Below are 57,481 nucleotides of genomic sequence, written 5' to 3'. Positions count from 1 at the left end.
TCGTGTTGCGCTGATACAGCGCGGTGACGATGCCGAGGGCGAGATGCAGACCCGTGCCGGAATCGCCGATCTGCGCGCCGGAGACCGTCGGCGGACCGTCGTCGAAACCGGTCGTCGAGGCCGCGCCGCCCGCGCATTGCGCGACGTTTTCGTAGACCTTGCAATCCTCATACGGTCCCGGGCCGAAGCCCTTGACCGACGCGACGATCATCCGCGGATTCAACTCCTGGATGCGCTCCCACGTGAAGCCCATGCGATCGAGCGCGCCCGGCGCGAAGTTCTCGACGAGCACGTCGCATTTCTTCACGAGCGTCTCGAGCACCTTCTTCCCTTCGGGATTCTTGGTGTCGATGGTGATCGAGCGCTTGTTGTGGTTGAGCATCGTGAAGTAGAGGCTGTCGGCGTCGGGAATGTCGCGTAGTTGCTCCCGCGTGATGTCGCCCGCGCCCGCGCGCTCCACCTTGATGACATCGGCCCCGAACCACGCGAGCAGCTGCGTGCAGGTCGGGCCGGATTGAACGTGCGTGAAATCGAGAATGCGCACGCCGTCTAGCGCCTTGCCCGAAGTGTTCACCGTCATGGCTTGTCTCCCAAAGTCTTTCGTTCGACGTTTATAGGTTCACGTTTATTGGTACATCGTCTGCGCCGTCGTGCCGGACGCGGTACATCCGGCAGCAGATTGCCGACGTTGCCACGCTTTTAAGCGTGCCGTAGCGGATCCGGTTCATCGCGGGGCTGTTGCCGAAGCGGTTCGCTGTTTCCATAAGGAAGTCATGGACAACGCACCGTTGCGAAATTACAGGGTACTGCTTTCTTGAGGTCGGTTAGCCCGTCAATCTCCAATGCTGCGCCAACGCCGAGATCCATCGTTCACGTGATATACAATATTCCACACACAGTATTAGTCAACTGTAGACTGATCGGCAAAAACCCTTTGATGCGCTGCATGATCGGCTGGAACGCTTTCGGTTCCTCTCGCTCGCGGCTATCTATGTTGCATCGCGTCAATCGCTGCGCTAGGGCGGAATTCCTCAAAGAACCGTTTAACGTCGGGGTGAACGCCCGAAAAGTTTTTCTCGTGGTGAAATCTGATATACAGTATTTCATCGTGCACGAAGTGGCGCGCATCCGATCTGAGAACATCAGGAGACGCAATGAACATCCACGAATATCAGGCGAAGACGCTGCTGCGAAAGTACGGCGTCGCGGTTCCAGAGGGCCGCGTCGCCTTTTCCGCGCGGGAAGCCGCCGACGCGGCGCGCGCGATCGGCGGACCCGTCTGGGTAGTGAAGTCGCAAATTCACGCGGGCGGCCGCGGCGCGGGACGCTTTTCGAACGATCCGAACGGTAAAGGCGGCGTGCGCGTCGTGAAGACGGTCGACGAGGTGCGCGAGAACGCGCAAAAGATGCTCGCTTCGGTGCTCGTGACGAAGCAGACCGGGCCGGCGGGCAAGGAAGTGAAGCGTCTTTATGTCGAGGAAGGCTGCGATATCGCGCGTGAGCTGTATCTCGGCATGCTGGTCGATCGCGCCACGTCGCGCATCACGATCATGGCGTCTACGGAAGGCGGCATGGAAATCGAGGAAGTCGCGCACCGCACGCCGGAGAAGATCCTCAAGGTCGCGATCGATCCGGCGACCGGGCTGCAACCCTTCCACACGCGCCAGATCGCATTCGGACTCGGTTTGAGCGGCAAGCAAGTCGGCGCGGCGTCGAAATTCATCACCGCGCTGTATCAGGCGTTCGTCGATCTCGACGCGTCCATCGTCGAAGTGAATCCGCTCGTCGTGACCGGCTCCGGCGACGTGATGGCGCTCGATGCCAAGCTCAATTTCGACGACAACGCGCTCTATCGCCATCCCGACATCGAAGAGCTGCGCGACGAGGACGAGGAAGATCCCGCCGAAATCGAAGCGGCGAAGCACGGCCTGAACTACGTGAAGCTCGACGGCAACATCGGCTGCATGGTGAACGGCGCGGGTCTCGCTATGGCCACGATGGACATCATCAAGCTATACGGCGGCGAGCCGGCCAACTTCCTCGATGTCGGCGGCGGCGCGACGCAAGAGCGCGTGGCCACCGCGTTCAAGCTGATCCTGCGCGACCCGAAGGTGCAGGGAATCCTCGTCAACATCTTCGGCGGGATCATGCGTTGCGACGTGATCGCGCAAGGCGTAGTCGCGGCGGCGCGCGAAATCGACCTGCGCGTGCCGCTCGTCGTGCGCCTCGCCGGCACGAATGTCGATGAGGGCCGCGAAATCCTGCGCACCTCCGGCCTCACGATCATCCCCGCCGACAATCTCGCCGATGCTGCCGACAAGATCGTCAGCGCAGTCGCTCGATAAAAGGACCACGACATGAGCGTCTTGATCAGTAAAGATACGAAAGTCATCTGCCAAGGCTTCACCGGCGCGCAGGGCACGTTTCACTCTGAGCAGGCGATCGCGTACGGCACGCGCATGGCCGGCGGCGTGACGCCCGGCAAAGGCGGCACGACGCATCTGGACCTGCCCGTGTTCGACACCGTGGCCGATGCGGTCGCCAAAACCGGCGCCGACGCATCCGTCATCTATGTGCCGCCGCCCTTCGCCGCCGATGCGATCCTCGAAGCCATCGACGCGCAGGTGCCGTTCATCGTCTGCATCACGGAAGGCATTCCGGTGCTCGACATGCTGCGCGTCAAGCGCGCGCTCGCCGGCTCGAACAGCCGGCTCGTCGGCCCGAACTGCCCGGGCGTCATCACGCCGGGGCAATGCAAGATCGGCATCATGCCGGGGCATATTCATCGGCCGGGGAAGATCGGCGTCGTGTCGCGTTCGGGCACGCTCACATATGAGGCCGTCGCGCAGACGACCGCCGCCGGGCTCGGGCAGACGACTTGCATCGGCATCGGCGGCGATCCGGTGAACGGGACGAACTTCATCGACTGCCTTGCGCTTTTTCTCGAAGACGACGCCACCGAGGGCATCATCATGATTGGGGAGATAGGCGGATCGGCGGAAGAGGAAGCCGCGCGATTCCTCGAGGACGCGAAGACGAAAAAACCGGTGGTGGGCTTCATCGCCGGGACGACCGCGCCGCCGGGACGCCGCATGGGTCACGCGGGCGCTATCATCTCGGGCGGCGCGGGCACGGCGAGCGCGAAGATCGATGCGATGAAGTCGGCGGGCATCCACGTCGCGGATTCGCCCGCCGCGCTCGGCGAGACGATGGTCCGCGCCTTACGCTAGCCGCGCTGGCTCGAACGAGCCCGAACGCAAAAAAGGCTGCGCGGCAAACACCGCGCAGCCTTTTCATTACTCGTACCTCAAACCGCCATCAATCCAGAAAGTCGCAATTCGCCTCGACGAACGCCGCCAGATCCAGCGAATGCTGCTTCACGAGCCGCTCGACCAGTTCCGTATCGCGCTTCTCCAGCGCCTCGATGATGCGCATGTGATCGACGATCGAACGCGACGCCCGGTCGCTCTGCGAGATGGTCATCTTACGGATCGCGCGCACGTGCACGAAGATGTTCTTGATCGTCTCGAAGATGATCTCCGACTTCGACAGACGCACGATCGCGGAGTGGAACGCGATGTTCGCATCCGAATACTCGTCGATGTGCTCGGCGGGCGTCGAGTCGCGGAAATTGTCGAACATGTGGCGCAAGTGGGCGATTTCCTCGTCCGTCGCGCGCTGCGTCGCGAGCCGCGCCGCCATGCTCTCGAGCGCCGCCCACATATGGATCATCTCGACGATCTCGCGCTTGGTCTTGCGCAAGATGTACACGCCGCGGCGCGGCACCGTGCGCAGGAAGCCTTCCTGCTCGAGCAGCGTCATTGCCTCGCGGATGGGCGTGCGCGAGACGCCGAGCGCCTCGGTCAGCTCTTTCTCGTCGAGGCGGATTTCTTCCCGCGAGCGGTAGATGTCCGCCTCCGCGATCGCCTGCCGCAGCTTCGCATACGCCTGATCGCGCAGCGAAACCGTGGCATTGATCGGCTCCAGCGAAAGCGTGAGCCCTGACGGACGAACGTCGGGGCGAACTTCCGGCCTATCTACGGATTGAGTATCAGATGGCATTGATGGCTTGATTTCCCAAGTGCGGACGGCGAGCGTCGACACGCTTGCCCGAACCGCCGTTTTGGTCGTCCGCCGCGAGACCGGCAAACCGACCGTGATCCTGTGCGCGCTGCAGCATGCTCTGCGGCACCGCTGACGCAATCATAAACGTAACACCCACACCCACGGCAACCAGCGCGAATCCGACAACAACCAACAGGGCGATGCTCATCTCAGGCTCCAGTCAAATCACTCAAGAGCCCTCAGTATATGCTGCATTGCAGCAGTACGCAACATATTTTGCATCTTGTATATCAGAAACAACGCTGGTGCCTTCGTGTGCAGTTTAGGCGGCTTTTTGAGATTGCGGGAGCGGCAAAGGCTTCGCCGGGCCCTGGTTCACGCCCTCGCGCAGCTTGATCAATGCGAGAACCGCATCGAGCATCGGCGTTTCGACGTGAACCAGACGGCCGATTTCCTGCACGACGGTCATCAGCGGATCGATTTCCATCGGGCGTCCGGCCTCGCAGTCCATCAGCATCGACGTTTTGTGCGCGCCGACCGCGCCCGCGCCGTTGATGCGCCGCTCGACGTCGACGCGGAAATTCACGCCGATCCTGTCGCCGATGGCCTTCGCCTCCAGCATCATGGCCTTCGAGAGCGCGCGCGTGCCGGGATCGCTCGTCAGCACGTCGAGCGTCGCGCCGGTCAGCGCGCTGATCGGGTTGAAGCACAGGTTGCCCCAGAGCTTCAGCCAGATTTCGTCGCGGATGTTGTCGCGCATCGGCGCTTCCATGTCCGCCTTGGCCATCATGTCGTGCAGCGCCTGGAGGCGCGGCGTGATTTCACCGCTCGGCTCGCCGATCGGAAACTTCTTGCCGTAGTGATGCTCGATGACGCCCGGTTCCGCGATCTCCGCCGCCGGCAGCAGCACGCAGCCGATCGCGCGCTCGGGTCCGAACACGTCCCACTGCCGCCCGCCGGGGTCGACGCTCTGCAACTTCGTGCCTTCGAGCTCGCCGCCGTGCTTGTAGAAGTACCAGTAAGGCAAACCGTTGACGGCCGTGACGATCGCCGTCTCCGGGCCGAGCAGCGGCGGAATCAGGTCGACGACGCCGGGAATCGAATGCGCCTTGAGCGCGATGATCACGTAATCCTGCGGGCCGAGTTCGGCGGGATTGTTCGTGCAGCGCACCTTGACGACGTGCTCTTCACCGTCGATCCGCAGCTTGACGCCGTTTGCCTGCATGGCCGCGAGATGCGGTCCGCGCGCGACGAAACTGACGTCCGCTCCGGCGCGCGCCAGTTGCGCACCCATATAGCCGCCGATCGCACCGGCGCCGTACACGCAGATTTTCATGGTTCGTCTCCTGAGGGTTGTAGCTTTATATCCTTCTGATATACAAGATACTACATTCGGTATCGAGCAACGACAAGGCGAATGTTCGCCTGGGACGAGCGGAAACCCGCATGCGCAATGCGCGCCGCGAGTTCGATGAAGATGAGAAACGCGTCGGTCAGGCGTCGACGGCCTGGCCCGCGAAGAGAGTATGCGACGACGACGCGACGATGTGCGACCAGACACTTGCCGCGCTCGCGCGCAATGCGCGGTTTTTGCGCCGCACGAGCATGATCGTGCGCGACGCGTCCGGCACGAGCGGGATGAAGCGCGTCTGCGCGCTATCGCAAGCGGCGCGCGCGTGCATCGGCAGGATGCCGACGCCGAGCCCGGCTTCGGCCATGCGCGCGACCGCCGCCGATTGGCTGAGCTTTTGACGGACCGCGCCGGTCACACCGTGCAGCGCGAGCGCGGCTTCGATGGCGCCGAGGCTGCCGGTGTCGTCGTCGAGAAGGAGCAGTGGCGTGCCGCGCAGTTGCTCCCAGTCGATGCGCGCCGCCTCGCTCAACCGATGCGACGCGCTCACGACCGCCGCGAGTCCATCGGCGAAAAGCGGTTCGGCGGCGAGTTCGTCGAGATTCTCCGGCGCGAGGACGACGCCCAGCTCCGCCTCGCCCGAACGCACGAGTTGCAGCACGGCGTTCTGCGGGCGGTCCATCATCACGATCGTGATATCCGGCAAACGCTCGTGGCAGGACGCGAGCATCGCGGGCAAGACGCTCGCCGTGAGACCGCAACTGCTCGCGAGATTCACGACGCCCGGCTCGCCGCCCTCTTGTGCACGCGGCCGCAGCGTCGCTTCCAGTTCCTCGACGAGCGGCGCAATGCGCGCGAGCAGCCTGCGGCCGGTATCGGTGAGCGCGACCTGGCGCGTGGTGCGATCGAAGAGCCGCAGCGCGACTTCGTCTTCGAGTTCTCTGATGCTGCGGCTGACCGCCGATTGCGTGATGCCGAATTCGTCGCCCGCGCGCGTGAAACTGCGATGCCGCGCGAGCGTGACGAACAATCTCAGCTGATGCAACGATACGCTGAGCGGCGGAGATTGTTCGCGCGTCATGCCTCGCTTGCCTACTGAACCGTGTTGCGCGAGGCGTCCCAGCCCGACTGGAACGACGCGTTGACCGACGATTCGGCCGCGGTTTCCGCGAGCGTGTTTTCGATCCAGCGCTTGCGCATCGGCGCGAGTACGAACTTCGCGCACAGTCCCGCCGCGATCGACGTCACGGCCGAGGTGATGAACACCGCGTTCCACGAACCGATCGACGCGAGCACCGATGCGAGCGGCACCAGCATCGACGCCGTGCCCTTCGCGGTGTACAGCGTGCCCGCGTTGGCGGCGGCGTATTTGCTGCCGAAGGTGTCGGCGCAGGTCGCCGGGAAGATCGAGAAAATTTCGCCCCAGCAGAGGAACGTCATCGCCGCGAACAGCATGAAGAGATACGGGTTGTGTCCGAACTCCATCAGCCCGAGCAGCGCGACGCCTTCGCCCAGGAAGATGATGAACATCGTGTTCTCGCGGCCGATCTTGTCCGAGATGAAGCCGCACAGCGGGCGCGTGAAGCCGTTGCAGAGGTTGTCGATGGAAAGGGTCATTGCGAGCAGCGGCAGCGTCACGCCCAGCAGGTTCACCGGCATCTTCGCGAAGCCATATTCCTTCGCGATCGGCCCGAACTGTGCGGTCGCGATCACGCCGCCCGCCGCGACGAACACGAACATCAGATACAGCACCCAGAAGAGCGGCGAGCGCACCATCTGTCTTGTCGTGTAGTCGATTTTCGTCGCCACGATGCGTTTGGCCGGGACGATGCCCTTCGGCGGATTCGGCCGCACGAGCACCAGCGCGAGCACGAAAATGCACACGCCCTGCAGAATGCCGAAGAACATGAACGCGTGCTCGTAGCCGGCGCTCTGGATCATGTTGGAGATCGGAATCACGGTGACGGCCGCGCCCGCGCCGAAACCCGCGGCCGTCATGCCGGCCGCGAGACCGCGCTTGTCCGGGAACCACTTGAGCGCCGTGCCGACGCACGTGCCGTACACGCAGCCCGCGCCGATACCCGCGACGACGGCCGCGATGTACAGATGCATGAGCGTGGTGGCGTGTGCGTCGATGATCCAGCCGATCGCCGCGCAGATCGCGCCGCCCATCACCACCGGGCGCGGCCCGAATTTATCGACGAGCCAGCCCTCGACGGGCACGAGCCATGTTTCGGTCACGATGAAAATGGTGAAGGCCGTCTGAATCGCCGCTTGCCCCCAATGATGCTTCGCGTCCATCGGAACGACGAACAGGGTCCATGCGTACTGAAGGTTGGCGACCAGCCCCATGCAGATGATGCCGATCACTAGCTGGAACCATCTGTTGTGATGACGCCCGTGCGATTGCCCGGACACAACCGTGTCTGCGCTTGCCATGTCTGTCTCCGTTATGTTTCCAGCGCTCGTGCGGCGCTTGGTGTGCTGCGAGAAGCCGGCGCGGTGCGCCGGCGGCGGACGGTCGGTCAGGGGAAATGCTCGGTCCAGGCGGCATGGGCGTGAGGCCGCCTGTCACGTGTGTTGCGCATGTTGCGCGTTATGAAACTGCTGAATTGGGCGATCGATTCGCACATCTGGGAAGCATCCGCGTCAGGCGATCGACGAATCATTTCAAGCGATTCCCAATGAAGTCCGGATGGTTGATGCGGCCTTGGCAAAGGCTTCGTTTGCTGCGCAGTCGTGCTCGGGATGCCGCGCGGAGCGCTGACGGATGCCAGGGGTTGAGCATGCCCGTCCGTGCTGACCGCGACTGTCCGCCTTACAACTTTTGGGGACGTGAAAGCATCGTGGGGGAGAAAAACGATTAAGGAAAGTTAGAAAAAATTATTGTATAAATTAGCTATCGTTAATGGATGAGGGATTGTCGTGCTGCGTAATGCCACCCTGCGTCAGTTGAAGATCTTCGAAACCGTTGCCCGTCGACTGAGTTTTTCTCGCGCCGCCGAGGAGCTCTATCTCACTCAGCCCGCGGTCTCGACGCAGGTGAAGCAACTCGAGGAGCACGCTGGCTTGCCGCTCTTTGAGCAACTCGGCAAGAAAATTTACCTCACGCCGGCCGGGAATGAAATGCTCCATTACAGCCGCGCGATCCTCGAGCAGTTCCGCGAGGCCGACGACGCGATGGCGCGGCTCAAAGGCATCTCGGGCGGCAGGCTCAATGTCGCGGTGATCAGCGCGGGCGATTACTTCTTTCCGCGGCTCCTTGCAGCGTTCACGCAGCGTAATACCGATGTCAGGCTCAATCTTGCGGTGCACAACCGCGAAGAGTTGCTGCATCAGCTTTCCGACAACCTCACCGACCTCGCCGTGATGGTGCGTCCGCCGCGCGACATGGATACGGTCAACGTATCGTTCGCGCCGCATCCGTACGTGATCGTCGCGCCGCCAGATCATCCGCTCGTCGGACGCAAGAACGTACCGCTCGAAGCGTTGGCCGACGAGCCGTTCATCGTCCGCGAGCGCGGTTCGGATACATGGAATTCCATGGAGGAAGGTTTTGCCGGCCGGCTTTCGAACCTGAACGTCGCGATGGAAATCACCAGCACGGAAACGATCAAGCAGGCGGTGATCGCAGGCATGGGCCTGAGCTTTCTCTCCGCGCATACGATCAGCATGGAACTTCAGGTCGGCAAACTGGCGGTGCTCGATATCGAGGGTTTTCCCGTGATGCTCAACTGGTTCGTCGTGCATCGGAACAACAAGCGCCTGCCGCCGGTGGCGCTCGCGTTCAAGCAGTTTCTCGTCGAGGAAGGCGCGGCGCAGATCGAGGCGATCACCCAGATAGTCGCAAAGACCGGCAAGCCAAACTCATAACGCTTAATGAATATATAAGCGAAATAACTTTAACTATCGTATATGGATCACGATGCCTATCCTGCATTCATGCCCCACGGCCATACAGGAGACGATCATGATCCACGCAGCGTACGGCGATGACCGAGAAGTTCAGGCGCAAGTTTGCGCATTCAACACCGCTTTCGAAGAACTCGACCTGATGTTCCGTTGGGATGCGAAGACCTATCTCTCGCTTGCATCGGCGGACAGCGACTACGGGAAAATCGCACAGTACATCGAGACGCACACGCCGCATCTCTTGAAGGCGTATAGCGCGGACTTTCTTTGCCAGGTGATCGTCGAGCGGAAGAATTCGACGGTCGAGGCGTGCCGGCAAAACACGGTTCAGTATCAAGACAGCACGCAGCGGGCGCGGCTTTGGCGAGCACGCAACGAGGAAACGGCGCGCGCTTGAGGGCTTTTAACGATCGATAAGGGCGATCCGGACAAATCCCGGACCGCCCTTTTTGCTATATCACGGCGTCAGCGCGACCCAGACCGCTTTCGGCTCCGTGAAGTTCTCGATGGCGACATCGCCATGTTCGCGGCCGAAGCCGGAATCGCCTCCGCCGCCCCACGGCAGGCGCACGTCCGTGAAGCCGTAGGTATTGACCCAGACCGTGCCCGCCCTGAGTTCGGCAGCCATGCGATGCACCCGGCCGATATCCGCGCTCCACACGCCCGCGGCGAGACTGTAGGCGGTGCCGTTGGCGATGCGCAGCGCGTCGGCTTCGTCGTCGAAGGGAATGACACTCGCGACCGGCCCGAAAATCTCCTCCTGCGAGATACGCATCTCGTGCTGGACGTTCGCGAACACCGTCGGCTCGACGAAATAGCCGCGCTCGCCCGACCGCCTGCCGCCCGTCACGAGCGATGCGCCCTCGCCCTTGCCGATGTCCACGTAGTCCAGCACGCTCTTCATCTGCTTGGCGGAGATGAGCGGGCCCATGTTGGTTTCCCGCTTCGACGGATCGCCGAGCTTGATCGTCCGCGCGCGCTCGGCGAGTCGCTCGACGACCTCGTCATAGACGGCGCGCTGGGCGAGAATCCGCGAGCCCGCCGAGCAGACTTGACCCGCGTTGAAGAAGATGCCGGAGGCGGCCGCGCGCACGGCGCCGTCGAGATTCGCGTCCGCGAAAATCACGTTGGCGGACTTGCCGCCCAGTTCCAGCGTGACGCGCTTGAAGTTGCCTGCCGCGCCTTGCAGGATGCCGCGCCCGACCGACGGCGACCCGGTGAACGTCACCTTGTCGACGCCCGGGTGCGCGACGAGCGCGTCGCCGACGACCGAACCCTTGCCGGTCACGATATTGAGCACGCCCGGCGGCACGCCGGCTTCGAGCGCGAGCCGCCCGACCATCAGCGCGGAGAGCGGCGTGATTTCGGCGGGCTTCACGATCAGCGTGCAGCCGCACGCGAGCGCGGGCGCGATTTTCCACATGCCGATCATCAGAGGGAAATTCCACGGCACGATCGCCGCGACGACGCCGACGGGTTCGCGCACCGTATAGGTCAGCGCGTCGGGGCGCGCGGGCACGACCTGGCCGTTGATCTTGTCGCACCAGCCGGCGTAGTACGCGAGGGTATCGATGGCCGCGGGCACGTCCTGGCGCTGCACGCCCGCGATGGGCTTGCCCGCGTCGAGACTTTCTAGCGCCGCGAGTTCTTCCTGATTTTCACGCAGCAGCTCGGCGAGCTTCATCAGGATCCGGCCGCGCTCGGCGGCACGGATCGCGTTCCACGGTTTGAGTGCGGCGCGCGCGGCCTGCACGGCGCGGTCGACATCGGCGGACGTGCCTTGCGCCACGCGGGATATCGGGTTTTCGGTGGCGGGATCGAGGTTCGTCGAGTAGTCGCCTCCGCTCGGGGGGACGAATTCGCCGCCGATCAGCAATTCGTAGCGCTTGAGGTCCGTGGTGTCGTCCATGTCTCGCTCCTTCTCTTTTTCAGAATCACTTCATGTTGGGGCAGAAGAACCATCGATGAAAGCAAAACATTTTTATTGTTTATATAGAGCGGAATGTATGGGGGAATATAGCGGCCGGTCGTTGCATGGTCTTTGATGTCGGGCGGCGCTATACTTGCCGGCCTTCAGTTCCCGCAAGTCATCAAGCAATACGTATGAATTCACTACCTCCCTGCCCCCAGTGCCAATCGGCATTTACTTACGAAGATGCCGGCATGTATATCTGCCCGGAATGCGCGCATGAATGGTCTGCGCGGATGGAGGTCGCATCGGAGCCCGCCGCCAAGGTTTATCGGGATTCCGCGGGGAACATCCTCCAGGATGGCGACACGGTTACTGTGATCAAGGATCTGAAGCTCAAGGGCGGCGGTGGAGTCGTCAAGATGGGTACGAAGGTCAAGAACATACGACTGGTCGATGCGGATCATGACATCGACTGCAAAATCGATGGGTTCGGGGCGATGAGTTTGAAGACGGAGTTTGTTAGGAAGGTTTGAGGGGTGATTTGTTGGGGTGCTGATATTTGGCGCGTTTCCTATCGAATCTCGACGCATGCCGTAAGCCCGTCAAGCAGACGGTGGGGTGCGTTTGTGAGCGCGATGCCGCCCTTGTCCGCCGTCGCGTTCGAGCCGAGCACGGACAGATTGCCGCCGCGTTCTGACCCGCCGCCAGCGTTGCACCGCCGCCCGCGCTGATGCTCGAACCGTTGACGGACTCGTCGTAGCTCGAACTGATGTGCTGGGCGTTCGGGCCGCCCATCGATTGTTCGTGATGCGTGGCCGTGTCTTTCGATGCCGTCATCGTCAGATCGCCGCCCGCCTTGACGGCCGCGCCCGTGGATACACCTTCGGCACGAGCACCTTCTGATGCGATCCGTCGGGCAACGTCACATCCAGCTCGACGAGCCACACCATGTCGGTCGTGAATTGCGCCATCTGCGCCGGTGCCAGCGCCAGCGCGATGCCGATAGCGAGATCGAACTGCTTCGCATACGCCACGCGTTCGCCACGTTGAGCACTGCGCCGTAGATCCACTGCACACCGCTGCACGGCTTCCGGTGTGCCGTTCTAGCCCGGATATGGGGCATAGGTTGCGAAATGATCTTGCTTAACGGGCCGCACGCTATCGCACTGCTTTAATGCCCAGGCGGACGGACGTGGGAGCGACATCCTTTAACTGCGAACGACGGCGGCTCAGTTGCGCCAACCCATTGATTTTCAGTAGCGCCGGTATGCAGCGATACACCGTGATTCGCACTTCGAGTCCGCTGGGAAACGAAGCTCTCGATAATGAACCGACGAAACGATGCCGATCAACGGCACGTCACCGCCGGCCCCCGTCCATTCTCCACGTTGCACACGGCGAGCACGCAATCGTCCCACTCCAGGATCGGAACGCATCAGAAGCGGTGCGTAAGCCCCAGTGCCACCATGCTTTGCGATGATCCGAGTTCCGTCACCGAGACCGCGGGCCAGCTCATCGTCGAAGTGCCATGGTTCTTGATATATCCGGCGCGAGCATAAATCTGCGTGCGCTTCGAGATATTGTGATCTACGCCGATCTGGATCCCTTCCGCGCTATCGTCCACGCCGCGCGCCCTGCGCTCGATGCCGGCGATTTCGATCGTGTCCACCGGCGTCGCCTGGATCGTCGCACCGATCTCCGCGAAGCTGTACGAATGCGCTGCGCCCAGGCGGGCGGCCAGCGAGCCGGCGGGCGCGTCGTTCGATCGGTTGTACGTGTAATTCGCCTGCAGGTTCACTATGCCGATCCGGTAGGCAAGGGAACCGGTAAAGCGCTCGGTCGCAAGCAGGTTCAACGCGGCAGGCAGTCCGGGCACGTTCTCCGATCCCGCGTGCTGGTTTTGATACGCGAGTCCGGCGAACAACCCATATCCGCTGTACGTCAGCGAAATATCGAATAGATTGCCGACGTTCTGCACGACGGGCAACGTCGTCGTCGAACTGAACGCATACATCGTGTAGAGCTTCAGCCCGCCGACAACCGGCGACTGATACTCGATCGAATTACTGGTTCGGCCGGATGCGGCCTGCGTGGCGAGGGTGTTTCGGTCGAACGCAACCGCCGCGGCCGCCACCGGCGATAGCACTTCGTCTCCCCGGAACGGGTCTGTGTAATAGATGGCCCAGAAAGTCGGCTGATACTGACGGCCGAACGTCAGCGAACCATAGTCGTCGTGTGTCAGCCCCACCCAGGCTTGACGATAGAACAGTTTCGAACTGTCAATGAAGAACGCACCGTTGTTGACGGTGTAACCGCTTTCGAGCACGAATTTGGCGTTGAAACCGTCTCCCAGATCCTCACCACCTTTTATGCCCAGACTCGATCCGGAATTGCCTCCACTGCGCTCGGAGAACGCGTGCCTCGAACCGTTTCCGAGGTATTGCACGAAGCTGTCGGCGACACCGTACAAAGTCAGCGTCGACTGCGCGCACGCGCCCTGCGCGGCGAGCAGCAACGCTGCGCCACCAAGAACCTTCCTGATGATACACATGCGAACTCCTGAAATACGTCTCGTTTTTTATCGCTTTTTCAATACCGGCCCTGCTTGCTTTCAATGCGTTTCTTTCGCTCTCCTCATTGCCGTGCGCCGCGACGTCACATAAAAAAGCGTCTGCGCAGCGCGAAAAGCCGCACATGCCCGCGCAACTACCGCGAGCGCATGCGCCTGCATCAATCGAATGCGGCCACGCCAGTCAATGCGCGCGCGATACCGAGTTGCGGGATCTCCGTGACGCCGCCCAGAATCGACATGGTCATGGCCTCGCGCAACAACCGTTCGACATCGAATTCGCGCGTCACGCCGTTCGCGCCGTGCAACTGCACGGCGTCACGGCATACCTGCACCGCGGCTTCGGTCGCGAACCCTAGTGCCATCGACGCCTGCACGTCGCAGCACAAGCCCGCGTCCCTCATGCCGAACACGCGTTGATACATCAGCCGGGCCGCGTCCGTCCTGATCGCCATGTCCGCGAGCTTCGCGGCAATCAACGGACGCGCCGCGATGATCTTGCCGAACTGGGTATGCTTCGTGGCGTAGGCAATGGATTCGTCGAGCGCCGCGCGCATGAGGCCGACCGACAGCACGCCGACATGGGTACCCGCGTGCACACCGAACTTCTTCATATCGCGCAGGCCTTCGCCCTCCTGGCCGAGGAGGTGCGTTGCCGGAACGCTGGCATCGGCAATGAAAATCTGCGCGGTCGACTGCGCGTTGAGCGCAACCCTGTCGATGTTGCGTGTCTCGTAGCCGTGTGCCTCGCGGTCGATCAACAGGTGCGACAAACCCTTTTCGGTACGTACTGCGCAGACGAGCACGTCTGAATAGACGCCATTGGTGATCCAGCTTTGCGTCCCGTTCACTGTGAAGTGATCGCCGTCGCGCACAGCACGTGCAGGGATCTCGGCGCCGTTCGGACCGATTTCCAGCTCGCAGATGCCGATAGCGCCGAAGAGCCGCCCCCCAAGCGTCTCAGGCAAATACCGCGCACGCAACTCGGGCGCCGCGTCCAGCAGCATCTCCGCGACTGCCATGTTCAGCATCACGCACAGCGCAACGTCGCACGAGCACGCCGCGAGTTCCTCCAATAGCATGCCCTGCGTCGTGTACGACCAACCCATGCCGCCGTGTTCGACCGGCACCGTGCAGCCGGGCAGGCCGAATTCGGCGATGCGCTGGGTAAGCTCGCGCATCGTCGCCTTTGGAATGAAGCGGTGACGATACGTGTGGGCAACCGGCCTGACCTCCGCCAGCAGGAACTTGCGGAAACTCTTGACCGCCAGCGTTTGCTCTTCCGTGGGGACTCGATAGGTCATGGGTCACATTTGCGCGTCGCCGCGGCTCGGTCTGGCGTTTAACACCGGTTGCATTCCTGAGTGGCCAGCGCCACGTTCCGCTCGGGAATACCCTGAACTTCACGTGCGCCGCGCAGCGCCATCGGCCCGCGCCGGCATGCGGACTGTGGGCATGGCCCGTGCACTTCCTTGACGGTGCGCTTGTGTTAAGTTAGTTTCCGCGAATCCTTTTATCACCCCTCGTTCGGAGGGGGCAGCGAAAGGCCGGGAGGCATGGATTCGATTGGATGAGATCTTGACAACGCCTTTCATCAAACACGTGGCTGCCACGCGCTTCGCACCACCACGCATCGGCGCCAGGCACGTGCCTCGCACTGATCTGCTCGCGCAGTTACACCAGATGGAGCACGCCACGCTCGCCCTCGTCACGGGTAGCGCCGGCTACGGCAAGACCATCCTGCTCGCCCAGTGGCGCCAGGCGTGCGTCAAGGGCGGCGCGGATGTCGCATGGCTCACGTTGACCGCAGACGAAAAAAGCTACGCCGACTTCTGCTCCGCCCTGATTGCCGCGATGCAGCGCATCGGTCTGTGCACCGAAGCCGACTTCCGCCTCGACGATGCGAGTACTGGCGCGATGGACGCGGCCATCGCCGCGCTCGTCGAAAGCACGCTCGACTGGCCGAAAGAGCTGTACGTCTTCGTCGACGATTACCACTACGTCGAGGCGCCGCTCGCGCACCGCTTCATGCAGAAGCTGCTCGAACATGCGCCGGGCAACCTGCACTTCGTGATCGCCTCGCGCGTCACCCCGCCATTGAGCCTCAGCCGGCTGCGCATGATGAACCAGATCGTCGAGCTCGACAGTGCGGGGCTGCCGTTCAACCTCGCCGAAACGCGCGCGTTCATCGGCGAGAATCTTGGCGCCGGCAAGCTCGACGCCGATGCGCCAGGGCTGATCCACGAGCTGACCAGCGGCTGGCCTTCGTGTATCCAGCTCATTGTCATCATGCTGAAAAACCGGCCGGACACGCTCGCTACGCTCAGGGATCTGGTCTGGCGCTCGAGCGACCTGCAAACCTGGCTCAGCGAAGAGGTCATGGCCGACCTGCCCGCGCACCTGGCTTCCTTCGCCGAGGTGCTGTCGATCTTCCGCCGCTTCAACGCGCCGCTTGCCCGCGCCGTCACTGGCGACGCGCAGGCGGCCGAGCTTCTCAAGCGGATGGAGGACGAGAACCTGCTGGTGAGCCGCGTCGATTCGGACGACCGCCTCGCGTGGTATCGCTTTCATCCGCTGTTCGGCGAGTATCTCGCCACGCGGCTCGCGACACGGGACGACGCGACAGTCAAGGTGCTGCACCTGCGCGCCAGCCACTGGTTTGCCGATCACGGCTATCTCGTCGAAGCGGTCCGGCACGCGGGTGCGGGCGGCGACGTGGAGTTCGCGGCGAACGTCATCGAGCGTGCCGAGCCTGCAACGTGGAGCCTCGAATATCTGAGCCCGATGCTGCATCTGCTCGAACGGCTGCCCGAGGCGACGTTGTTCCGGCATCAGCGTCTGCTCTTCATTGCCTGCCTCACGATCGCGCTGACCACGCGGCCCGACAAGGCGAGTGCATGGCTGCCGCATCTGCAGTCGAGCGCGCTCTCCGACGACCCCGAGCTCGCGGCCTGCGTGCCGATGATCCACGCGGCCATCGCATTCCAGTACGACGATACGCAGCGCATGATCGAACTGCTGGAGCCGTTGTGCGACGCCGTCATTCAAAACCGCTTCTTGCGGTATTTCCTCGTCGCCGAGCTGTGCGTCGCTTATACAGGCGCCGGGCGCTACGCGGAGGTGACGCGCCAGCTCGACCGGCGCCCCATTCCGGCCGCCGACCGCGACAACGAAATGGCGCTCGTGGCCGAAGCCGCTCGCGTCGCCGCCATCCTGCACGAGGGCAACGTCCGCGAGGCCGAGCGCCTCGGCACGCCGTTGCTCGCGCGTTCGGTCAAGGCCGTGGGCCGTCACTCGATCAGCGCGAACATCTGCGCGAGCGTGCTGGCGGATGCCTGCTACGAACTCGACCACATCGACAACGCCCGCGAAACCATCGCGAACCGCCGAGGCCTGTTGCAATCGTCGGGACCGGACCTGACCATCCGCGCATCGCTGTGCCGCGCGCGGCTCGACTGCCTGCAGGTGAGCGCTGACGTCGCGCTCGCATTCCTCGAACAGCAGACCGCGCATCTGCGCAATCACCAGCACCCGCGCGCCGTCGCGCACATGCTGGCCGAGCAGATCAGGATCCTGCTGCAGAAGATGCGCCACGCACGCGCCGTTCAGCTTCACGCCCTTCTCGACGAGCTCGCGCAGGCCCATCGGGAAGACCACGGCATTCGCGCCGAAATCGCAGCCGTCGCCGCATTGGCGCATGCGCGCGTGCTGCGCGCGGAGCAGCCCGAGGCCGCATTGGTATCGCTGAGCGATGCGCACACGCGTGCCAAGGCATTGGGCCGGGGCCGAATGGCGGCGCTGGTGGATTTTCTCCTCGCGGCCACGCTCGTCGAGCTCGAACGCATGGAAGACGCGCGGGCCGCTTTCGTGCGCGCCATCGAAGCGGGCGCGCGGTTCGGCCTCGTGCGCACCTTCATCGACGAAGGGGAAGTCGCCGCGACGCTGCTCAATCGGGCAATCCGGGAGGCATGGATCGAGGGGGCGGTTCACGACTATGCCATCGGCCTGCTCGAACGATTTCCCGGCGAACTGAACGCGCTCGTGCGTGAGGATGTCTCGCAGCCCGCAACCGGCCGCAAGGCGGACTCAGCACTCACGCCACGCGAGCTGGAAATTCTCGCGCTGGTCGCTGAGGCCATGTCGAACAAGCGCATCGCGCTCGCGCTGAACATCACGCTCGAAACAGTGAAGTGGAACCTGCGCAACGTCTTCGCGAAGCTCGGCGTGTCGAGCCGTTACGACGCCATGCTATTAGCCCGCAAGAACGGGTTGATCGGATAGAGGACCGCGGGCGCGGCCGTGCAACGTGGCGAGCGAAGGCGGGCATCGCGCCCCGGCCGCCCGCCACGAGCGCTTCAATGCACGGATAGAAGCGGCATCAGGGAAAGAGACGCATGATCGATTCGGCGATGCAGGCCGGCTTGCCCGCGCCCTCGCATTCGACGGTCATCTCGAACTTGACCTGAGCGCCACCGTTGTCGAGCGCGTCGAAGCCGGCGAGCCGGAAGTGCGCGCGAACGCGACGGCCAACCGGCACAGGAGCAATGAAACGCACCTTGTCGAGACCGTAGTTCAGGCCGCTGCGCACGTCGTTGATCTTGAACGCCGTGGCGAAAAACGCAGGCAGCAGGCTAAGGGTCAGGAAGCCATGCGCGATCGTGCCGCCGAACGGACCTTCCTTCGCGCGCTGCTCATCGACGTGAATCCACTGATGGTCGCCGGTGGCGTCCGCGAACTGGTTGACGCGGGCCTGGTCGATCAGCAGCCAGTCGCTCGTGCCGATCTGCTCGCCGACGAGCGGCTCGAGATCGGCGATCTTGTCGAACTCTTTCATTGCGGTGTGTCTCCCTGATTCAGTGTCCGCCGCAAATAGTCGGCGCAACGGGCGTCGTGACGGTCGCTGCCGCCGAGCAAGGCGTCTGCGACAATCGCACGTTTGAAGTAATGGCCTATCTGATATTCCTCGGTCACGCCGATGCCGCCATGCAGCTGGATCGATTGCCCGCAGACAAACTTCGCCGCCCGGCCGATCAGCGACTTGGCCTGCGAGACGACATAGTCGCGCCGCCCGGCTTCATCGTTCATGATCGACGCGAGCAGTGCATACAGCATCGAACGCGCGATTTCCAGCTCCGCCGCCATGTCGGCGAGACGGTGCTGCAACGCCTGGAAGCTGCCGATCGGCACGCCGAATTGCTTGCGCACCTTCAGGTAATCCGCCGTGATCTCGATGGCGCGCTCCATGCCGCCTACCAGTTCCGCGCACAGCGCGGCGGTGCCGTGCCCGAGCGCCTGCTGCAACGCGGGCAGCCCCTGTCCCGGTTCGCCGAGCACCGCTTGAGCAGTCAGCGTCACGCCGTCCAGCGTCAGCTCGGCGGCCCAGCTACCGTCGTGCAGCGGCAGCGCCACGCGCGTCAGACCCGGCGCGCCGGCGTCGACGAAAAAGAGCGTCACGCCGCCGTCATCCTGCGTTCCGGCCGACACGACGAACGCGTCCGCAGCAGCGCCGCCCGCAACGAGCGTCTTGCGGCCGTAGAGCCGGTAGTTGTCGCCCACGCGTTCCGCGCGCATCTGCGCACGCTCGGGCAGACCGCGCGAGTGCGCCTCGCCGTGGGCCAGTGCGATGCGCCGCGTGCCGTCCGCGAGCGCGGGTATCCGCCCTGCAGCGCCAGCGCGCCTTCACGCAAGTCGCCGGCGGGCGCGTGTTTCAGGACCCGCGCTTGGGCAAGCCGTGGCATAGCGAGGAGGCGTTCCAGCGCGTCTACTGGGCGCGCATCCTCAAGCGCCTCGGCATTCGCTATCGCCGCCCGTACAACATGCGCCATTCCTATGCGACCAGCATGCTGATGGCCAGCATGACGCCCGCGTTCTGCGCGCGCCAGCTCGGCCACACCGTGGAGATGTTCTTGCGCACCTACGCGAAGTGGATCGACGGCAGCCAGAACGATGTGGAGATGGCGCGGCTGGAGAGTGCGCTAACGGTTCTTACCGTACCGCTAGAAGCAGCAACACGCGCATAAGCTCAAAACTCATTCACCGCGCGAAACACGGGACCAGGCATCTTCCGCGGTCACGTGGCGTAGATCGATCGGAACACGACTGATCCAATTCAACGCCTCGTCGCCCACTGGGTTGAATGCGATCGTTACATTTGAGCGTCCTTCTCGATGCTCGTATACGTCCAATCGATTTTTCCAGTTGCGGTTGAGACTGTGCGCGTCAGTGCAATTCCGTACTCAGTCAAGAATGTGCGGCGAGCCTTGTAGCTAACAATTCCGTTCTTAGTCAGATCGCAATCCAGATCTATTGCTCGGCCTGCGAACGCAGCATTGAAATCGAAAGCCGCGTAATAGCGGCCTGCGTGACAAGTCCAGACAGCGGTTTCGAAATTAACGATTTGGAACGAGGTGCCAAGCTTAATTGGCGTAACGTATGATTTATTTTCGCTCGGCGCATCAAATGCGAATTCGTTATTGTCGGCATCCTTAACAACCATAGGAAGAGGTGCTATCGCGGCCGAATAGGTTGCAGTCCCTTGTTTCAACGCGTAAATGCTTAGATAGGACATTGCGAACGTCACGCTCTCGGGCACCCCGTTCGCCGACATCTCGTCGATTGTTTGAACGACGCCGGTGTTTTGCGCGTTTATTATCACCTCTTTGAAGTCACGGTGCTTTGTCGTCGTATCGAATTTTCCTTCCGCAATTCCAAGCACTGTCAACTTATTAAAGGGAAGCGGATGCGAACCTGCAGCAGGCAACTTATCACGTACAGCGCTCGGCAATGATTCCAAGCTGTAATTTTCCGCGAGAAATCGTGACTTATCTTGCGTTATATCCTTAACTTGCACGAACGGACTGCATCCAGACAGACACATCAATAACGCGAAAGAAATGCCGATCAGTCGCAGTGGATTTTTGATCTGCGCTTCATTTTTGAATTGCATATTTTACTTATCGAATGTTATACCCAGCGGTCTAAGGCTGTAGCAATCATCGTTTTCAGGACTGAAGATTTTATGCGTTTAGATAATGTTCGCAGCCGTGGCACACAAACCACGAAGAAGAGCGACACTCATTAAAAGCGCTGCCGCAACCTAAACATAGACAAAGAATCTAAGCGCTATCTGAGAAACTGCCGCAGACGCGCTAGTCTCTCAGCTGGCATTTCTTTGCACTTTAGGTTCAATCCGAAAAGGTTGCCAACGATCGTAACAATTTGCCGGGGATAGTTCGTCGTTCAACAGGAATCGTTAGCACGCCGCCACTGCCTGAATCTCCAACAACAGGTCCGGCCCGGCCCGACCGGCGACGCTGGCCAAAGTGCTGGCAGAGGCGTGGCCCGCCGACCGTCACTCCGCGCTTCGCGCGATACAACGGCACGAGTTAAGCTCGCGTAATGACGCCATCGACCTTGACCAGATCGGTCACGCTCATGTCGGCGTCAGCCAGTACCGCCAGCAAGTTTTTTTAGGCCAGTTCGATCTGCCTGGCCGGGTCCTCGGGCATCACGCCCACGTGGCCCGACACATGAAGCCAGCGCGCGTTCGCCGGTACCAACGCGCCGTGGCTGTAGCACGAAAACGGCGGCGCAATGCCTATCGGGCAAGGCAGCATCGGAACGGCCCGCGTGGGTGACGCAACCCACCCGCATCCCCGAACTCTCCCCGGAGTGTCCCTGAAAGCCGGGCGTCAGGGACACTTATCCGCCAAGTTGTGCCGTTAGGATAAAGGCGTCCGCGAATTAAAGAATAAGCTGTCCGTTCATTGGGCGCCCGCAGCCCCTTTGGACTTCGGCGAAAAGCATAAACTGGCCGATCGACCGGAATTAAAGCATATGTTGTCGAAACGAAAATCTGCCTATGCGACATGCTCTTTTCCTCCCGCGGAGCGAGCAGATTCGCACAGGCCTTGATGATGGCGGCAGCCAGGAGCTAAGCCTTGGTTTTCTCGACGCAAGCCACTATTGACCGCAAGAGCTTGTCCCGGCGTCCCCCTTAGGAACACCTCGATGTGTTGGCCATAACATTACAGTAAGACCAGCATATGCCTCTTCGGAAAGTGACAGGCGACCCGAGCTACGGTGATCAAGTGCCGCTATCCGCTGCCCGCCTCGAAGAGTCGCTGAGCCGCATCTTGACGTAGACGCCAGCCCGCAGATTTCCGCTCCGCCGAACTGAGCGCCTGTATTTCCAAACGCTTGATACACAAACTACCAACCCGAAGGTTGGCATTTCGTTTTGAGGGTCACCAATATCAGAATTGGTTCATGGTGTTGTCTTTATCGTAAGCATGCAGATGCGCGGTCATGACGCCCTTCGCGTGCCGGACGGCACGCATCTCGCTGACCGTCGTTTTCACCGCGCGGTTTCGCCCGCATCGCTCAGGACTTGATGAACGCAAGCAGATCGGCGTTGATGGTTTCCGCCTGCGTGGTCGGCATGCCGTGTGGAAAGCCCTTGTAGGTCTTGAGCGTACCGTTGCGCAATAGCTTCGCGCTTAATGGCGCCGAGTCGGCATATGGCACGATCTGGTCGTCGTCGCCGTGCATCACGAGCGTAGGCACGGTGATTTTTTTTAAGTCCTCGGTGAAGTCCGTCTGTGAGAATGCGACGATTCCGTCGTAGTGCGCTTTGGCGCCTCCCTGCATGCCTTGACGCCACCAGTTCTGAATGACGCCCTCGGACACCTTCGCATCCGGGCGATTGAATCCATAGAACGGCCCTGCCGGCACATCGCGGTAAAACTGCGCGCGGTTGTTTGCGACTTGCGCCTGAAATCCGTCGAACACGCTTTTCGGCAGACCATCGGGGTTCGCCGGCGTCTTCACCATCAATGGCGGCACGGCGGAGATCAATACTGCCTTCGACACGCGGCTTTCGCCATGACGCGCGATATAGCGCACGACCTCTCCGCCTCCCGTGGAATGACCGACGTGAATGGCGTCCTTCAGGTCGAGATGAGCGGTCAGCGTGGCCAGGTCGTCGGCGTAGTGATCCATGTCGTGACCATCGGCCGTCTGAGTCGACCGTCCGTGGCCTCTACGGTCGTGTGCGATCACGCGAAAGCCGTGACTCAGAAAGAACGACATTTGTGAATCCCAGTCATCGGCGCTCAATGGCCAACCGTGCGAGAAGACGATCGGTTGACCGCTGCCCCAGTCCTTGAAGAAAATCTCGACACCATCCTTCATCGTCACCGTGTTCATGGCCTTGTCTCCCTGAGAGAACCGATCTTGCGTGGGAAGCTTCCTGCTCCGTTGAGCGGCATGCGACGCGCGGGACACCGCGAAAAGCGCCGCGATAGATGCGGCCGCGCCGAGCATGCATCGCCGCGTCGCGCCTGTCACTGTCAAGTCGTCTTCGTTCATCTGCACCCCTCCGATATGACGTCGACGGGCCGGAAAACTATCGGCGTCGATGCTCTCACGCCGTTGCATCTCCGTGCGCGGGCGTCCACAAGGTGCGGCCAAGAAAAGTGAGTGTCCTGTCCCACGCCTTCTCGGACCAAACGGGATCGAATTGGGTGCGGGATATGCGCCCCGGACCAACGGCGTTCTCGTTTGCGAATCCGTGATGCGCCAGATATCGATAGAAAGTCGCTTTCACACCGGCGTCGTGCAGCCGCTTTTCTAGCTCGTTCACCGTGTCGATGGAAAAGAACGCATCCTGAATCGCGAAGTGACCGATCACCGGTGCGCGGATCTTCGCTGGTTCCACGTACTCGAGAGGCGGGAAGCCATACCACATGACGCCGGCGGAAAGTGCGGAATGCTGACACAGCGCGAGCAGTGTCAGTGCGCCTCCCATGCAATAACCCATCGCACCGATGCGGTTCGCTTTCGTTCCGAGATATTGCAATGCACCAGCCAAATCTTGCGCGGCCACCTCGGCGAAATCGAGGCCATTCATCAGGTGATGCGCTTCCTCCTCTTCGACCGTCGTCCGGCCTCGATAGAGGTCGGGAACGAGAGCGAAGTAGCCCGCGCTCGCAAGCCGGTCTGCCACGCCGCGTATCTGGTCGTTCAATCCCCACCATTCCTGTACCACCAGAACGGCGGGCGCATACGCGGGATCTTCCGGCGCGCTCAAATAGCCACTCAACCCACGTCCGTCGGGACGCGCGAAATCGACCATCGACCCGTGAAGTTTCATGAGCCCTCCTCTTGGGAAGCATGCCCATCGCCAGGCACGTACATCGAAGACTAGCGATTCACGGGCGCGAGCGCCTTGTGTCCGCCTGAAAAGTCCTGAAATTTCGCGCCAGTCAGGCCGTCGCGCGACGCACGGGGCCCACGGTCGCGAGCGGAAAATCCAGGCAATCAGGAAGCTTCGGCATCGTCGATTCGAGCATGGCCGCCGCCGCGGGCGAAGTTCCGATGACGTGTCTCATCCATTCGAAACTGCGCCTGCAACGCGCCTCCCACGCCACGAAGCCCTGCTCCCGCGCGATGTGCAAAACGTTCGGCAATATGATGGTCGCGAGGCGCAGACCTTCCGAATGTCCCTGCATCAGCAGGACGTCCGCCTTCGCGCGCAGCAGTTCCACCCATGAAAACGCGTCCCTTCTGCGCGTCGCGCGCGCTATCGCGTGATCGAGCAGTTCCGACGCCTCGATGATGCGTCCGAGTCGCGCAAGCCCGGTCGCAGTTTCGGAGAGGTAGGCCGCGAGCACCACGCAATATCGCGCGTCGCCGATCTCATCGAGCGATGGCGCGATGCTAGCTTCGTACGCATCCACTCGACCCGCGCGCAGTGCGAGCAGGCCGCGCCACATCTCCGCGCGCGCCTTCCATGTCGACACGCCATGCCTGCGCGTGGCTTCGATGAGCGCACGAACGGCAAGACCGAGCGCGGCGGAGTCGTCGCGCAGCAGTGCGGTCGGGCACACCGCTTCGCTCAGCGCATAGCATATCGACGCGGTGTGATCGAGTGCCTGCGCATCGTCGAGTGCCTGCTGCGCCGCGAGCGCCGCATCGTCGCGCCGACCGAGAAACGCGAACGCCTGTGCCAGCACCGAGTGGGTCATGCTGCGCTCGTCGTACAGGAACCGGACACGCTCGGCACGGCTCGAATGGTCGTCCGGAATACGGATATGTTCCAGCTCCGCCAGCGCTTCGCCGAGACGCCCCAGACAGAGATGCGAGATGGCGGCCATTCGGCGCGCCACCATCCGGTCGCTCGACCAGCGCGAGCGTGCGGCGACTTCCGCAAATCGCGCGGCTATCGAAAGCGCCTCGATGTAACTTCCGTTGAGGTAGGCATGACTCCAGCAGCCCCACAAGCCGCGCAACTGATATTCGATGTCGCCCGCTTTTTCCGCGAGCGACAGCGCTGCGGCGAATGCTTCACTGGTGTGATTGCCGACGCTCCGAAACAGCAGGCCCGCACCGCGCGCCGCGCGCAGCTTCATCTCCCATTCGGCCAGAGGCAACGAATCCCCTCTCCCGGCGGCAAGGCGGCCGAGCGCGTTCAGCGCGGCGTCGACGCGGCGCAGGCATTCCTCGATCATCGAGAACTGCATCGACGCAGCGATGCTGACGACAACGAGTTCGATGGCGATCGCCGGGGTTCCGTCTTCGGAAAAGCCCCAGTCGATGGCCGCGCGAAGATCGTCGAGATACAGCCCGAAAGTCCGGCTCCAGTCGATTTCCACCCGTTGCGCCGCGAATTTCTCCGCCGTCCGAAAGATTTCGAGGACATGCCGGGCGTGACGGCCGCGCCATTCGCGATTCGTTCCGCTCTCGACGAGGCGGTCCCGCGCATACGCGCGTATCGTATCGAGCAGCCGATACTGCATCTGCGGGAGATTTGGAATGGCGCACAGCAGTGACTTGTCGACGAGCTCTCCGATTGCGGCCGTCACTTGGCCCCGCGCCATGCCGCCGCCGCCGATCATTCGCTGGGCTGAATCCAGCGTGAACGCGCCCGCGAACAGACTGATCCGGGCGAGGACCGTCTGCAAGACAGGCGGCAAGAGGGCGTAGCTCCAGTCGACGGTCGCGCGCAAGGTCTGCGTTTCATCTCAAGCCTGGTATCACGAGCCAGAAGTGGAAAAAGCTCGCCTGAAAGCGGCAATCGACGCAGCCCTGAAAACGGAGGTCGTAGCATGAGTGGGCCGAAGGTTGTTCGAATCGTTACGCGCGAAGAAGTTCTCGCTATATGCGAAGCTCATCTACACCGGCTCGACCAGGCGATTGCCGCATGGACAGTATCGGGGCAGCGTATTCGAGAGCTTTCGGCTGAGGAGATCGCTGCGACCCACGAACGTCGCAAGGCACTTGCTGCATTGATTGCCAAGGATGCTTTCATGGAACTGCAGAAGAAGGTTCCTGCGCGCAAAGGCAACGGCGAACCCGGTATTAAGACCATTTGGCAAGGCCTGAAGCGAGTGCCAGATTTCGCCACCGGCCTCAGATACGTCCGAAAACTGGGCGACTGACTTATCTGTAATCAAATGGGCTCAAGCCTCACGCGCTTCACTTATCTGGTTGTCCGAATTCGCGCGGCCGCTTCTTCGGCCAGTTGCTGCGCAGGGCGACGGCACTCCACCAAGTGGATGACTGAGCGAATCAGCAGCACCGAGGCTAGCGCGATTACCCCGATCACCACGAAGCCTTGCTGAAGAGCGAAGTAGTATTTGATGTAACCCATCAGCACCGGACCAAAGAAAATCCCGGCAGAATAAATGCTTTGGTATAACCCGACGCGCGTTGACTGCTGCCAAGCCGGCGTGCGGGTGACAATCAGCGAATTAAGCACCGTTGAGATGACGCCGAACGAAGCTCCGGTCAGCGCCTGCAGAGCAAACAACGCCCACAAGCTATCCACCCAAGGCATGGCGATAGCGGCCAGCCCTTGAAGTACCCCACCGATCACCGCTGATTTGCCGAGCCCGAGATAGCGGTAAAACACCGGTGCACAGAGCGCAGTGGCCAGCGCATAGAAAAACAGATGAATACCGCTCAGCGTCGCTAGCGATGCCGGTGCCATTCCCATGCTCTCGGCCAGCAGCGGCGTAAGCGTGTCGCGGGTAGCGAACGGAACCATCATGACCAGTGCACACAGCCCACCCAGGAACTAGGCCGATTTATCGTGCAACTGAATGCTAAGTGCCGAATGCTGGCGTTCCTCTTCCGTTCTTTCCGGGCGCACTTCGCGAATAAAAAAGGTCAGAAAAAATGCCAGTGTCGCCGCGCCGGAGGCGACGAGAAAACTGGACTGCGGACCGAAATGCTGTGCCATGAACCCAGCCAGCGAGATACCGATGAACGTGCCGATCGGCGAGGCCACGCTGAGGAGCGCCGCAGCCGCTGCCGCTTCCAGTGGCGGGAAGAAAGCGACGAACATCACGTTGTATACCACCCAAGTGGCGCTGGTCACGCCATCGGCCAGCTTAGCGATGAACAGTGTTTCCGGCGTGGGATGGAAGAATACGACTGGCCAAGCACAGATCGTAAACAACAGGCTGATTTGGATGATGCGTTTGCGGTTATGCAAACGGTCGGAGACGATGCCTGCTGGAAAACGCAGCAGCATCGAGGCCAGGCCGGTGGCGCCAATAATGATGCCCATCGTGCGCGCCTCAACGTCCAGCGAAATGATATAGGGTGCCAGAAAGGGGTCGAAGGCGTGAATACAAACGAAAAAAAGCAGACTGATGATGAAAAAAAGCAGCACTTCGCGACGAAAAAAATGATTCATGGCTTCTCCGCTTCAGGATACCGTTTAGTCCGTTAGTCACCGTCCGTCGGTAGCGATTTTCCGGTGATGTTTTATTGCCGCAGCCATCGCGGCCACGTGCTGGCGGATGCCGCTGAGCCTACTCGTGAGTTGACAGGTGCTTTACGTCGATGGCGAAACGCGGACATGCGAGGTGACGTTCCGAGCGCACGTCATCGTTTTCACACTGCAGTCCACCCGCCGTGGAGCATCAGAGCGCTGCCGGTCAGGAGGCCGGCCTGTTCGTCGTGCCCCCCGATCGCGCGCTTGCTCGCGTAGTACAGTGTGCGTGGCGGGCTGTCGACGTGGCGCATCTGCGACGAGACTTGATAATCGAGCCGCCGCCGTGTAGAAAAAGACGTCGCGCAAGCGCCCGAGTCACGTAAAACATGGCCTTGACGTTGAGTTCGAGCACGGCATCGATTTAAGCCTCCTCCAGTTCGATCAGTGGTTCCGATGGGCACCAGCATTGTTGCCCAGTACGTCGAACGGCGAACCAAGTTTGCCGAGCTAGTCGTCGAACGCCGTTTCGACGGCGGCCGGATCGTTCACGTTGAGCACAATCTGGTTGCAGGCGAGGCGTTCTGCGCGCAGCGCGTCGCAGGCCTCGGCCAGCGGGTCGGCGCCGCCCACGTGACGTGGGTGCCGGCGCGCGAGCGCCACGGCGCCCATGAGGCCGATGCTGCTCGCTACTGCCGCCCGTCACGAGCGCGCGCCGGCCATCGAGTGCAAGTCGGGACCAAGAGGGAATGTCGTCATATAAGGATTGGGTACTTTCGAATCGAAAGCCATTATTCGTTTTCCTATATAATTCGTGCTTAGGTAGTTCTGGATATCGTCGGCTGGATCAACGGCTATTACGATCGACAGCGGTTGGACAGCTCTATCGGTTTCTGCACTCCGGGTGAGTATGAGGCCATGCTGACCACTGCATGACTTGCTGTATGTGAAAACGAGGCATGATCATGCGGGAGCTTGCCGCGCGGCCGAGTATCCGGCCCAAGCGGGATACTCGAACCAAAATCGCGCGAGGGTTACTGCTTTCCGCTCCTTTCCCTTTACTGACTCGCACCTGCTCCGACTCCCGCCTTTTTTTGAGCGTTCTGAATGTTTGCAGGGTAGTTCGGATCGTTTGCCCTGCCCGGGTTATAGCCCGAATCCTCGAGCTTTTTCAGTTCTGCGTTCTTCTTCATTCGAGCCTGTTTCCGCGCCGCCTTTTTCTGCTCTTTTGTTGTCGGTGCAGCTTGCGTCGCATCAGTGCCACTCGGACTGGCATTCTGCGAATACGACGGTGAGGTAAAGGAGACCGCCGCGGCGATCACAATCGACGATAAAGCGATGCTTGTAAGCTTTGTGTTCACGATAACTCCCAATCGTTTCGTGGAAATACAACGTAAGGATGTGTATACAGCGAGGGAGAGCCGCAGAAAGAAGAAGGACCTATTCTGATGCAGCAGTCACGCGGTTACAATCTCGTTGGGTGGCGGCGTCGCCGACATTGGCTTACGACCACTACCAGGTGTGTTTCATCGCGATACGCGTCGCGGTCTGATTTCGGCTCGATGATGGGGTGAAGCTATAACCAATGACCGCGTCTACGCCTTCAGACGCCCGCATCCAGTCGACCGACGCATATAGTTCCGTGCGCTTGGACAACAGATAGTGCGCAGACAGCGCGGCTTCGTGCCAGTGGTGACCCTCAAATGTGGAGTACTGGTACGCGGCTATCAGCGTCGTCGCTGGAGACAGCAAATATCGGATGCCCGGCTCATATACACGGAGCGACGATGTTCTTCCGAATCCCTTGAAAACAGTATCGCTGAAATCTCCCGCAAAGACCAGTTTATCAATCGTCCATGACGCTCCGATACCGTAGATCGACTGAGATTCGACAGGAAAGGGCGTGGCCGAATAAAGATCGGTGACGGTACCGTTTGGTCCCGCAGTCGCAACGGTTTGACCGAGCATCGACGTCACGCCCATCGCCGCGTAAGGATCGATCGCGCCGAGCCCGCTGGGCGAATTCAGGCGCGTGTAGTTGCCGCCTGCTGCGAACGGCCCCATGGTGTAGCTGAAGCCGGAACTCCACGCACTTCCGCTGTGAAAGTCGCCCGCGCGATTGCTGAACGAATACATTGCCCCGACGACGAGGCCGTGATAGGCGTTGCTCACGAACTTTACGGCATTCTGCAAACGCGCACCGCCCTGACGGTCGAAATTGCCGAGGTGAACGCCGTAGCCGCTCCCGTACGCGCTAGTGTTGAATAGCGCCGTAAAGTCGAGCGCAAAGTCGTATTGAATCCCGAAGGTGAGCGTCCCCAGCGAATTGCCGAGGCCGACGTAGGCTTGGCGACCAAACAATGCACCTCCCTGATTTAACTGACCCGTGCCCAGGTGGTAACCATTCTCCAGCACGAAGAGCGCGCGGTTACCGCCGCCGAGATCCTCAATACCCCTGAATCCCAGTTCGTTGGGCTGAAATGCACCGTCCGCAAACTGCCATGCATGCGAGCCGCCCGTATTGCTCAGGAAGTTAATCCCAGCGTCAGCCGCCCCATAAAGCGTAACGCTGCTTTGCGCATGCGCACCGGCGTGCACAAGTAGACAGGTCATGCCCGCAAGCCACCATTTCTTTTTCATCACCGCGCTCTCCAATCCTGTTTGATATCGCATGCCAAGTGGGTTCTCTAATTCGTACTACTAATTATACGAGGATGACTGTGAGTGTTCGCGATCACCAACCGTAGTTTTTGCGCACGCCGATCCTTGCGGCTTTCGCGAACCCACCACCCCATTTCGCAGTACGTCAAAATCTGCATATCAACACTTTTATTGACCGTTCGGGCAATAAGGAATATGCTTTGGTCACAAATATGTGGAAATTAGTGTAAACCCGGGCACCGAAAAGTCAGCGCCGTTAGCACCTTTCGGTTAGCCGCAAAGTGATGGCGAAGGAGAAAACGATGTTCCGATACCTGAAACGCATCGGTGTTGACGTGCGCAGCCGCCGCGCGCGCGAGGCCCGCTTATGATTGCGCTGCCAGCAGGGCCGAACTTTTCGCTTGTTGGCGCGCGCGCGCTCGTCACGGGGGGTAGCAGCGGCATTGGACTCGCTGCCGGTGTTGCGCTCGCACGAAGCGGCGCGCACGTCACACTCGCGGCACGCCGGCAGGAATCGCTCGATGCCGTCTGCGAAGCGCTACGCGCTGAGGGTCACGCTTGCGAGAGCCGGTTGCTGGACGTAACACAATCCGCAGACGTGGATCGCGTAATCGGGAAAACCGACCTGCCCTACGACATCCTCGTGAACAACGCTGGAACGAACCGACCGAAGCCTCTGATCGAAATCGGGGACGAGGACATCGACGCGGTGCTTGAGCTCAACGTTAAAGCGATGTTCTATGTTGCCCGCGCGTTCGCGCGCCGATTGTTCGACGCACAGCAGCCCGGCACAATTGTTAACGTGTCTTCGCAGATGGGGCATGTCGGCAGTCCGCGCCGCACGCTATATTGTGCGAGCAAGCACGCGATTGAGGGCATGACTAAGGCGCTCGCATGGGAGCTTGGTCCGGCGGGCATCCGCGTGAACACCTTATGCCCGACGTTCATCGAGACACCGATGACCGCAGGCATGCTCGACGACGTGGCATTTCGCGATTGGGCAAGTCAGCGCACGGCGCTCGGCCGTATAGGGCAACTTCATGAGGTGACAGGCGCCATAGTTTTTCTCGCGTCCCCCGCCTCGAGTCTCGTCACCGGCAGCGCCCTTATGCTCGACGGCGGATGGACCGCCGCATGAGCGCTCCCGCGATGAGCGAAGCCACGCGCCGCGCAACACCGATATTCAATTGGATCCGACCATGACGACCCGCACGCTGCCCCCCGATTTTAGCCTTCGCAAGCGACTTGCTGCCGGGCCGCGCATGCGCGGCGTATTCAATGCCTTGCCGAGTCCGGCAATTATCGAGATGTGTGGCTACGCCGGCTTCGATTTCGTAATCATCGATAACGAGCACGGCAGTGCCGATTACGGCACGACCGAGCACATGCTGCGCGCCGCGCGTGCGAGTGGCATCACGCCCGTCGTACGTTGCTTCGAACGAGATCTGCCGCGTTTGCTCGACATGGGAGTCGGCGCGGTGCAGATTCCGATGGTCGAGTCCGTCGAGCAGGCACGCCGCCTCGCGGCGGCGGTGCGCTATCCGCCCCTTGGCACACGCGGGTGCGCGTTCAGCCCGCGCGCGGCGGGCTACGGTGCTTTCGGCGGTAGCACCCACGTTGAGCGCAGCAACGCGGGAATCGCGCTCGTGGCGATGGTTGAAACACCGCTCGGCGTCGCGAACGCAAGAGCTATTGCGAGTGTGGAAGGCGTGGACGGGGTGTTCGTCGGCCCGAATGATCTCTCGCACGTTATGGGCCACGGCGGCGACTGGCAGGCTCCCGAAGTGCGCGAGGCAATTGAGTCCGCACTCGCTGGAATCGTCGACGCGGGCAAGTGCGCGGGTATCGTGGCACTAACACCGGAAGAAGAGGACCGGTACGCTGCACTCGGGGCGCGCTATTTCGCGAACGTCACGACGAGCCTCATCACGCGTGCGTTCCGCGAAGCGGCGACAGGTAAGACACAACACGCAAGATACTCATGAGCACTGCACGCGACAATATGGCGTCGTGCGCAGCGCACCCTGCACTTGTGCTACTGCCCGGCACCCTCTGCGACGACGCACTTTGGGAGCCGATGCTTGAAGCGCGGCCCAAACTACGTGCACGCGCGGCAGCGCAGTCCTATGCGGGCGAACGCACCGTGCGGGAGGCGGCCCACTCGCTGTTGCAACGCCTGCCCTCGCGTTTTGCTGTGCTCGGGTTTTCGCTGGGCGGCCTCGTAGCGCTTGAACTCGCGCATGCGGCGCCCGAACGCGTCCTTGGCCTCGCGCTCGTCGCGACCAATGCGAGGCCAGATGTGGCCGGCAACGCGCAGCATCGCCGTGCGGCCGTCAAAGCCGCGCGCGAGAGTGGGCTTGGCAACTACGTACGCGAAATGCTTTGGACGCAGTATGTTGCTCCTTCGCGGCTTTGCGACGACGCGCTGGCCGCGTACATCGTCGCAATGGCCGAGCGCGTGGGCCTCGACATGTTCGACGCGCAAACCGAAATTGCGATCGCGCGCGCCGATAGTCGTCCGCGCCTCGCCGCCATGCGCATGCCTTCGCTCATCGTCAGCGGGCGCCACGATGTCATTAATCCTGCCGACCGACAGAGCGAGATGTCCGCCGGACTGCGTGACTCGGAATGGCGCGTGTGCGACACCGCCGGCCATTTCGTGCCGCTCGAAGCGCCTGCCGAGTTGGCCGTTTCTGTGGAGGCGTGGCTTGCACGCGTCGATGCCGCTGCGGCACCCTGTTGACACCTTCCCGGTTAATGCCAGCGCCGAGCGCGCGCGACCGCATCGGCAAAGCGGGCCTTTGCCTCGCCGACGAACGCCCCGTTCCGACTCGGCTCATATACGGTCACGTCGCACTCACGGGGCGGCAGTTCGATGCCCGCGCCAAGCGCGGCAAGCGAAGCGCAACCGTATGCAGTCAGCTCGTGAAACCGCTGCGTCACGACGGGGCGCTCCAGCATGTCGGCAAGAAACTGCACGAAATAGCGGTTCTGCGTAAGGCCGCCGTCCACCGAGAGCCGATCCGCTACGCCTACGTGCGCGCGCATCGCCTCGATCACCTCGGCCGCGCTAAGCGCGACCCCTTCGAGCAGGGCCTGGCAGAGATCCAAGCGCTGCGTCGAAGCATGCATGCCAAGCCACATCGCCCCGGCGCTGCGGTCCCAATGTGGACAAGCGAGCCCCGAGAGCGCGGGTACGAACGCAAGCCCACGCGCGATCGCAGAGGGCGCAGCGAAATCGGCAATCTCCGACGTATCGCCGAAAAGCCCAAGACGCGAAGCCCACTCGACGGCCGAACTGGCGTCATAGACGCCACCATCGACCGCATAGGTACGCGTGCCGCCGAGATGCCACGCAACCGTTGGCAGCAAGCCCTGCTCCGGCGCACGCACGACAGACGCGCCCGTAAGTGCGAGCGCGAACGCGCCGGTGCCAAAGGTGATCTTTGCGTCGCCTTGCACGCGGCAACCGTGTCCATAGAGCGCTGCCTGTTGGTCGACAATCGAGGCGCTGACGCGCGAACGACCGATGAAGCCGAAATCGCCGACGCTTTCGCGAATCTCAGGCAGCGCCTCGATCGGTACGCCGAACAAGTCGCACAGGTCCTGATCCCACCTTCCGCTCGCGAGGTCCATCAAGGACGTACGCGACGCAGTGGTCGTATCGGTGACGAAGCGTCCTGTCAGGCGATCGAGGAACCACGCGTCGGTCGTGCCGAGGCGCAGCCGTCCGGCAACCAGCGCCGCGCGGACGCCAGGCTGATGCTCAACCAGCCAGCCGAGCTTCGTGGCCGAGAAATAGGCGTCGAGCGGCAGGCCCGCACGTTCTAGCGTGAGTGCCTCGGCGCCCTCCGCCCGCAGCACCTCGATTCGCTCGGCGGTACGTCGGTCCTGCCAAACAATTACGTCGGATAACGGGGCCTTTGTGACCGCGTCCCACGCGAGGCAGCTTTCGCCCTGATTATCGATGCCTATCGCGTCCACCTCGCCTGCCGCCGCAATGCACGCTTCGACGTTGGCAAGTAGTTCTTGCGGGTCGTGCTCCGCCCAACTGGGCTGGCGGTGATGCTGGGCGTGACGGACCGCGTGCGCGATCGACATCGTGCCATCCTCACTAACTACCAGCACGCGCGTGCTCGTCGTCCCCTGATCAATCGCTGCTACTCGCTTCATGCTTTTGTTCCGCCTCCATCGTTTCGTCCACGCGTCTTACACGGACGTTCCTTCATGGACGCGTCCGCACGGCAACGCGCAAGGTGTCGTTCCCCGGCTGCATGCCGAGGCGGCCGAGCGGTACTAACATGCGCCTTTCGGGCAGCGCGTTCACCGACTGCTGCCAGACGACACGTCCGCCTGCACTGACCTCAAGTACGCCATCGACGGGATGCGTTACTCGAATCTGAAGCATGCCAAGCCCCGAATCCGCGAGCGGCAGAGCGAGCCGCTGAGGCATCACCAGCTTCACGTTATCGCCGCGCTCAACACTCAGCGTCGCGCCCTTCGGCGTCGCCGCGAGACCGCCTTGCAAGTCCTCTGCAATCGTCGCGCCGATACGCCGCCCCTCACGGAACGACCAACCGGCTGTCTCCACAGGTCGCAGCAGATTGCCCGCCGCGAAGTAGGCCGGGTCCGAGCAGCGCCCGTACTGATCGACGACCGGGCCGGCCGTGCCGCTGTCGAGCATCAGATGGCTGCCACGCACGAGCGTCGCTTCCGGAATGAATTGTCCAGTGAAGAGAATGCCGTCGCAATCGACCGCACGCAGCGCGCCGCCCTGGTCACGCAGCCGAGCCGCTTCCACGCGATTCGTGCCCACGATCTCCTCAAGCTGTGTGCTGTACCAGACCGGCACGCGGCACAGCCTGGGCAAGGCCATGAACAAGCGCCGCGTCGTCGGGCGCGCAGAGGCCTCGATTATCCCGACGGGACGGATACCAGCCTTCAGGCAGGTAAGCACGGCCGAAACTGCGACGAGTTCCGTGCCGACAATCAAAGGCCGCCGGAAAGGCATCAGGCGGCGCAAATATACGAATGACTGCAGTGCGCCCGTATTGAGCACGCCAATTGGTCGATCGCCGGAAACGAGCCGGGCCGAGCGCGGCGATTCTCGCACGCCGGTCGCGAGCAGCACGCGCGCGGCGGAAAGCGTCGCCATCCCCGACGCATCGACAATACGCACTGTGCCATTTGGCTCTAGCTGCGTGACGGTGACACCGGTGCGGATCTGCACCCCTTGGCACTCCGCAAGCTTTGCGAGACGAGCCGCATAGGCAGGGCCACTGTACACGCGACCGAATTCGCGCATGCCGAAAGGTGGGTGCCCGCAATGACGCGGCACGCCGCCGAGTTCGGGCTCGCGTTCGAGCAGCGTCACAGAGGCGACGCCGCAGCGACGCAATTCCACGGCGGCAGCGATGCCGGCCGGGCCCCCGCCGATGACGAGCACGTCGCTATCGAACCGCTTATTCATGGCAGTCCCCCAAGGCGAGCGGGGCGGCGAGCCGCGCACTCGTCAGCTCGGCGATGCGCGCGCCGCAGTAGAATCCCTGGCAGCGTCCCATGCAGGCGCGCGTGCGCCGCTTTAGCCCGCCGAAATCACCGGGTGGAATCGTACTGCTGAGTGCGGCTTCGATTTCACGGCGCGTGACGAGCTCGCAGTGGCAGACAATTTCGTTGTCGCCCGGCAGTTGCCAGTCTCGCAGCCGGTGCTCCGCAAGGTTCGGCATACGGGGCCAGCTACGAGCCTCGAGCTCGGCCTGGGGTTCGCCACCTTCATAGAGCGCAAGTACGTGCCGCGCAATGCCGAGCGCGGCAGTCAATCCCGTGGAGCGAATACCGCCGACCGCCAGATAACCGCGCTCCCGCTCGATGCGAATGCGGTATTCCTTGAGCTCGGTCGCGGGGCGCAGTCCTGCATAGATAGCGGTAACAGGCATGCCTTCGAGCGCCGGCACACGCTCCACGGCGCTCGCGATGAGTCGCGCAAGCGTATCGTGATCGACGTTCGTCCGTGTCCTGTCGTCCTGCTCCTCTGCTGTGGGCCCGACGAGCACGTTGCCGAACGCAGTGCGCGTGATCACGATGCCCTTGGTGCGCTCGGTCGGCACGGGTAGCAGGATACTGCGAATGCAGCGCGACGAGGCCTTATCGAACACAACAAACTGCCCCTTACGTGGCCGGATCGTGAATTCACTGCTACCGAGCAGTGCGCGTTCGACGTGATCCCCAAACAGGCCGGCGCAGTTGATGACGAACGCGGCGCGCCAGCGGCCCTTGCTCGTTTCGACTTGCCAGACGCCGCCGTCGCGGCGCGCGCCTGTAAGTTGCGCACCGAACAACACGCGCGTGCCATGCTCGATCGCCTGCGTCAGATACGCCAGTGGCGCACTCCACGGATCGATTACGTGCTCGCGCGGCACCAGCACGCCGCCGCGCACCTCCGGCGACAAGCCAGGTTCACGTGCAAGCATGTCACCGCGCTCGATGCGGCGCACGTCCATCACGCCATTCTTGTGGGCCTGCTCAACAATCGCATCGAGCCGCGCGAGCTCCTCGTCACTCCAGGCCGCGACAAGCGCGCCCGTTTCAAGCAACGGCAAGTTCATGCGCTGCGCGATCCCCAGATATTCCTCGTAGCCCGCCTTCATACACGCCACTTCCAGGCTGCCAGGCGGTGCGTCAAAACCCGTATGGAGAATCGCACTGTTCGCCTTGCTTGCCCCGGAAAGGAGGTCCGCGCCCCTCTCGAGCACAAGCACGCGTGCGCCCGCGAGCGCGAAACGGCGCGCGACTGCACAGCCGACGACGCCTGCTCCCACCACCGCAACATCAAAGTTCTCGCCCTCGTCTGGACTCATTGCGTCACCGATTCGCAAAGTACAATGACCGAATGTTATATACAAATGCCCGAACAGTCAATATAGGCCGTCTATTTCGAGTGATTCAGTGGGTTTTTGCCTTTTTTACCCATCTTCGCTTGACGTGAATGAGACGCTGACGCACGATTTCGTTCCATCTGGGTCGGCATGGGGCATGCCGCGCGTTGACGCCACAGCATGTCGAGCCTTCCTCCTCGGACGCCATCGATGAAACCACAACTACGACACACGACCATTCTCGAACTGCTACGCCAACATAAGAAAGTCACCGTCGACTTTCTTTCCGAGCATCTCGGCACCTCTCGCGAAACCATCCGCCGCGACCTCACCGAACTTTCGCTGCGCGGCCAGTTACGCAAATATCACGGCGGCGCGACGCTGCTCGACCGGCAGACCGAAGGTGCGTTTCGTTCGCGTCTGCTCGAACAGGACGAGGAAAAACGCGCGGTCGCCCGCTGCGCAGCTGCGCTCTTCGACCGCGACGACACGCTCTTCATCGACACCGGCACGACGACGCTCGCTTTCGCCCAGGAACTGGCCGCGCGCCCGGCGATGACAGTCGTCACGAACTCGCTCGCGATCACGCAGACAATGGCGCGCGGCGGCGAAGCTCATCGCGTATTTCTGATCGGCGGCGAGTATGTCGACGAAGCCTCCGAGAACGTGGGACAGCTTGCAGTCGAGCAGATTTCGCAGTTTCACGCCCGCGATGCCGTCATCACGGTAGGAGCGATCGACCCGAGCGGCGTGATGGATTACGAGCTGCGCGAAGCGGAAATCGCGCGTGCCATGATCGCGCAGGCCAAGCGCGTTACGGTCGTCGCCGATGCTACGAAACTGAATCGCACCGCGCTCTTTCAGGTCTGTACACTTGACCGAATCGACCGACTCGTTGTCAACGAGCTTCCCGACGCGGCGCTCGCCGGTGCGCTGGCCGTGGCGGGCGTCGAAGTAATTGTCGCCGCGCTCGAACGCAAGAACGCCGCCTGAACGGCGGGACGCCAAGGTAATGGGCTCAGCGCGGCGCGGGTGTGGAACAGCACGCGAGGCGGCCGCGCATATGGGTCAACTGCGCCAGGTCGGCCCCGCTGCGTCTCCTGTATTGGTGATGCGGTACAGGCTCGCCTCACCCGACATGCTCGGCGCGAGCGTGTATTCGAGCCCGGGGGGTACGGCGCAGGTGTCGCCGGGAGCAAGCACAATCGAGCCGTCAGCCCACACAAGGCGCCAGTGGCCGCGCATCGTCATCAGCACGGAATGGCGTCCAGTGCGCTGAGGCGAGCCCGCGAGAGAATCGCGACCAAGCAATTCCACTTCGAAGCCCGGACGGTCGCGCAACAATCCATGCTCGCCGATTACCTGCGCGGGAGCGCGCCTGGCGAGCGCAATCAGATCGCGATAGCGCGCGACGTAGTCGCGCACCACATACGATGTCGGTGGCTCCGGAAAGTCAGTGAGCTCCTCGTCAGTTAGAAGCGGCATTGGGCCGATGCCCTCCGGCAGCGATTCCCCTTTCTTCGTGTCGTATAAGCGACCGTCGGCGCCGAGCACGAGACCGTGGTGCGCGGCTTCCTCGATCACCTGCGGCGCCCAGACCACACCGCCACCCGCGTCGTCGCCGCCAAGCATCGACATGATCATGCCGTAGTCCGTGCCCACATTCTCGAAGCCGCGAAAAATCCCGGTCGGAATGTCGAAGACATCGCCTTCTTCGAGAACTACTTCGCCTGCGTCTCCCCAACGGCCCCAGAAGAAGCGCCAGCGACCCTTAAGCACGAAGAACACCTCGGCCGTCCGGTGCGCATGCAGCGAGTTGCGGCATCGGGGCGGCTGACCCGCCGCGCCGATATTGAAGCCGGGCGTTTCGGCGAGATGCACGTGCTGGTCCGGGCTCTCGGACACGCCGCGCCCGATGATCGTGAAATTCTCTTTCTGGTTCGATCCCGGCGTATGGGCGTCGATGAATGCCGTGCGGCACGGTACGAGTTCGCCGTAGCGAACCGTGCGGCGCAGCATCTCTTCAACCGTCACTTTCATTTGTTATCCTATGAGTTGATGCAACCTGACTTCGCGGGGCCGTTATTTGCGTTTGCGCGCTGCCACGCGTTTCAGTCGATTCGCTTGCCCGTCTTGCGGTCGAAGAGATGGCAGATTGATGCCGGTACCGAAGCGCTCAACCGATCGCCAATCTCAGCGCGGTAACTCTTCGACGACTTTACAGAGACTAGCGAATGGCCGATGCGAAAGCTCGCCATCGTCGCTTCGCCGAGCAGTTCCATCGAATACACGTCGGCCGTCAGATTGCCTTTCTCGGCGACGAGCCTGGCGTCTTCCGCGCGAAAGCCCAGTGTGATCTCGCCCGCCACCTGTGCGGGCAAGCCATCGATGCGGATCCCGGGCGCACTGAACACGCCGCCATGAATTACGCCCTCAACAAGGTTCATCGCCGGCGAGCCGATAAAGCTTGCGACAAAAGTGTTGGCCGGACGGTCGTAAATCTGCGTGGGGGTGCCAACCTGCTGGATCACGCCCCTGTTCATCACGACGACGCGGTCAGCCATCGTCATCGCTTCGATCTGATCGTGCGTCACATAGATCGTTGTTACCTTTAGCTGATGCTGGAGATTCTTGATCTGCGCGCGCGTTGACACGCGCAGCTTCGCATCAAGATTCGACAGCGGCTCGTCCATCAGAAACACGCGCGGATGCCGCACGATTGCACGGCCAAGCGCAACCCGCTGGCGCTGGCCGCCCGAGAGTGCAGCCGGGCGCCGGTCGAGAAGTTCGTTTAGTTCAACCATGGCCGCCGCGTTCGTCACCATCTCGTGATGGCGATCCGGCGCGACCCTGCGCACTTTGAGCGGGAAGCGGATGTTCTCGTACACGGTCATGTTCGGGTATAGGCCGTAGCTCTGAAACACCATCGAGATATCCCGGTCCTTCGGCTCCAGCCGGTTCACGAGTTGGTCGTCAAACCAGATCTCGCCCTCGGTGATGTCCTCGAGACCCGCGATCATGCGCATGGTCGTGGTCTTGCCGCAACCAGACGGCCCGAGCAGCACGAGAAACTCCTCGTTCCCGATGGTGAGATCGAAATTATCGACGCCGACGAAATTCGACCATCGCTTCGAGACGTTTTTGAGACGGATTTGTGCCATGGCTTGCCCCTTAACCCTTGACGGCGCCAGCGGTCAGCCCGCTCACGATGCGCCGTTGAAAAAACATGACCAGAATGAAAAGCGGAACGGTCGCCGATACAACCGACGCCACTGCGTACATCACGTTGCCCTCTGTCTGCACCGTCCCAAGAAAGCTCGATATTTTGGGTACCATCGTCAAGTTATCCTGGCTCAGCAGCATCGCGGTTACCGCGAAGTCGTTGTAGGCGAGCAGGAAGGAGAACAGTCCCGTCGTGACGAGGCCGGGCAGCATCACGGGCATGATGACCGTGCGGAACGCCTGGAAGCGCGTGCATCCATCCACCATCGCGCTTTCGTCGAGATCCTTCGGGATCGAGAGAAAGAAAGAATGCAGCATCCACAGCGTGAAAGGCTGGTTAATCGCGACGAGCACGATAATCGCCGTCGGCAGATGCCCCCACACGTTAAGCTCGAAAAACGGCAGCAGATAGCCGGAGACGAGCGTAATCGGCGGCATCGCTCGGAACACGAGCGCTATCATCAAAACCCAGAACGTCGAGCGGGAATTCGAGCGCGCGAGCGCATAGCCGCCGAGCGTGCCAAATGTCAGCGAGATTGCCACAACGCATACTGTCACGATCGTCGTGTTGATGGCTTGCTGCCAGAAGTCGCGCACGACCCACGCGCCGTAATAGCCTGCGCCGGTAAAGGCGTGGCCCGTCTGCGCAAGTGTTTTTACGCCCCAGATCGCGTTCCACCAGGTCGTGCGAGAGAAGAAGTCGGCCTCGACCTTGAACGAGCCCCACACCGTCCAGACGAACGGAAAGGCAGCAGCGAACACCCATAGGACGACAAAACCTGTCGACAGTGCGTTGAGGCCCCACGGGCGTTTGAGAGTGCTGGTTGACATCCGAGGTCTCCTATTTACGGTTGAAGTCGCGCCACGTTCTTACGAGAACTGGCGTGAGCAGAACCATCACGCCGAGAATCGTCAGCACCGAGGTAGCGGCCGCCGAGCCGAACTGCTGGTCCGCCTGCCCCTGCAGATCGTGGAACACGTTCCAACTCAGCGATGTCGCATTGGCCTGCGCGCTCATCCCAACGACGGGCTCGAACACGCGGAAGTTGTCCATCAGTTGTACGAGTGCGATGAAGGTCGCGAGTGGCCACAGATGCGGAACTACCACGTAGCGGATGCGCTGCCACCGACTTGCGCCGTCGATCATGGTCGCTTCGAGCGTGTCGTGCGGCACCGTCTGGAGACCCGCGTAGAGCACGATGAAGGAGAACGGCGCGTTGGTCCAGACGCCGTAGGTGAGCAGCGCGAGCCATGTGAGCGGCGCGGACGAGCTTAGCGTCAGCTGTGGGTCACCGGTGACTACCTGCAGCGTCGCGCCCAGAATGCCGAGCGGATTGATCATCCAGTACAGAATCAGCGCGCCGATGAGCGGCGTGATGATCATCGGCAGGAGCGAGAAGAAAATCACAAAACCCTTCGCCTGCGGCCGGATCGTGTTGATGGCAAGCGCGGTCGCGAAGCCGAGGATCATCGCAAGCGGCGTTACCACGAAGGTGTACACCAACGTGAACGAAAGCGCCTTGTAGAACGGCAGTGCATAGATGCGCGTAAAGAACGTGCCCGGGCCGTCGCTCGTGTGGAGCGCCTCTCGAATCTCTGCGGCCGCGAGGTGATTGCGGTCGAGATACGTCCCGAAGCCGTTAAAGTGACCAAGCGGCTGTGCCTCGCGGCGCCGCTCAGTCGCCTCAAAATCGACGCGCACGCCCTCCGTGCAGCCGCTGAATGGTGTGCAGAATTGAGACTTGAGCAGCACCTGTTCGTGCTGGGTGTAGAAAGACTGCACCGCTACCGAAACGATAGGCAGTGCGATGAATATAACCATGGCGGCCAGCGATGGCAGCATGAAGGCGAAGAAAGCCCGGCGTGGCACGGCACGTCTCCTTAAGAACCGACCCAAATTATCTGGCACGACATTCGTCGCGCCGCTTAGCGTAGAAATCCGCTGGCCCGTGCCGATGCAGTGTAGGCGGACTCGACGTTAGCGAGCGTTGTCGCGGCATCTTGGCGGCCGAGCAGGAACTGCGGCAGTTCGCTGCCGAGTGCTGCGTGCAACAGATCCATATACGGCACCATCGGATACGGTTGCGGGCGCGCGCGCGCCGTCGCGAGCACCCCGGCCGAGCCGAGGCCGGGGTGATAGCCGTCGGCGAGCCAGGTGGCGTCGTCGGGGTGTGCGCGCGCGACCTCGTTACGAATGCCGTGCAGCAGCGCAAGAAACGACGCCCTCGCATCCTCGTCGGACACATTGCGCGCAATCACGAAGCCGTCCCACCAGAGCGCGGCAGCGGGCGTGCTGCCGCCGCCGACGGTCGGCGCAGCAGCAAGCACCGTGTTGTCGGCGATCTCGGGCGCGGCGCCGTGCCGGTCGATCACTGTATCTGCCACCGATCCCCACTGGTTCATCATTGCGACCTTGCCGGACATATAGATCTTGTTCATTTCGTCCGCACCATAGGTGGTGTAGTCAGGCGCCATGTACTCAGTGAGCGCTTTCATCATATTCAGCGCCTCAATGCCCCGGCTGTTGTTAATCGACGGCTCGGCCGTACCCGGCTTGAAGAAGGCGCCACCGTAGCCGAGGTACATGTTCACGAACTCGGCGGCGACGTACCAGCCAGCCTCGTTGGTCGCGGCGAGCGGATATTGCATCAGGCCCTTCTTTCGAATGACCCTCGCCGCCGCGAGTATGCCCTCGTAGGTAGTCGGCGGCGCAATGCCGGCTCGCCGCAAAATATCGGAGCGATAAAATAGATGCTGGGCGTTGATGTCGACCGCGATTGCCATCACGTGACCATCGACTCTCACGAGTTGTTCGGGGCGCAGACCCGCGCCATATTGCGCGACCAGATCGTCGAGCGGGCGGATGAGGCCCTTGTCCATCAGCGGAAACAGCGAATTATTTGCGACGAATACGGCCGAATAGGCCGCTGGACTGATCTGCAGTGCGGGAACCTGAAGGCTGTCGTGCTGCGTGGTTTCGTTCGCCGTCACGCTGACGGTGTCTGATGCACAGGTCTGCGCGGCGCCGGTGATAATGCGCAGCGCCGCGAAGTCGTTCGCGAGGATACGCACCGAACCGCCTGGGATGTTGCAGGCAGCGCGCGCGATTACAGGAAATGCAAGCGCCGTCGCAAGGGCCGCGACGCCTGCCAGGGATATGACTTTCTTCATGGATGTCTCCGCTGCCGTCGGCAGGCCAGCCGTGTATCCCGACCGTACCCGCCGCCGTGCCACCGAATCGGCAACGCACACGTGACGCACGCATTGCCCGCCCGTACGCGCCGAAGCGCGGCTCACTGAGGTCTTACTTGTTGATCTGCATGAGGACGCCAAACTCGTTGAACATCGTCCACTCCTTGGTGACCTTGCCGTCCTCGATCACCCAGTGCGTGATGCCCCAGAGATTGATTTCGCGGCCCGTCGGCGCGCCGTAGCGACCGTTGCCGCGATGCGTGCCGAGCATGCTCCAGCGGATCGCGATGAGGTAGCCCTCGCGTGCGTTGCCCATCCAGTAGAGATCGTCAATCGAGTAAAGCATGTCGGGGAACATCGCCAGCATTGACAGGATGAACGACTGGAGTTGTCCTTGGCCGTGGAAATTACGGCCCGCCGTCACCTGGACGAGCACGGACGGATGGTAAACGCGATCGATCGCGCTCAGGTTGCGGCGATTCCAGATCGTGTGCAGCGCGGCTCGCACGAATTCTTCAGGGTTGTCGCCGATGTGCCCGGGAATCGGCATGCGCGGAGGCTTCGACTGACCGCTCATGCGCTTCGGCTCACTGCCGAGAAAATCCCTCGGCAGTTGCGCGCCAACGTCAGACTGCGCAAGCTTGCGCGCGGTCTCGACAACGTCGTAACCGAGTTGCTGAACTACCGACGCCGTGTCGTACACCACGTGCTCGTAAAAAATTTCGTTGTCGCGCGCAACGCAGTTCGCGAGGCACCAGAACTGCACGCGGCGACCGGTCGGCTCGCCATAGCGCGTAAAGCCCGTGTTCGTGCCGACGATGCGCGTACGGTGGGAAGTATGGAAGCCGATCGTATCGTCGCCGGCCCAGATTACTTCGTCGGCGACAATGCGGATGTCCGGAAATGCGTTGTTCAGCGCGATGGTGTCCGCAACAATCTTGTCGCGACCGAACTGCAGCGCGAGATCGTCCCATACCGCGCAGTCATGGCTATACGTGTCGTAAATATAGCCGATGTCCTTCTCTTCCCAGATCTGGTGCGTGATCCGGACGATGTAGTCGACGATGTTCACATAGGTCTGCTCGAAGCCGTGCATCGGCTGCGTCACCGCGTGCCTCGGCGCCTGACCGAGAAACGCGTCGGTCCCACCGCGACGGTACGCGTCGAGAGAAATCGCAAAATCCTTCGGCATGTGCTGCGACGACAGCGCCTTGAACTTGGAGCGCGCTTCGTCCGTGTGCGCCTGCGTCTCAGAACCCGACTTTAACTGCGCAGCCATGGCTGGCCGCGGCGCCTCCTCGGCAGCCGAGGGTTTTGCCGCACTTTTGGCGGCCTGTTCGCTCTTTCCTGTCTGTTCGCTCATCATCTCGCGTCCTGTCTCTTCATAAACCCGCCATAGGTAGCGCGGCTCGACTCACTCTGCGCCGGTCTCACCGGCGAGAACCACGCCTCATGTCGGTGGCGTCGCCCGTTACGAAACTATAACCAGCCAATTTCCGTATAGTCAAGTTAAATGCCCGAACGGTCACAAAAACAAGGTAGGATACAACGAAGCGGGCAGAAAGGCCTTTAGCCCAATTCGCGCGGTGAAGGACAATCGGCGTCTGAACGAACGGCTTCGTAGTCCATGAGATGCGACCGCTTGGCCCGAAACATGGGTACGCCGTACGTCGATACGTTGCATATTTTGTATTTTCGGTCATGATTTTTCCCGTTCGGGCATTCCCGCCTAAGTGCGTAAACTGCACAGTTAGTCTTTTCACTTTCGGAGCCTCAATGGAATTCGCGCTGTTCCTTACCCGCAACGATAAGACCGTGGCCGACTGTCTCGAACTATTCCCGCAGTTCCAGGTCCTCGGCTTGCGGCATTTCGGATTCAAAGACGTCGGCGTCGAATACGGAACGTTGCAGGCACTTGCCGACGCAATCCACGCCGCGGGCGCACTGTCATATATGGAAATCGTGTCAGCTGCGAAGAACGAGTGCCTGCGCTCAGCGGAGCTCGCCGCGCAACTGGGCGTGAAACGCCTGCTCGGCGGTACGCATGTCAAAGAAATCCAGGCGGTCCTCGTCGGCACCGCGACGCAATACTTCCCGGCAGCTGGTATCCCGGTCGGCCATCCGGTGCGCCTCGAAGGTTCTGTGCCGCAGATCGTGGACGACTGCAAGCGCTTCATGGACCAGGGCTGCGCAGGCGTCGACCTTCTCGCGTACCGCTCGACCGACGCCGATCCGCTTGAACTCGTGGAGGCGGCGCGCAAAGTAGTCGCGCCGGGCGGGCTGATCGTGTCGGGTTCGGTCGGCACCCAGGAGCGCATTCGAGCGATTCGCGAGGCAGGCGCTGATATGTTTACGGTCGGCAATGCGGTGCTCGATTGCACTTACCTGCCGAACGAGACATCTGCCGTCGAGCAAGCGCGAGCGATGTTGCGCGACGTCGACGCCTCATAATGCAACGCGGCTCGTGGCGCTATCGCGCGCCACGAGCCGCATCGTCGGAATGGCCGGAACAACTAGAATCAAAAAGGGTGAAAACCGCCGACAGGCGGCTTGGCACTTCCCGGTTTTAGACCGCGGCAGGCACTGCGCTCGCGTACGGCACATCGCGATGGCCATAGCGACGCACGCGGATGTTCGCCTGCTCGCCGTGGGCGATCATTCCTTCAATTGCGCACAGTCGTGAGCAATATGAACCGATAAGCGCACTCGCCTCGTCGGTCAGCACTTTCTGGTAAGTGCAGGTCTTGATGAACTTTCCGACCCACAGACCGCCCGTGTAGCGCGCCGCCTTGCCCGTGGGCAGCGTATGGTTTGTGCCTATTACCTTGTCGCCGAACGCGACGTTGGTGCGCGCGCCGAGGAAGAGCGCGCCGTAGTTCTTCATGTTCGCAAGGAAATAGTCGGGGTCGCGCGTCATCACCTGCACGTGCTCCGATGCGATGCGGTCGGCCTCATTCACCATCTCGTCAATGGTGTCGGTGACGATCACGGCGCCGAAGTCGCGCCACGAGACGCCTGCCGTGTTTGCGGTCGGCAGAATCGCGAGCAGCCGCTCGACTTCGGCGATGGTGTCCTGCGCGAGCTGCATCGAATTGGTCAGCAGTATGGCAGGCGTGTTGAAGCCGTGCTCGGCCTGCCCAAGCAGATCGGTCGCGCAAAGCTCGGCATCAACGCTGTCGTCGGCAATGACGAGCGTTTCGGAGGGGCCTGCGATGAGGTCGATGCCGATGCGGCCGAACAGTTGCCGCTTGGCTTCAGCGACGAATGCGTTACCCGGCCCGACGACCATCGACACCGAATCAATCGTCTGCGTGCCGAGTGCCATGGCCGCGACTGCCTGCACGCCGCCGAACGTGTAGATCTCGTCCGCGCCACCTAGATGCATAGCCGCGATGACGGCCGGATTCGGCCTTCCCTGCACCGGCGGCGAAGCCGTGACGATGCGCGGTACACCCGCGACCTTCGCGGTCACCACGCCCATGTGCGCCGATGCGACGAGCGGGAACTTGCCGCCGGGCACGTAGCAGGCCACGCTATCCACTGGAAGGTTCTTGTGGCCGAGCACAACGCCAGGCAGCGTTTCCACTTCGACGTCGCGGATCGCGTCGCGTTGCACCTGTGCGAAGTTGCGTACTTGTGCTTGTGCAAACTTGATGTCGTCGAGTTGGCCTGGTGAGAGAGCACGCACGCACGCCGCAATCTCATCGTCCGACAAGCGGAAGCTTTCCGGCGACCAGTTATCAAATTTTTTAGAAAGCTCCACGACGGCTGCGTCGCCCCGTGCGGCGACGTCGCCGAGAATGTCCGTGACGGTGTCGCGCACCTTTGCGGCGTCCTGCGAACTGTCTTCGTGGCTGCGGCCGCGCTTGAGATACTGAATCGCCATGCTGATGTTCCTTTCAGGAAATGATGTTGGTCGGGCTCGCCTTCTCGACATCAAGGCGTCGTTGCACCCGGGTCCCCAGACTAATGCAAACAGCAGTGCAAAAGTCGTGCAAACACTACCGACTTTCCCCGAGCGATTTGTACTGCTCGAGCGCACTTATAATGGTTCTTTCACGCTTCCGCCGCGATCATGCAAATACCTGCAAAAATTCAAGATCAGGCTCGCGCGCCGAAGGCCCGCCTCGAAGATATAGCGCAGCGCGTTGGCGTGTCGGTTTCGACTGTGTCACGCTCGCTCGCCGGCAGCCCGCTGATCAGTAGCGAAACGCGCCATGCCGTGCTCGCCGTGGCATCAGAGCTCGGCTACCGCGTGCCCGCTCAGGGGCGTCGCGTTCGCAAGTCGGAGACAAGGCTCATCGGTGTAGTGTTGGGCGCGCTGCATAACCGCTTCATGACGCTGCTGCTCACGCATATCCACGACACGCTGCAGGAGTTCGGCTACCACGTCACGCTCTTCATCGATCCGATGCACGATCCGCATAACCTGCTCGCCTTCCGACCTCTCATTGACGGCTATCTGGATGGACTGATCTTCGCCACCGCGACCCTCGATTCGCCCATCGTGGCCGAGATGCAGCGGCGCGGCATTCCGACGGTGCTTGTGGTCCGGTCAGTCGAAAACGTCGCCGTGGATACTGTCGAGATTGACAACGTCCATGCCGGCGGCGTCGCGGTGGAACATCTTGTCAAGTTGGGGCACCAAAGAATTGGCTTCGTGCTGGGACCACCGAATACCTCGACCAGTCGGGACCGTGCTAAAGGCGCGCTCGCACAGCTCCTCAAGGTCGGTCTGCCGCCTGATGCGGCTTCGATCGTCTGGGGGGACTACACGACCGAGGCCGGCTATTCGAGCGCGCTGTCGATGCTGGGCGATCCGAACCCTGTCACGGCGATCGTCGCGGGCAATGACACGATTGCACTGGGCGTACTCGAGGCGGCAGCGCGGCGTGGAATCGACGTGCCAGCGCAACTCTCGGTAATTGGATTCGACGACATGCCGCTCGCAGGCTCGCCCCTGATCAGTCTTACTTCAATCCGCCAGCCCGTTGAGGCGATGGCGCGCACGGCGGCTCGACGACTCATCGAACGCATTCAGGCGGGCGGTATGAAGGCACCAACGCACGACGTACTTCCAATTCAACTTGTCTGCCGGGAGACGACGGCGCCGTGGCGCGGCTAATGTAATGAGGCGACTGCTGAAAGTGGTCTGCGTGTGTGCCAAACGAGGTTGGCTCGTGCTGGCTTTGGAGCGAACTTATATTGTCCGATCAACCTTGCCAGGACAAGAATAAGGAGTCTGGGAAGCAATGGCCAGGTGTATCCTCATGAACCGGGTGGTAGAGCGGCGAGATGATCAGCAGGGGCTTGGTTAGTTAGCCTTCGCGAATGATGTCCAGGAAGCCGTGCACCGCGGGCGTAAAGGCGCACAAACGCATAAGATCCGAGTTCGCAAGGTCTTCGTGCATATGTCGCAAGCCAAGCCCTCAAGCCGCTGGACGAAATAAGTCCGACCGCCGCAGGCGCGAAGGCTAGCAACGCCGCAACACCCGGAGGAGCAGCTTTGCAGTAGCCTTGGAACGGCCTACCCAGATGCAGAAGAGGGCCCCTCAAGGTTATTTGAAGGGTCCCTCTCTAGTGTTCCGTCCCAGAAATAACTCTACATAGCCGAGCCACTTTCTTGAGTATGGAATCGGCGGTTGCGGTCCAGACAAATGGACGGTTGTGCTGGTTGTAGCGTGCAACATAGCGCTCGATGCTGGTGATGAGTTGGCGTACACTTCTGAAGGATCCGCGTCGGATAGCCTGCTGCGTGATCAGGCCAAACCAGCGCTCTACTTGATTGAGCCAGCTCGAATAAGTCGGCGTGAAATGCATGTGATAACGCGTGTGTTTCGCCAGCCATGCCTTGACCTTCGGGTGCTTATGCGTAGCGTAGTTATCGACAATCAGATGCACGTCAAGATCGTCCGGAACCGCCTGATCAACGTGTTTGAGAAAGGATAGAAACTCCTGAGGCCGGTGACGCGACTTGCATTGTGCGATAAGGTTCCCTCGGTTTTTCGCCTTCCAGAGGCCCCGGGTTATGCAGCCGCATCCCTTGTCCGCTGAGCCACAACCCAGTCTTGCATGAACTGGGTTGGCGACACGAAGCCAAGCGATGAATGACGACGACTGCGGTTATAAAACACTTCGATGTATTCGAACAAGTCCGCGACGGCTTCGCGTTGCGTGCGGTACCTCGTGCCATGCACTCGCTCGTTCTTCAGACTGTTGAAGAAGCTTTCCGTCGGCGCGTTATCCCAGCAACTGCCTTTGCGGCTCATGGAGCATTGCATGCCGTACGAGTTGAGCTTGCGCTGGAAGTCGTGGCTGGCGTATTGACTGCCCCTATCCGAGTGATGCAGCGCGCCAGGCGCGGGCCGACGGCGGAACCATGCCATTGTCAGCGCGTCGATAACGAGTTCCGTGTTCATGCGCGGCTTGACAGACCAGCCCACGACCTCCCGGTTGAACAGGTCCAGCGTAACGGCCAGGTACAGCCAACCTTCGTCGGTCCAGATGTACGTGATGTCCGAGGTGAACACCTGATTGGGCCCGGCCGGCGCGAAGTTGCGATTCAACACGTTCGGCGCGACCGGCAACTTGTGCCGGGAATCGGTTGTTACGCGGTAACGGCGCTTGTGGCGGGCTCGAATACCGTTGGCGCTCATCAACCGCTCTACCCGTGCCTTGCTGGCTGGGAAGCCGCGAGAGCGAACCTCTTCGGTCATGCGCGGCGAACCGTACGCGCCTTTGACCTCGGCGTGAATCGTCCGAATCAACGTGAGCAACTGCGCATCGGTCAGCCGCTGACGCTCGGGCGTGCCGCCGCGCTTCCAGGCGCGATAGCCATTAACGCTTACGCCAAGGACCTCGCACAGCGCCAACACGGGATATTGCCGGCACTGCGTGTCAATCCAAGCCCCCTCGGCCTTACCCGCTTGCGCGACCATTCGCCACCGATGGTTATCTCAAGCTTTGCTGACATCGGACCCGAGCGTCGGTTGTGCGCCCTTTGTCAGCGCGGCAAGTGGACCGAATGCAGTCAGGCCTACTAGAAAGAGAGCCCACCCGAGACTTCAATTGCCGAACCGTTCACGAAATTCCCGTCATCGGAAGCAAGAAATACGTAGACGTTCGAAGCCTTTGTAACGTGCCGTGAGCGACACGACTCCCCGCCCACAAGGAAGCGATCGGGCCGACCAATGAAGCGGTCGGCCCGGGCCTATGCACTACTGCGCGAAGCGGGCGAGAAACTCACCCGCGACCTGGTTGAACTCGTTCGGTGTTTCGAAATACGGCGAATGACCGGCTTCCTCGAACGTGTAGCTTTGCGCGTCAGGAATCAACTTCGCGACATGCAAATGGCTGGTCGGAGTCAGAAAATCGTCGTGTGAGCCACCCCCGATGAACGTCGGCACCGCATATCCGGCGAAGTCGTCCGGATGAAGCTTGACGCAATCGTCCTGCATGGTGCGAGCGTCGAAGGGCCCGTTGAGTTGCTTGATCTGGCTGTACAGGAAGAACCGTTCCGGACGCTCGGCGATGGTCCTTCGATTCCAGCCCACCCCGTCGCTACGCCCTCCACCTAGGCGACCGCTATTAAAAATGTCGCCTGCCTCGGTGAGCACGCGCCAATTTTCCTCAGACCAGGCAGGCGTCGGCGAGCCCGTGATGAACAGACAAGACACTTGCTCAGGGCTCTGTACGGCAAGCGGAAGACCGGCCCACGCGCCGAGCGACTGGCATACGAAGGCCGCCCGGTTGATGCCTTCGGCATTCATGATTGCGCGCATGTCGTCGGGGAAATACTTCGGGTGGGTCAGTTCGGATTTGCAGCGCGATCGTTTGAAGCCACGCAGATCGACGGTAATGACCTTGTAGCTGCGGCTGAAGTAAGGCACCTGCTGAAACCAGCACATCGTATTGCCGCCGCCGCCGTGCACGAAAATAACAGGGTGGCCTTCTCCATGAATCTCGTAGTAAAGCTCTGCATCATTGGTGTTGACGATTGGCATGACTTGCTCCTTGATTTGAGCGCGGCCGGACAGCCGCGACGATGAATCAGAACTTGTTGCGAATTCCCGTTGTAACGACGATCTGGTGACCGTTGCTCGATGGCGCTGCAATACCTTCGATCCACGCGTTGGCATTCGAGGCGCGCTGCATCGCCGCACTCAGATAGAGATCGGTACGCTTCGACAGAAAATAGTTGGTCCCCACCGTCAACTGGTGAAAGTGTGCATTGGAATAGCTCGGCGATGAACTGGTCTGATTCGTATAGACGTACCCTGCGCCCACCTGCCAGTCCGGCGTAATCAGCCAGCGGCCGTTGACTTCGTAGTTCGCGAAATGCAGGCTGCCGCCGGCCAGAAGATCGAATTGCGCAGCGGTGTACAAGAGCGCGACCGTAGCAGCGCCAAACGTATAGGCGCCGCCGCCTCCGAACACGCGGTTGTCTTTCACGTTCGCGATGATCGACGTTGTCGTGGAGTAGTAGTTATCTGAAGCAATGGCGCCGGTCAGACTGCTCGCCGGCGCATCCAGCCGCGCATACGCGACGTCGAGCCGCAACGGACCGTTGACGTAGTCCGCGCCCGCGCTCCACGTGCGGTTGCCTGCGAACGCCCCGGGCGCATTCGAGAACCCATAGACTGCTTCGACCGTCAGACCACGGAAGACGGGGCTCGTGTACTTGACCGAGTTCTGCGTCCGATAGGTGTTGTTGAGATCGTCCGGATCGTAGACGGCATTACCGTACAGACCCAATGCACCGTTCGATGCTGCCTGCAGATAGGTCAGAAAGTCCTGCACGCTGTTATATTGCCGCCCCAGCGTGATCGATCCATATGCCGGATCAGAAATGCCGACCCACGACGAGCGTCCGAACAGCCTGCCCGCTTGCAATGCGGAACCGTTCGACGGATTGAAGCCGTTCTCGAGGACGAAGATCACACGCCGACCGCCGCCGATAGACCATAATGGCTATATTGCTCCGCTGCGCCTGTTGCCCTATGAAGTGCGCAAAGCCGTGCAAGCGGTTTGAACGAGACTGAGGACTAAGGTTAGAATCTCGTCTTCGACGAGTGCTCGCATATGGCGCTGACAAAACCGCTATCGCCCCGCACTCCTAGGGCGACGTCGTACGACGTCGCACTGGCGGCGGGGGTTTCCCAGTCGACCGTTTCGCGATGCTTTCAAGGCGACCCGCGGATCTCTGCTGATACACGGGCGCAGGTGCTGAGGGTTGCCGAACAACTTGGGTACCGGCCAAACTCGCTCGCGCGTTCGCTCATTCTCGGGCAGTCAGACGTCGTAGGGGTGATCGTCACGAAGTACACGCTTCGCTTCAATCCAGACGTTCTTTACGCAATCGGTGAGCAGCTGGCCGCGCACGGCGTAAAACTGTTGCTTATTGCAGTCGACGACGACGCGTCGGTTCATCATGCGTTGCGCGATACGGCCGATTTTCCGCTGGATGGCCTTATCTCGTGTGCATCAATGCAAATTGCCGATATCGAAAGTTTCCAGCGCCACGGAGTGCCGGTCGTATTCGTCAACCGGCAGTCGTCCTTCAAAGGCGTTGACAGCGTTTCGACCGATAATGCTTCGAGCGCGTATGAACTAGCCGATGCCTTGTACGGTGCGGGACACCGTCGTTTTCTCTGTATTGGAGGCCCCGATGGGGCACCGGTCAGCGACGCTCGCATCGACGCCTTTGTCGCACGCTTGCGCGAACGCGACGGCATTTCCCTTCATCTCGTCCATTCGGACTTCTCCTATGATCAAGGATATGCAATGATGCTGGAGCACGGGGCATCGTCAAAAGCCCCGTTTGAAGCAGTCTTTTGTGCAAACGATCAAATCGCGCTTGGTGTACTTGATGCCTGCCGGTTCGAACTGGGTCTTTCAATTCCCTCGGATATTTCGATCGTTGGTTTCGACGATATACCAGAGGCTGGGCGGCCTACCTATCAGCTAACCACAATAAGACAGCACGTCGACCGACTCGCTGCGGAGGCAATTCGCCTTCTGTCGACGCGACGTGAGGCGCCGAAACTGAAGCGGAGAGCCGTCGTCGTTCCCGGCGTCCTTGTCGCACGAGCCTCGGCTCGCTTGATTCAACCATGAACCGAGGCATACTCTCTGAATTGCAAGGTCGCTGCAGGTCGCCGAGCTGTCCCGCCTTTGGCTTTCGTAGCTTAATCGCCACGACCTTTGAATCTAGCTTTGACCGCGCTTGTGTCACGGCAAAATTAAAATGTCGTACCGCCGGCTAAATACAGATGTCGTGTTTTTGATGTGTGATTAACTCTGTTCGCGACGGTTTGAATCCAAGTAGTGTTGAAGGACGGCCTTGATCGGACCGGGTTCTAGCCGTTCAGCGAGGGCGAGCAGACGCTGGCCAGGTCTTGAGGGCGTCTTAGACTGCTGCGCGACCTGCATGATTGCCTGGTCCAGATCGGCTCGCGTAAATGCACGCGCCTTCTTCGTGCCGGGCAAGGGCTTGGGAGTGCGTACCGCCGCACCTTGGTTTGTGCGGGACGGCGAGCCTGAGATCCGACGGTTATCGCGCTGCGCCTGCAGCGCTCGCGCGATCTGCAACGAAGCAACGAATGACCAAGACGCCTGTTCTTGATTATCGCGCCTTGGTCGATGTCTGCGAGCTCGCCATACCGCATGGCATGCAGCACGCTGCCGTCAGCGCGGATTTCGAGGCGCCCATCCGGGTATTCCCACACGTCAATGTAGCGGCCGATCAGCCTGCGGTTCGCTGCCGCGTCATCGAGTAGTCAGAGTACGCGATCGTTCAACAAAGTCAGGTCCTCCGGTACCTTGCGCTGTACTCGCCAAGTCAAAACCGCGTCGAGGTTCTCGTCATCGCGTAGCGGCCGGTGTGGGTCGTGCGTGCTTCTTGGCGGCTTTGCGAAGCGTGTGTTATAGGCCGCCATGAAAACGCAGGCAAACGCGTTTGCAGCTGGAATGGTGCTGATGTCACGCAGGCGCAACTCCTTCACCGGCGATCCTGCAGCGTCAGATGAGCCCGTTCGACGCGTCCCTTGGCGGGGCTGCTGTTGGCGCAAAATGTGTCAATGTTTAGCTCGTGCATTGCGCGACCAAACTGGGTGACGCCTTTGCCCGCCGTCTCCTCGCGCTTGTGGACGTAGAACACGCTCGCGCGGTCGCTATAGAATGCCACCGGCTTGCCGTGGCGTTGGAGATACGCGCGCGTGGCCTCGAAATAGCTTCTATGAAGTATTCGAAGTCAAGCCCCCTCGATAGCGGTTTCGATCGCCAGATTCTCTCTTTGGACTCCACGAGTTATCCACCGCCTGCCGGCGGAGTCTCCTCATGTAACACGACATCGGCAGGCGGTGGATAACTCGTGTGCGTCAACAAGTGGTTATCGGCTTTCTTTCCCTCCTGCTCAACATGTCAATAGTCTTTGGTTCGGAGCGCTCGATGTCGGGCGTATGCCCGATCTAACTTCTATCCGTGCCGGCACCACCGCCGGTCACCCTATACCGCATGCGCTAACGCGGGCAGCGCTCCGTTCGGACGCGCCCCATCTGAAAGACGATTGCCCATCGGGCAATCCTGCTATTTCACGGGCGCGCAAACCTTGAGACTCGTGCCGTCTGTCAACGCAGATGGTTCAGGTCGCAACCACACTGCGGTCCGCCTTGATGGTTGCTCCAATCGGAATCTCGCCATGTTCCGCGTACCGCCATAGCGCGATCGCGAGACGGCGAGCGAGCGCAACAATGCCGATACGTCGGGCACGCTTTCCTGCGCCAGCAAATCGTTTATGGAACCATTGGCTCAGTTGGCTTGCGGGCTGGTGGCGTAGCCAGCACCATGCGAGTTCGACCAAGAGCCAGCGACAGCGCCTATTGCCGGCCTTGCTGATGCCTTGTTCTGTTTCGCTGGTCCCGCTGCTATATGGCGTGGGCGCAACGCCCAGGCAGGCGGCAAGCTCTCGACGGTTGTGAAACTTGCGCCAACCAAACAACTCCTTTAGCAGCGTCCATGCACTTCCGGTACCGACACCGGTCAGGCGCGCTAACGCCGCAATTGAGGGTTGCGCGCCGCCACGAACTTGCTGCTCCTGAACTCCCTCAAGCGTCTTGATTTGGTGGATCACAAGTGAGAGTCGCTCAAATTCACGCTCGATCTCGGCACGCAGGGCGGGGAGCAACTGCTGAGCGTGCTCGGCCCACCAGCGGGCCCAGTTACGACCGCCTACGCGCTCTATGCGCAGGTTGTGCAGCACCAGAAGCGAACGGATCCGATTGATGTGAGCGGTGCGCTCGTGTCGGAGGCGCTCGAGTTCACGATGCACGCGACGTTCGTCTTCCTGCTGCGCGCTTGGGACTCGCGCGACTGCCCAGACCCGACGTTCGCCAGCGTAGTAGCGCATCAGCATGGAAAGCAGCTTGTCGACGTCAAGGCGGTCGGTCTTCGCACGTCGTGAGCGTCGGTTCACCTCAATACTTGCCGAGTCGACGACGAGATTGACAATCCCTTGTACGCTCAGCCAACGGTGCAACCAGAAGCCGTCGTGGCCCGCCTCATAGCAGCTCATCACCAAGGTGTCAGCGTGCAGATGACAGCGAGCTTTGGCTTTCGCGATAGCGGTCAGGACGGAAGCGGTGTCGCCGGCCGCTACCGTGCAACGGCTGGGAGCACGTATACCATCACCGAGTGCCAGCTTCCAGTCCTTTTCGCCCAATTCAAAGGCGACAAACAGCTTGCAGGTCACCGCGGTGTCCTGTGCGTGTGGGGTTCTTTCGGGTGCGTCCATTGCGTGCTCCTTCCGGGAAACGGTCAGATAACCGTTTTACTCCTGGGGGCTTACGCGGGCTGTCCCTCATAGTATCTGAAAGTCGATTCGGTCGGCGCGAAGTGCAAGTGCAGCAGCCGGCTCGTCGCGTCTTCGACAAAGACCAGCAGTGCGCACGCGGGCCCCCGGTCTTCAAACGAGTAATGATCGCTGCCGTCGATTTGTACGAGCTCACGGAAACAGGCTCGTCGGGCGCGCGGCTGGTAGATCTTCGGCGGGGCGTTGTTTGCGCGGCACCCAAAGGCCGGCATCCGTAATCAGGTGCCGCACGGTTTCCTTCGACAGCACGAGGCCATGGCATTCACGCAGCTTCTCGCACGCCAGCGTCGGACCAAAATCGGCGTAGTGCTCGTGGATCAGTCCCAGCGCCCGGTCAAGCACGGTTTGCGGCAACTGAGGATTGCTGCGCACGCCGCGCCGCTGCGAAACAAGATCAGCGGCGCCTTCGGCGCGGTAGCGGATCACGAGCCGCTCGTTCTGGCGCCGGCTCGCCACGCGATCTCATAGACGAGCCGCGATATCGAACTTCGAGTCAGCTTGTCGCGCGCGGGTCAGCAAAAAAAGACCGACGCTAGGCGTCGGCGCAAAGGCCCCGTGGGAACCTGAGAGAACTTGAAACGGACGATCTTATACATGTTGGCGCCGAACGGCCGCGGTCAGGCCCACGGTAGCGGCCTAGGCAAAATCGTCTACCGCGTCGCGCGCTCGATGCATGGGTGTCGAGTTTCGCTACCCCTTTGCCGCCGCGTGTCATTTGCAAACGCTGGGTTGTGCAGTGGACGATCTCGTGGCTTCACAATTTTCGCCGACTGCGAATTCGCTTCGGGCGCCTCGCTTTCATCCACGAGGCTTCCTCAAAATTGGTTGCTGCATCGTATGCTGGTGACACTTCTGAAAAAGTCTTTCTGCGAACCGCCTCTTAGAGATTGCGCAGCGCGGCGGTTTCTGACCAGCAGGGACGAGGACAAGCAAAGGATTGCGCATCGGAATGCTGACGCACTATTCCGCCCGTAGGCTTCGGCCGTGTCGTGCGGCACGGCACCGCATCCTGAAGCCTCGGCCCTAAAGACGAGATGGCCTCGAGGTCGCCCTCTCGGTAAGCGGCTCGTCTCGACCGTTGTAGGGGGTGACCTCAGTACGCAGCACAATGATGTCCATCACTTTCGATTGATG

The 57,481-nt window shown here is 61.3% G+C and carries 49 protein-coding genes and 6 pseudogenes (1 of these 55 cut by a window edge); 16 read left to right on the top strand and 39 right to left on the bottom strand.

Annotated elements, in window-relative coordinates:
- A protein-coding gene (gene frc / locus NCS28_RS15820; RefSeq protein ID WP_250514698.1) for a formyl-CoA transferase crosses the window boundary here: on the bottom strand, nt 1-580 show its 5' portion. Its footprint begins 683 nt before the window's first position; 580 of the gene's 1,263 nt are visible here — the first part of the coding sequence; its start codon is at nt 578-580; its stop codon lies off the left edge, out of view.
- A 574-nt stretch (nt 581-1,154) separates the two neighbouring features.
- Between frc and sucC the strand changes: the two genes are divergently transcribed.
- Nucleotides 1,155-2,345: an ADP-forming succinate--CoA ligase subunit beta gene (gene sucC / locus NCS28_RS15815; RefSeq protein WP_250514697.1), complete on the top strand. Its 1,191-nt coding sequence runs from the start codon at nt 1,155-1,157 to the stop codon at nt 2,343-2,345.
- A 12-nt stretch (nt 2,346-2,357) separates the two neighbouring features.
- Entirely contained in the window at nt 2,358-3,230 is an 873-nt protein-coding gene (gene sucD / locus NCS28_RS15810) for a succinate--CoA ligase subunit alpha (protein ID WP_250514696.1), read from the top strand.
- Nucleotides 3,231-3,318: 88 nt separating this feature from the next.
- On the opposite strand, the gene NCS28_RS15805 is transcribed toward sucD, so the two are convergent.
- From NCS28_RS15805 to oxlT, 5 genes are all read right to left on the bottom strand, one after another.
- On the bottom strand, nt 3,319-4,062 hold the full coding sequence (locus NCS28_RS15805) for a GntR family transcriptional regulator (RefSeq protein WP_035502489.1): 744 nt from the start codon (nt 4,060-4,062) through the stop codon (nt 3,319-3,321).
- Nucleotides 4,052-4,273, bottom strand: a complete 222-nt coding sequence (locus NCS28_RS15800; protein WP_051079075.1) for a hypothetical protein — start codon at nt 4,271-4,273, stop codon at nt 4,052-4,054. The genes NCS28_RS15805 and NCS28_RS15800 overlap by 11 nt, the downstream gene beginning before the upstream one ends.
- A gap of 114 nt (nt 4,274-4,387) precedes the next feature.
- The gene (locus NCS28_RS15795; protein WP_250514695.1) at nt 4,388-5,401 is read right to left on the bottom strand and encodes a 2-dehydropantoate 2-reductase; all 1,014 of its coding nucleotides are present in this window, start codon (nt 5,399-5,401) and stop codon (nt 4,388-4,390) included.
- 157 nt (nt 5,402-5,558) lie between these two features.
- On the bottom strand, nt 5,559-6,497 hold the full coding sequence (locus NCS28_RS15790; protein WP_250514694.1) for a LysR family transcriptional regulator: 939 nt from the start codon (nt 6,495-6,497) through the stop codon (nt 5,559-5,561).
- An 11-nt stretch (nt 6,498-6,508) separates the two neighbouring features.
- Entirely contained in the window at nt 6,509-7,855 is a 1,347-nt protein-coding gene (oxlT, locus tag NCS28_RS15785) for an oxalate/formate MFS antiporter (protein WP_250514693.1), read from the bottom strand.
- Between the two features lie 489 nt (nt 7,856-8,344).
- On the opposite strand from oxlT, the gene NCS28_RS15780 reads away from it, so the two are divergent.
- Together NCS28_RS15780 and NCS28_RS15775 are read left to right on the top strand one after the other, a co-directional pair.
- Entirely contained in the window at nt 8,345-9,289 is a 945-nt protein-coding gene (locus tag NCS28_RS15780) for a LysR family transcriptional regulator (RefSeq protein ID WP_250515027.1), read from the top strand.
- Between the two features lie 97 nt (nt 9,290-9,386).
- Entirely contained in the window at nt 9,387-9,725 is a 339-nt protein-coding gene (locus tag NCS28_RS15775; protein ID WP_250514692.1) for a hypothetical protein, read from the top strand.
- A gap of 60 nt (nt 9,726-9,785) precedes the next feature.
- On the opposite strand, the gene NCS28_RS15770 is transcribed toward NCS28_RS15775, so the two are convergent.
- The gene (locus NCS28_RS15770) at nt 9,786-11,237 is read right to left on the bottom strand and encodes an aldehyde dehydrogenase family protein (RefSeq protein ID WP_250514691.1); all 1,452 of its coding nucleotides are present in this window, start codon (nt 11,235-11,237) and stop codon (nt 9,786-9,788) included.
- Nucleotides 11,238-11,431: 194 nt separating this feature from the next.
- Here NCS28_RS15770 and NCS28_RS15765 point away from each other — a divergent pair, with 194 nt between their 5' ends.
- Nucleotides 11,432-11,773: a zinc ribbon domain-containing protein YjdM gene (locus NCS28_RS15765; RefSeq protein ID WP_250514690.1), complete on the top strand. Its 342-nt coding sequence runs from the start codon at nt 11,432-11,434 to the stop codon at nt 11,771-11,773.
- Nucleotides 11,774-12,079: 306 nt separating this feature from the next.
- Here the strand turns inward: NCS28_RS15765 and NCS28_RS15760 are convergent, their stop codons facing one another.
- From NCS28_RS15760 to NCS28_RS15750, 3 genes are all read right to left on the bottom strand, one after another.
- Nucleotides 12,080-12,274 carry a hypothetical protein gene (locus NCS28_RS15760; protein ID WP_250514689.1) on the bottom strand — a complete coding sequence of 65 codons (195 nt, stop codon included), beginning with the start codon at nt 12,272-12,274 and terminating at the stop codon, nt 12,080-12,082.
- 401 nt (nt 12,275-12,675) lie between these two features.
- Nucleotides 12,676-13,791: a porin gene (locus tag NCS28_RS15755; RefSeq protein WP_250514688.1), complete on the bottom strand. Its 1,116-nt coding sequence runs from the start codon at nt 13,789-13,791 to the stop codon at nt 12,676-12,678.
- Nucleotides 13,792-13,970: 179 nt separating this feature from the next.
- Entirely contained in the window at nt 13,971-15,113 is a 1,143-nt protein-coding gene (locus NCS28_RS15750) for an acyl-CoA dehydrogenase family protein (RefSeq protein ID WP_250514687.1), read from the bottom strand.
- A 298-nt stretch (nt 15,114-15,411) separates the two neighbouring features.
- Between NCS28_RS15750 and NCS28_RS15745 the strand changes: the two genes are divergently transcribed.
- Complete coding sequence (locus NCS28_RS15745; RefSeq protein WP_250514686.1) at nt 15,412-18,090, top strand: winged helix-turn-helix domain-containing protein; 2,679 nt, start codon at nt 15,412-15,414, stop codon at nt 18,088-18,090.
- A gap of 97 nt (nt 18,091-18,187) precedes the next feature.
- On the opposite strand, the gene NCS28_RS15740 is transcribed toward NCS28_RS15745, so the two are convergent.
- Together NCS28_RS15740 and NCS28_RS15735 are read right to left on the bottom strand one after the other, a co-directional pair.
- On the bottom strand, nt 18,188-18,643 hold the full coding sequence (locus NCS28_RS15740) for a MaoC family dehydratase (RefSeq protein ID WP_250514685.1): 456 nt from the start codon (nt 18,641-18,643) through the stop codon (nt 18,188-18,190).
- Nucleotides 18,640-19,380, bottom strand: a complete 741-nt coding sequence (locus NCS28_RS15735; RefSeq protein ID WP_350029794.1) for an acyl-CoA dehydrogenase family protein — start codon at nt 19,378-19,380, stop codon at nt 18,640-18,642. Before NCS28_RS15735 ends, NCS28_RS15740 begins: the two co-directional genes overlap by 4 nt.
- A gap of 149 nt (nt 19,381-19,529) precedes the next feature.
- Between NCS28_RS15735 and NCS28_RS15730 the strand changes: the two genes are divergently transcribed.
- Nucleotides 19,530-19,829 carry a site-specific integrase gene (locus tag NCS28_RS15730; RefSeq protein ID WP_502801197.1) on the top strand — a complete coding sequence of 100 codons (300 nt, stop codon included), beginning with the start codon at nt 19,530-19,532 and terminating at the stop codon, nt 19,827-19,829.
- Between the two features lie 125 nt (nt 19,830-19,954).
- Here NCS28_RS15730 and NCS28_RS15725 read toward each other — a convergent pair whose 3' ends face one another.
- From NCS28_RS15725 to NCS28_RS15705, 5 genes are all read right to left on the bottom strand, one after another.
- Nucleotides 19,955-20,755 carry a hypothetical protein gene (locus NCS28_RS15725; protein WP_250514684.1) on the bottom strand — a complete coding sequence of 267 codons (801 nt, stop codon included), beginning with the start codon at nt 20,753-20,755 and terminating at the stop codon, nt 19,955-19,957.
- A 523-nt stretch (nt 20,756-21,278) separates the two neighbouring features.
- On the bottom strand, nt 21,279-21,425 hold the full coding sequence (locus tag NCS28_RS15720) for a hypothetical protein (RefSeq protein ID WP_250514683.1): 147 nt from the start codon (nt 21,423-21,425) through the stop codon (nt 21,279-21,281).
- A 766-nt stretch (nt 21,426-22,191) separates the two neighbouring features.
- Nucleotides 22,192-23,016 (bottom strand): alpha/beta fold hydrolase, encoded by an 825-nt coding sequence (locus tag NCS28_RS15715; RefSeq protein WP_250514682.1) that lies wholly within the window; start codon nt 23,014-23,016, stop codon nt 22,192-22,194.
- A 217-nt stretch (nt 23,017-23,233) separates the two neighbouring features.
- On the bottom strand, nt 23,234-23,962 hold the full coding sequence (locus NCS28_RS15710; protein WP_250514681.1) for a dienelactone hydrolase family protein: 729 nt from the start codon (nt 23,960-23,962) through the stop codon (nt 23,234-23,236).
- 112 nt (nt 23,963-24,074) lie between these two features.
- The gene (locus NCS28_RS15705; protein WP_250514680.1) at nt 24,075-25,817 is read right to left on the bottom strand and encodes a winged helix-turn-helix domain-containing protein; all 1,743 of its coding nucleotides are present in this window, start codon (nt 25,815-25,817) and stop codon (nt 24,075-24,077) included.
- 324 nt (nt 25,818-26,141) lie between these two features.
- Here NCS28_RS15705 and NCS28_RS33200 point away from each other — a divergent pair.
- Nucleotides 26,142-26,249: pseudogene (locus tag NCS28_RS33200) on the top strand (IS4 family transposase); the annotation flags it as partial.
- A gap of 41 nt (nt 26,250-26,290) precedes the next feature.
- On the opposite strand, the gene NCS28_RS15695 reads toward NCS28_RS33200, so the two are convergent.
- The 5 genes from NCS28_RS15695 to NCS28_RS15675 form a co-directional block, all read right to left on the bottom strand.
- The gene (locus NCS28_RS15695) at nt 26,291-26,860 is read right to left on the bottom strand and encodes an MFS transporter (RefSeq protein WP_250514679.1); all 570 of its coding nucleotides are present in this window, start codon (nt 26,858-26,860) and stop codon (nt 26,291-26,293) included.
- 27 nt (nt 26,861-26,887) lie between these two features.
- Nucleotides 26,888-27,511 (bottom strand): MFS transporter, encoded by a 624-nt coding sequence (locus tag NCS28_RS15690; RefSeq protein WP_250514678.1) that lies wholly within the window; start codon nt 27,509-27,511, stop codon nt 26,888-26,890.
- 528 nt (nt 27,512-28,039) lie between these two features.
- Nucleotides 28,040-28,201: a hypothetical protein gene (locus NCS28_RS15685; protein ID WP_250514677.1), complete on the bottom strand. Its 162-nt coding sequence runs from the start codon at nt 28,199-28,201 to the stop codon at nt 28,040-28,042.
- Nucleotides 28,202-28,587: 386 nt separating this feature from the next.
- A complete protein-coding gene (locus tag NCS28_RS15680) occupies nt 28,588-28,890 on the bottom strand; it encodes a hypothetical protein (RefSeq protein ID WP_502801196.1) in 303 nt (100 codons plus the stop codon).
- 151 nt (nt 28,891-29,041) lie between these two features.
- Complete coding sequence (locus NCS28_RS15675) at nt 29,042-30,169, bottom strand: porin (protein ID WP_250514676.1); 1,128 nt, start codon at nt 30,167-30,169, stop codon at nt 29,042-29,044.
- 388 nt (nt 30,170-30,557) lie between these two features.
- Here NCS28_RS15675 and NCS28_RS15670 point away from each other — a divergent pair, with 388 nt between their 5' ends.
- The 3 genes from NCS28_RS15670 to NCS28_RS15660 all read left to right on the top strand — a co-directional run bounded on the left by NCS28_RS15670 (nt 30,558) and on the right by NCS28_RS15660 (nt 32,933).
- Entirely contained in the window at nt 30,558-31,328 is a 771-nt protein-coding gene (locus tag NCS28_RS15670) for an SDR family NAD(P)-dependent oxidoreductase (protein ID WP_250514675.1), read from the top strand.
- 61 nt (nt 31,329-31,389) lie between these two features.
- Complete coding sequence (locus NCS28_RS15665) at nt 31,390-32,175, top strand: HpcH/HpaI aldolase family protein (RefSeq protein ID WP_350029793.1); 786 nt, start codon at nt 31,390-31,392, stop codon at nt 32,173-32,175.
- On the top strand, nt 32,172-32,933 hold the full coding sequence (locus NCS28_RS15660) for an alpha/beta fold hydrolase (protein WP_250514674.1): 762 nt from the start codon (nt 32,172-32,174) through the stop codon (nt 32,931-32,933). Before NCS28_RS15665 ends, NCS28_RS15660 begins: the two co-directional genes overlap by 4 nt.
- Before the next feature lie 11 nt (nt 32,934-32,944).
- On the opposite strand, the gene NCS28_RS15655 is transcribed toward NCS28_RS15660, so the two are convergent.
- From NCS28_RS15655 to NCS28_RS15645, 3 genes are read right to left on the bottom strand one after another with little or no spacing between them, the layout of a single operon-like run.
- Entirely contained in the window at nt 32,945-34,363 is a 1,419-nt protein-coding gene (locus NCS28_RS15655; RefSeq protein ID WP_250514673.1) for an FGGY family carbohydrate kinase, read from the bottom strand.
- A 52-nt stretch (nt 34,364-34,415) separates the two neighbouring features.
- Nucleotides 34,416-35,636, bottom strand: a complete 1,221-nt coding sequence (locus NCS28_RS15650; RefSeq protein ID WP_250514672.1) for an NAD(P)/FAD-dependent oxidoreductase — start codon at nt 35,634-35,636, stop codon at nt 34,416-34,418.
- Between the two features lie 16 nt (nt 35,637-35,652).
- A complete protein-coding gene (locus tag NCS28_RS15645) occupies nt 35,653-37,047 on the bottom strand; it encodes an NAD(P)/FAD-dependent oxidoreductase (RefSeq protein WP_250514671.1) in 1,395 nt (464 codons plus the stop codon).
- A gap of 228 nt (nt 37,048-37,275) precedes the next feature.
- Here NCS28_RS15645 and NCS28_RS15640 point away from each other — a divergent pair, with 228 nt between their 5' ends.
- Nucleotides 37,276-38,058 (top strand): DeoR/GlpR family DNA-binding transcription regulator, encoded by a 783-nt coding sequence (locus NCS28_RS15640; RefSeq protein WP_250514670.1) that lies wholly within the window; start codon nt 37,276-37,278, stop codon nt 38,056-38,058.
- A 75-nt stretch (nt 38,059-38,133) separates the two neighbouring features.
- Here NCS28_RS15640 and NCS28_RS15635 read toward each other — a convergent pair whose 3' ends face one another.
- The 6 genes from NCS28_RS15635 to NCS28_RS15610 form a co-directional block, all read right to left on the bottom strand.
- Nucleotides 38,134-39,105: a cupin domain-containing protein gene (locus NCS28_RS15635; RefSeq protein ID WP_250514669.1), complete on the bottom strand. Its 972-nt coding sequence runs from the start codon at nt 39,103-39,105 to the stop codon at nt 38,134-38,136.
- Between the two features lie 71 nt (nt 39,106-39,176).
- Nucleotides 39,177-40,226, bottom strand: coding sequence for an ABC transporter ATP-binding protein (locus tag NCS28_RS15630; RefSeq protein WP_250514668.1), 1,050 nt, complete (start codon nt 40,224-40,226; stop codon nt 39,177-39,179).
- 10 nt (nt 40,227-40,236) lie between these two features.
- Nucleotides 40,237-41,118, bottom strand: a complete 882-nt coding sequence (locus NCS28_RS15625) for a carbohydrate ABC transporter permease (protein WP_250514667.1) — start codon at nt 41,116-41,118, stop codon at nt 40,237-40,239.
- A gap of 10 nt (nt 41,119-41,128) precedes the next feature.
- On the bottom strand, nt 41,129-42,157 hold the full coding sequence (locus NCS28_RS33350) for a carbohydrate ABC transporter permease (RefSeq protein WP_250514666.1): 1,029 nt from the start codon (nt 42,155-42,157) through the stop codon (nt 41,129-41,131).
- Nucleotides 42,158-42,213: 56 nt separating this feature from the next.
- Nucleotides 42,214-43,458, bottom strand: a complete 1,245-nt coding sequence (locus NCS28_RS15615) for an ABC transporter substrate-binding protein (protein WP_250514665.1) — start codon at nt 43,456-43,458, stop codon at nt 42,214-42,216.
- A 133-nt stretch (nt 43,459-43,591) separates the two neighbouring features.
- Nucleotides 43,592-44,758, bottom strand: coding sequence for an ester cyclase (locus NCS28_RS15610; RefSeq protein ID WP_250514664.1), 1,167 nt, complete (start codon nt 44,756-44,758; stop codon nt 43,592-43,594).
- Between the two features lie 497 nt (nt 44,759-45,255).
- On the opposite strand from NCS28_RS15610, the gene NCS28_RS15605 reads away from it, so the two are divergent.
- Nucleotides 45,256-45,930, top strand: coding sequence for a beta/alpha barrel domain-containing protein (locus NCS28_RS15605; RefSeq protein ID WP_250514663.1), 675 nt, complete (start codon nt 45,256-45,258; stop codon nt 45,928-45,930).
- A gap of 115 nt (nt 45,931-46,045) precedes the next feature.
- On the opposite strand, the gene hisD is transcribed toward NCS28_RS15605, so the two are convergent.
- Nucleotides 46,046-47,365 carry a histidinol dehydrogenase gene (hisD, locus tag NCS28_RS15600; RefSeq protein WP_250514662.1) on the bottom strand — a complete coding sequence of 440 codons (1,320 nt, stop codon included), beginning with the start codon at nt 47,363-47,365 and terminating at the stop codon, nt 46,046-46,048.
- A 189-nt stretch (nt 47,366-47,554) separates the two neighbouring features.
- Between hisD and NCS28_RS15595 the strand changes: the two genes are divergently transcribed.
- The gene (locus NCS28_RS15595; protein WP_250514661.1) at nt 47,555-48,604 is read left to right on the top strand and encodes a LacI family DNA-binding transcriptional regulator; all 1,050 of its coding nucleotides are present in this window, start codon (nt 47,555-47,557) and stop codon (nt 48,602-48,604) included.
- Between the two features lie 452 nt (nt 48,605-49,056).
- On the opposite strand, the pseudogene NCS28_RS15590 reads toward NCS28_RS15595, so the two are convergent.
- The 4 genes and pseudogenes from NCS28_RS15590 to NCS28_RS15575 all read right to left on the bottom strand — a co-directional run.
- Nucleotides 49,057-49,506: pseudogene (locus tag NCS28_RS15590) on the bottom strand (IS630 family transposase); the annotation flags it as partial.
- Nucleotides 49,506-50,435 (bottom strand): annotated as a pseudogene (locus NCS28_RS15585) (IS3 family transposase); the annotation flags it as partial. The pseudogenes NCS28_RS15590 and NCS28_RS15585, both read right to left, overlap by 1 nt.
- Nucleotides 50,436-50,696: 261 nt before the next feature.
- Complete coding sequence (locus NCS28_RS15580; RefSeq protein ID WP_250514660.1) at nt 50,697-51,482, bottom strand: alpha/beta fold hydrolase; 786 nt, start codon at nt 51,480-51,482, stop codon at nt 50,697-50,699.
- A 46-nt stretch (nt 51,483-51,528) separates the two neighbouring features.
- Nucleotides 51,529-52,437: a porin gene (locus NCS28_RS15575; protein ID WP_350029799.1), complete on the bottom strand. Its 909-nt coding sequence runs from the start codon at nt 52,435-52,437 to the stop codon at nt 51,529-51,531.
- A 123-nt stretch (nt 52,438-52,560) separates the two neighbouring features.
- Here NCS28_RS15575 and NCS28_RS15570 point away from each other — a divergent pair, with 123 nt between their 5' ends.
- On the top strand, nt 52,561-53,595 hold the full coding sequence (locus NCS28_RS15570) for a LacI family DNA-binding transcriptional regulator (protein WP_250514658.1): 1,035 nt from the start codon (nt 52,561-52,563) through the stop codon (nt 53,593-53,595).
- Nucleotides 53,596-53,772: 177 nt separating this feature from the next.
- Here NCS28_RS15570 and NCS28_RS15565 read toward each other — a convergent pair.
- From NCS28_RS15565 to NCS28_RS15555, 3 genes and pseudogenes are all read right to left on the bottom strand, one after another.
- A pseudogene (locus tag NCS28_RS15565) lies at nt 53,773-54,712 on the bottom strand (transposase family protein); the annotation flags it as partial.
- Between the two features lie 408 nt (nt 54,713-55,120).
- Nucleotides 55,121-56,269, bottom strand: a complete 1,149-nt coding sequence (locus NCS28_RS15560; protein ID WP_250514657.1) for an IS110 family RNA-guided transposase — start codon at nt 56,267-56,269, stop codon at nt 55,121-55,123.
- 65 nt (nt 56,270-56,334) lie between these two features.
- Nucleotides 56,335-56,797 (bottom strand): annotated as a pseudogene (locus tag NCS28_RS15555) (transposase family protein); the annotation flags it as partial.
- 272 nt (nt 56,798-57,069) lie between these two features.
- Between NCS28_RS15555 and NCS28_RS15550 the strand changes: the two are divergent.
- A pseudogene (locus NCS28_RS15550) lies at nt 57,070-57,191 on the top strand (IS5/IS1182 family transposase); the annotation flags it as partial.
- Nucleotides 57,192-57,481 lie beyond the last annotated feature (290 nt).

The organism is Caballeronia sp. INDeC2 (assembly GCF_023631325.1).
Lineage (GTDB): Bacteria > Pseudomonadota > Gammaproteobacteria > Burkholderiales > Burkholderiaceae > Caballeronia.
The sequence above is the reverse complement of the archived record's forward strand: the minus strand, read 5'-3'. Positions and strand labels throughout refer to the sequence as shown.

Coding starts and splice junctions, on each gene's coding strand:
- sucC (WP_250514697.1), top strand. CDS start 1,155: ATGAACATCCACGAATATCAGGCGAAGACGCTGCTGCGAAAGTACGGC.
- sucD (WP_250514696.1), top strand. CDS start 2,358: ATGAGCGTCTTGATCAGTAAAGATACGAAAGTCATCTGCCAAGGCTTC.
- NCS28_RS15805 (WP_035502489.1), bottom strand. CDS start 4,062: ATGCCATCTGATACTCAATCCGTAGATAGGCCGGAAGTTCGCCCCGAC.
- NCS28_RS15800 (WP_051079075.1), bottom strand. CDS start 4,273: ATGAGCATCGCCCTGTTGGTTGTTGTCGGATTCGCGCTGGTTGCCGTG.
- NCS28_RS15795 (WP_250514695.1), bottom strand. CDS start 5,401: ATGAAAATCTGCGTGTACGGCGCCGGTGCGATCGGCGGCTATATGGGT.
- NCS28_RS15790 (WP_250514694.1), bottom strand. CDS start 6,497: ATGACGCGCGAACAATCTCCGCCGCTCAGCGTATCGTTGCATCAGCTG.
- oxlT (WP_250514693.1), bottom strand. CDS start 7,855: ATGGCAAGCGCAGACACGGTTGTGTCCGGGCAATCGCACGGGCGTCAT.
- NCS28_RS15775 (WP_250514692.1), top strand. CDS start 9,387: ATGATCCACGCAGCGTACGGCGATGACCGAGAAGTTCAGGCGCAAGTT.
- NCS28_RS15770 (WP_250514691.1), bottom strand. CDS start 11,237: ATGGACGACACCACGGACCTCAAGCGCTACGAATTGCTGATCGGCGGC.
- NCS28_RS15765 (WP_250514690.1), top strand. CDS start 11,432: ATGAATTCACTACCTCCCTGCCCCCAGTGCCAATCGGCATTTACTTAC.
- NCS28_RS15755 (WP_250514688.1), bottom strand. CDS start 13,791: ATGTGTATCATCAGGAAGGTTCTTGGTGGCGCAGCGTTGCTGCTCGCC.
- NCS28_RS15750 (WP_250514687.1), bottom strand. CDS start 15,113: ATGACCTATCGAGTCCCCACGGAAGAGCAAACGCTGGCGGTCAAGAGT.
- NCS28_RS15740 (WP_250514685.1), bottom strand. CDS start 18,643: ATGAAAGAGTTCGACAAGATCGCCGATCTCGAGCCGCTCGTCGGCGAG.
- NCS28_RS15735 (WP_350029794.1), bottom strand. CDS start 19,380: ATGCGCGCGGAACGCGTGGGCGACAACTACCGGCTCTACGGCCGCAAG.
- NCS28_RS15725 (WP_250514684.1), bottom strand. CDS start 20,755: ATGCAATTCAAAAATGAAGCGCAGATCAAAAATCCACTGCGACTGATC.
- NCS28_RS15720 (WP_250514683.1), bottom strand. CDS start 21,425: ATGCTGCCTTGCCCGATAGGCATTGCGCCGCCGTTTTCGTGCTACAGC.
- NCS28_RS15715 (WP_250514682.1), bottom strand. CDS start 23,016: ATGAACACGGTGACGATGAAGGATGGTGTCGAGATTTTCTTCAAGGAC.
- NCS28_RS15710 (WP_250514681.1), bottom strand. CDS start 23,962: ATGAAACTTCACGGGTCGATGGTCGATTTCGCGCGTCCCGACGGACGT.
- NCS28_RS15695 (WP_250514679.1), bottom strand. CDS start 26,860: ATGATGGTTCCGTTCGCTACCCGCGACACGCTTACGCCGCTGCTGGCC.
- NCS28_RS15690 (WP_250514678.1), bottom strand. CDS start 27,511: ATGAATCATTTTTTTCGTCGCGAAGTGCTGCTTTTTTTCATCATCAGT.
- NCS28_RS15685 (WP_250514677.1), bottom strand. CDS start 28,201: ATGGGCGCCGTGGCGCTCGCGCGCCGGCACCCACGTCACGTGGGCGGC.
- NCS28_RS15675 (WP_250514676.1), bottom strand. CDS start 30,169: ATGAAAAAGAAATGGTGGCTTGCGGGCATGACCTGTCTACTTGTGCAC.
- NCS28_RS15670 (WP_250514675.1), top strand. CDS start 30,558: ATGATTGCGCTGCCAGCAGGGCCGAACTTTTCGCTTGTTGGCGCGCGC.
- NCS28_RS15665 (WP_350029793.1), top strand. CDS start 31,390: ATGACGACCCGCACGCTGCCCCCCGATTTTAGCCTTCGCAAGCGACTT.
- NCS28_RS15660 (WP_250514674.1), top strand. CDS start 32,172: ATGAGCACTGCACGCGACAATATGGCGTCGTGCGCAGCGCACCCTGCA.
- NCS28_RS15655 (WP_250514673.1), bottom strand. CDS start 34,363: ATGAAGCGAGTAGCAGCGATTGATCAGGGGACGACGAGCACGCGCGTG.
- NCS28_RS15645 (WP_250514671.1), bottom strand. CDS start 37,047: ATGAGTCCAGACGAGGGCGAGAACTTTGATGTTGCGGTGGTGGGAGCA.
- NCS28_RS15640 (WP_250514670.1), top strand. CDS start 37,276: ATGAAACCACAACTACGACACACGACCATTCTCGAACTGCTACGCCAA.
- NCS28_RS15635 (WP_250514669.1), bottom strand. CDS start 39,105: ATGAAAGTGACGGTTGAAGAGATGCTGCGCCGCACGGTTCGCTACGGC.
- NCS28_RS15630 (WP_250514668.1), bottom strand. CDS start 40,226: ATGGCACAAATCCGTCTCAAAAACGTCTCGAAGCGATGGTCGAATTTC.
- NCS28_RS15625 (WP_250514667.1), bottom strand. CDS start 41,118: ATGTCAACCAGCACTCTCAAACGCCCGTGGGGCCTCAACGCACTGTCG.
- NCS28_RS15615 (WP_250514665.1), bottom strand. CDS start 43,458: ATGAAGAAAGTCATATCCCTGGCAGGCGTCGCGGCCCTTGCGACGGCG.
- NCS28_RS15610 (WP_250514664.1), bottom strand. CDS start 44,758: ATGGCTGCGCAGTTAAAGTCGGGTTCTGAGACGCAGGCGCACACGGAC.
- NCS28_RS15605 (WP_250514663.1), top strand. CDS start 45,256: ATGGAATTCGCGCTGTTCCTTACCCGCAACGATAAGACCGTGGCCGAC.
- hisD (WP_250514662.1), bottom strand. CDS start 47,365: ATGGCGATTCAGTATCTCAAGCGCGGCCGCAGCCACGAAGACAGTTCG.
- NCS28_RS15595 (WP_250514661.1), top strand. CDS start 47,555: ATGCAAATACCTGCAAAAATTCAAGATCAGGCTCGCGCGCCGAAGGCC.
- NCS28_RS15580 (WP_250514660.1), bottom strand. CDS start 51,482: ATGCCAATCGTCAACACCAATGATGCAGAGCTTTACTACGAGATTCAT.
- NCS28_RS15570 (WP_250514658.1), top strand. CDS start 52,561: ATGGCGCTGACAAAACCGCTATCGCCCCGCACTCCTAGGGCGACGTCG.
- NCS28_RS15560 (WP_250514657.1), bottom strand. CDS start 56,269: ATGGACGCACCCGAAAGAACCCCACACGCACAGGACACCGCGGTGACC.